This window comes from Methanolobus sediminis (assembly GCF_031312595.1).
Taxonomy (GTDB): domain Archaea; phylum Halobacteriota; class Methanosarcinia; order Methanosarcinales; family Methanosarcinaceae; genus Methanolobus; species Methanolobus sediminis.
In genome coordinates this window covers 1,211,104-1,268,774 of record NZ_CP133592.1, presented here as the reverse complement: position 1 = coordinate 1,268,774, position 57,671 = coordinate 1,211,104, and the positions used below count along the sequence as shown (strand labels likewise).

Annotated in this window: 54 protein-coding genes (2 of these 54 only partly in view); 26 read left to right on the top strand and 28 right to left on the bottom strand. The window is 41.4% G+C overall.

The window, feature by feature from the left end; translation table 11 throughout:
- From RE474_RS06135 to RE474_RS06120, 4 genes are all read right to left on the bottom strand, one after another.
- Positions 1-653, bottom strand: the 5' portion of a protein-coding gene (locus RE474_RS06135) for a U32 family peptidase (RefSeq protein WP_309312084.1). 1,822 nt of this gene lie to the left of the window's left edge; only the first 653 of its 2,475 coding nucleotides appear in the window; the start codon lies at positions 651-653; its stop codon lies beyond the left edge, outside the window.
- Positions 654-713: 60 nt separating this feature from the next.
- On the bottom strand, positions 714-1,421 hold the full coding sequence (locus tag RE474_RS06130; RefSeq protein WP_309312083.1) for a class I SAM-dependent methyltransferase: 708 nt from the start codon (positions 1,419-1,421) through the stop codon (positions 714-716).
- 128 nt (positions 1,422-1,549) lie between these two features.
- The gene (locus RE474_RS06125; protein WP_309312082.1) at positions 1,550-1,852 is read right to left on the bottom strand and encodes a DUF8060 family membrane protein; all 303 of its coding nucleotides are present in this window, start codon (positions 1,850-1,852) and stop codon (positions 1,550-1,552) included.
- Positions 1,845-2,828 (bottom strand): DUF7490 domain-containing protein, encoded by a 984-nt coding sequence (locus RE474_RS06120; RefSeq protein ID WP_309312081.1) that lies wholly within the window; start codon positions 2,826-2,828, stop codon positions 1,845-1,847. The genes RE474_RS06125 and RE474_RS06120 overlap by 8 nt, the downstream gene beginning before the upstream one ends.
- Positions 2,829-3,080: 252 nt before the next feature.
- On the opposite strand from RE474_RS06120, the gene RE474_RS06115 reads away from it, so the two are divergent.
- The gene (locus tag RE474_RS06115) at positions 3,081-3,977 is read left to right on the top strand and encodes a cation diffusion facilitator family transporter (RefSeq protein WP_309312080.1); all 897 of its coding nucleotides are present in this window, start codon (positions 3,081-3,083) and stop codon (positions 3,975-3,977) included.
- 16 nt (positions 3,978-3,993) lie between these two features.
- Here RE474_RS06115 and RE474_RS06110 read toward each other — a convergent pair whose 3' ends face one another.
- Together RE474_RS06110 and hisF are read right to left on the bottom strand one after the other, a co-directional pair.
- A complete protein-coding gene (locus RE474_RS06110) occupies positions 3,994-4,281 on the bottom strand; it encodes a MazG nucleotide pyrophosphohydrolase domain-containing protein (protein WP_309312079.1) in 288 nt (95 codons plus the stop codon).
- A 29-nt stretch (positions 4,282-4,310) separates the two neighbouring features.
- Positions 4,311-5,132 (bottom strand): imidazole glycerol phosphate synthase subunit HisF, encoded by an 822-nt coding sequence (hisF, locus tag RE474_RS06105; RefSeq protein ID WP_309312078.1) that lies wholly within the window; start codon positions 5,130-5,132, stop codon positions 4,311-4,313.
- Positions 5,133-5,473: 341 nt separating this feature from the next.
- Here hisF and RE474_RS06100 point away from each other — a divergent pair, with 341 nt between their 5' ends.
- Complete coding sequence (locus RE474_RS06100) at positions 5,474-5,689, top strand: hypothetical protein (RefSeq protein ID WP_309312077.1); 216 nt, start codon at positions 5,474-5,476, stop codon at positions 5,687-5,689.
- A gap of 14 nt (positions 5,690-5,703) precedes the next feature.
- On the opposite strand, the gene RE474_RS06095 is transcribed toward RE474_RS06100, so the two are convergent.
- The 6 genes from RE474_RS06095 to RE474_RS06070 form a co-directional block, all read right to left on the bottom strand.
- A complete protein-coding gene (locus RE474_RS06095; RefSeq protein WP_309312076.1) occupies positions 5,704-6,123 on the bottom strand; it encodes a hypothetical protein in 420 nt (139 codons plus the stop codon).
- Between the two features lie 305 nt (positions 6,124-6,428).
- Positions 6,429-7,136 (bottom strand): DUF1614 domain-containing protein, encoded by a 708-nt coding sequence (locus tag RE474_RS06090; RefSeq protein WP_309312075.1) that lies wholly within the window; start codon positions 7,134-7,136, stop codon positions 6,429-6,431.
- Positions 7,137-7,247: 111 nt separating this feature from the next.
- The gene (locus RE474_RS06085) at positions 7,248-7,736 is read right to left on the bottom strand and encodes a bifunctional nuclease family protein (protein ID WP_309312074.1); all 489 of its coding nucleotides are present in this window, start codon (positions 7,734-7,736) and stop codon (positions 7,248-7,250) included.
- A gap of 40 nt (positions 7,737-7,776) precedes the next feature.
- Positions 7,777-11,415, bottom strand: a complete 3,639-nt coding sequence (locus tag RE474_RS06080) for a hydantoinase B/oxoprolinase family protein (RefSeq protein ID WP_309312211.1) — start codon at positions 11,413-11,415, stop codon at positions 7,777-7,779.
- A gap of 99 nt (positions 11,416-11,514) precedes the next feature.
- A complete protein-coding gene (locus tag RE474_RS06075) occupies positions 11,515-12,174 on the bottom strand; it encodes a protein-L-isoaspartate O-methyltransferase (RefSeq protein ID WP_309312073.1) in 660 nt (219 codons plus the stop codon).
- Entirely contained in the window at positions 12,141-12,854 is a 714-nt protein-coding gene (locus RE474_RS06070; protein WP_309312072.1) for an HVO_0476 family zinc finger protein, read from the bottom strand. Before RE474_RS06070 ends, RE474_RS06075 begins: the two co-directional genes overlap by 34 nt.
- Before the next feature lie 160 nt (positions 12,855-13,014).
- Between RE474_RS06070 and RE474_RS06065 the strand changes: the two genes are divergently transcribed.
- The 4 genes from RE474_RS06065 (at position 13,015) to RE474_RS06050 (ending at position 16,775) form a co-directional block, all read left to right on the top strand.
- On the top strand, positions 13,015-14,943 hold the full coding sequence (locus RE474_RS06065) for a PAS domain S-box protein (protein WP_309312071.1): 1,929 nt from the start codon (positions 13,015-13,017) through the stop codon (positions 14,941-14,943).
- 157 nt (positions 14,944-15,100) lie between these two features.
- Positions 15,101-15,922, top strand: coding sequence for a hypothetical protein (locus RE474_RS06060; protein ID WP_309312070.1), 822 nt, complete (start codon positions 15,101-15,103; stop codon positions 15,920-15,922).
- A 51-nt stretch (positions 15,923-15,973) separates the two neighbouring features.
- Positions 15,974-16,243: a hypothetical protein gene (locus tag RE474_RS06055; RefSeq protein ID WP_309312069.1), complete on the top strand. Its 270-nt coding sequence runs from the start codon at positions 15,974-15,976 to the stop codon at positions 16,241-16,243.
- A 1-nt stretch (position 16,244) separates the two neighbouring features.
- The gene (locus tag RE474_RS06050) at positions 16,245-16,775 is read left to right on the top strand and encodes a winged helix-turn-helix transcriptional regulator (RefSeq protein WP_309312068.1); all 531 of its coding nucleotides are present in this window, start codon (positions 16,245-16,247) and stop codon (positions 16,773-16,775) included.
- A gap of 23 nt (positions 16,776-16,798) precedes the next feature.
- Here RE474_RS06050 and RE474_RS06045 read toward each other — a convergent pair whose 3' ends face one another.
- The 6 genes from RE474_RS06045 to RE474_RS06020 form a co-directional block, all read right to left on the bottom strand.
- Positions 16,799-17,323, bottom strand: a complete 525-nt coding sequence (locus tag RE474_RS06045; RefSeq protein ID WP_309312067.1) for a GNAT family N-acetyltransferase — start codon at positions 17,321-17,323, stop codon at positions 16,799-16,801.
- A 67-nt stretch (positions 17,324-17,390) separates the two neighbouring features.
- Positions 17,391-18,260 carry an agmatinase gene (speB, locus tag RE474_RS06040; RefSeq protein WP_309312066.1) on the bottom strand — a complete coding sequence of 290 codons (870 nt, stop codon included), beginning with the start codon at positions 18,258-18,260 and terminating at the stop codon, positions 17,391-17,393.
- A 40-nt stretch (positions 18,261-18,300) separates the two neighbouring features.
- On the bottom strand, positions 18,301-18,684 hold the full coding sequence (locus RE474_RS06035; RefSeq protein ID WP_309312065.1) for a translation initiation factor IF-5A: 384 nt from the start codon (positions 18,682-18,684) through the stop codon (positions 18,301-18,303).
- A 212-nt stretch (positions 18,685-18,896) separates the two neighbouring features.
- On the bottom strand, positions 18,897-20,576 hold the full coding sequence (locus tag RE474_RS06030; RefSeq protein ID WP_309312064.1) for an aldehyde ferredoxin oxidoreductase family protein: 1,680 nt from the start codon (positions 20,574-20,576) through the stop codon (positions 18,897-18,899).
- A 60-nt stretch (positions 20,577-20,636) separates the two neighbouring features.
- On the bottom strand, positions 20,637-21,002 hold the full coding sequence (locus RE474_RS06025) for a methylated-DNA--[protein]-cysteine S-methyltransferase (protein ID WP_309312063.1): 366 nt from the start codon (positions 21,000-21,002) through the stop codon (positions 20,637-20,639).
- On the bottom strand, positions 20,995-21,720 hold the full coding sequence (locus RE474_RS06020) for a matrixin family metalloprotease (protein ID WP_309312062.1): 726 nt from the start codon (positions 21,718-21,720) through the stop codon (positions 20,995-20,997). The genes RE474_RS06025 and RE474_RS06020 overlap by 8 nt, the downstream gene beginning before the upstream one ends.
- 109 nt (positions 21,721-21,829) lie before the next feature.
- Here RE474_RS06020 and RE474_RS06015 point away from each other — a divergent pair, with 109 nt between their 5' ends.
- The 9 genes from RE474_RS06015 (at position 21,830) to RE474_RS05975 (ending at position 30,284) form a co-directional block, all read left to right on the top strand.
- On the top strand, positions 21,830-22,648 hold the full coding sequence (locus tag RE474_RS06015; RefSeq protein ID WP_309312061.1) for an HAD family hydrolase: 819 nt from the start codon (positions 21,830-21,832) through the stop codon (positions 22,646-22,648).
- A gap of 250 nt (positions 22,649-22,898) precedes the next feature.
- Positions 22,899-24,509 (top strand): methyl coenzyme M reductase system, component A2, encoded by a 1,611-nt coding sequence (gene atwA / locus RE474_RS06010; RefSeq protein WP_309312060.1) that lies wholly within the window; start codon positions 22,899-22,901, stop codon positions 24,507-24,509.
- Between the two features lie 41 nt (positions 24,510-24,550).
- Positions 24,551-26,086, top strand: a complete 1,536-nt coding sequence (gene mmp3, locus RE474_RS06005; protein ID WP_309312210.1) for a methyl-coenzyme M reductase-associated protein Mmp3 — start codon at positions 24,551-24,553, stop codon at positions 26,084-26,086.
- Between the two features lie 2 nt (positions 26,087-26,088).
- Complete coding sequence (locus RE474_RS06000) at positions 26,089-26,523, top strand: methanogenesis marker 6 protein (RefSeq protein WP_309312059.1); 435 nt, start codon at positions 26,089-26,091, stop codon at positions 26,521-26,523.
- A gap of 9 nt (positions 26,524-26,532) precedes the next feature.
- A complete protein-coding gene (locus RE474_RS05995) occupies positions 26,533-27,003 on the top strand; it encodes a methanogenesis marker 5 protein (protein ID WP_309312058.1) in 471 nt (156 codons plus the stop codon).
- Positions 27,000-28,241, top strand: coding sequence for a methanogenesis marker 15 protein (locus tag RE474_RS05990; RefSeq protein ID WP_309312057.1), 1,242 nt, complete (start codon positions 27,000-27,002; stop codon positions 28,239-28,241). Before RE474_RS05995 ends, RE474_RS05990 begins: the two co-directional genes overlap by 4 nt.
- Positions 28,242-28,245: 4 nt before the next feature.
- Entirely contained in the window at positions 28,246-28,842 is a 597-nt protein-coding gene (locus tag RE474_RS05985; protein ID WP_309312056.1) for a methanogenesis marker 17 protein, read from the top strand.
- Complete coding sequence (locus tag RE474_RS05980) at positions 28,842-29,780, top strand: methanogenesis marker 7 protein (protein ID WP_309312055.1); 939 nt, start codon at positions 28,842-28,844, stop codon at positions 29,778-29,780. The genes RE474_RS05985 and RE474_RS05980 overlap by 1 nt, the downstream gene beginning before the upstream one ends.
- Positions 29,781-29,816: 36 nt before the next feature.
- Positions 29,817-30,284, top strand: coding sequence for a carboxymuconolactone decarboxylase family protein (locus RE474_RS05975; RefSeq protein ID WP_309312054.1), 468 nt, complete (start codon positions 29,817-29,819; stop codon positions 30,282-30,284).
- 101 nt (positions 30,285-30,385) lie between these two features.
- Here RE474_RS05975 and RE474_RS05970 read toward each other — a convergent pair whose 3' ends face one another.
- Complete coding sequence (locus tag RE474_RS05970; RefSeq protein WP_309312053.1) at positions 30,386-31,321, bottom strand: presenilin family intramembrane aspartyl protease PSH; 936 nt, start codon at positions 31,319-31,321, stop codon at positions 30,386-30,388.
- A gap of 149 nt (positions 31,322-31,470) precedes the next feature.
- Here RE474_RS05970 and RE474_RS05965 point away from each other — a divergent pair, with 149 nt between their 5' ends.
- The 3 genes from RE474_RS05965 (at position 31,471) to fen (ending at position 33,260) form a co-directional block, all read left to right on the top strand.
- Positions 31,471-31,794, top strand: coding sequence for a hypothetical protein (locus tag RE474_RS05965; protein ID WP_309312052.1), 324 nt, complete (start codon positions 31,471-31,473; stop codon positions 31,792-31,794).
- A gap of 102 nt (positions 31,795-31,896) precedes the next feature.
- The gene (locus RE474_RS05960) at positions 31,897-32,211 is read left to right on the top strand and encodes a hypothetical protein (RefSeq protein ID WP_309312051.1); all 315 of its coding nucleotides are present in this window, start codon (positions 31,897-31,899) and stop codon (positions 32,209-32,211) included.
- Positions 32,212-32,243: 32 nt separating this feature from the next.
- Positions 32,244-33,260, top strand: a complete 1,017-nt coding sequence (gene fen, locus RE474_RS05955; protein WP_309312050.1) for a flap endonuclease-1 — start codon at positions 32,244-32,246, stop codon at positions 33,258-33,260.
- A 40-nt stretch (positions 33,261-33,300) separates the two neighbouring features.
- On the opposite strand, the gene gpmI is transcribed toward fen, so the two are convergent.
- The 3 genes from gpmI to RE474_RS05940 form a co-directional block, all read right to left on the bottom strand.
- A complete protein-coding gene (gene gpmI, locus RE474_RS05950) occupies positions 33,301-34,848 on the bottom strand; it encodes a 2,3-bisphosphoglycerate-independent phosphoglycerate mutase (RefSeq protein ID WP_309312049.1) in 1,548 nt (515 codons plus the stop codon).
- Between the two features lie 47 nt (positions 34,849-34,895).
- Positions 34,896-36,332 carry an MATE family efflux transporter gene (locus RE474_RS05945; protein ID WP_309312048.1) on the bottom strand — a complete coding sequence of 479 codons (1,437 nt, stop codon included), beginning with the start codon at positions 36,330-36,332 and terminating at the stop codon, positions 34,896-34,898.
- Between the two features lie 126 nt (positions 36,333-36,458).
- Positions 36,459-36,788 (bottom strand): hypothetical protein, encoded by a 330-nt coding sequence (locus tag RE474_RS05940; RefSeq protein WP_309312047.1) that lies wholly within the window; start codon positions 36,786-36,788, stop codon positions 36,459-36,461.
- Between the two features lie 193 nt (positions 36,789-36,981).
- Between RE474_RS05940 and msrB the strand changes: the two genes are divergently transcribed.
- Positions 36,982-37,389, top strand: a complete 408-nt coding sequence (gene msrB, locus RE474_RS05935; protein ID WP_309312046.1) for a peptide-methionine (R)-S-oxide reductase MsrB — start codon at positions 36,982-36,984, stop codon at positions 37,387-37,389.
- Between the two features lie 28 nt (positions 37,390-37,417).
- On the opposite strand, the gene RE474_RS05930 is transcribed toward msrB, so the two are convergent.
- On the bottom strand, positions 37,418-37,831 hold the full coding sequence (locus RE474_RS05930) for a cupredoxin domain-containing protein (protein WP_309312045.1): 414 nt from the start codon (positions 37,829-37,831) through the stop codon (positions 37,418-37,420).
- Positions 37,832-37,944: 113 nt separating this feature from the next.
- On the opposite strand from RE474_RS05930, the gene RE474_RS05925 reads away from it, so the two are divergent.
- Positions 37,945-38,232, top strand: coding sequence for a DUF1294 domain-containing protein (locus RE474_RS05925; protein WP_309312044.1), 288 nt, complete (start codon positions 37,945-37,947; stop codon positions 38,230-38,232).
- Between the two features lie 9 nt (positions 38,233-38,241).
- Here the strand turns inward: RE474_RS05925 and RE474_RS05920 are convergent, their stop codons facing one another.
- Positions 38,242-38,601: a carboxymuconolactone decarboxylase family protein gene (locus tag RE474_RS05920; RefSeq protein ID WP_309312043.1), complete on the bottom strand. Its 360-nt coding sequence runs from the start codon at positions 38,599-38,601 to the stop codon at positions 38,242-38,244.
- Positions 38,602-38,704: 103 nt separating this feature from the next.
- Between RE474_RS05920 and RE474_RS05915 the strand changes: the two genes are divergently transcribed.
- From RE474_RS05915 to RE474_RS05900, 4 genes are all read left to right on the top strand, one after another.
- Entirely contained in the window at positions 38,705-39,175 is a 471-nt protein-coding gene (locus RE474_RS05915) for a GIY-YIG nuclease family protein (protein WP_309312042.1), read from the top strand.
- A 65-nt stretch (positions 39,176-39,240) separates the two neighbouring features.
- Positions 39,241-40,284 carry a DUF2278 family protein gene (locus RE474_RS05910; RefSeq protein WP_309312041.1) on the top strand — a complete coding sequence of 348 codons (1,044 nt, stop codon included), beginning with the start codon at positions 39,241-39,243 and terminating at the stop codon, positions 40,282-40,284.
- A gap of 252 nt (positions 40,285-40,536) precedes the next feature.
- On the top strand, positions 40,537-40,977 hold the full coding sequence (locus RE474_RS05905; RefSeq protein ID WP_309312040.1) for a hypothetical protein: 441 nt from the start codon (positions 40,537-40,539) through the stop codon (positions 40,975-40,977).
- Positions 40,978-41,260: 283 nt separating this feature from the next.
- Positions 41,261-48,298: an MA0829/MM1976 family S-layer protein gene (locus tag RE474_RS05900; protein WP_309312039.1), complete on the top strand. Its 7,038-nt coding sequence runs from the start codon at positions 41,261-41,263 to the stop codon at positions 48,296-48,298.
- Between the two features lie 41 nt (positions 48,299-48,339).
- Here RE474_RS05900 and RE474_RS05895 read toward each other — a convergent pair whose 3' ends face one another.
- From RE474_RS05895 to RE474_RS05885, 3 genes are all read right to left on the bottom strand, one after another.
- Positions 48,340-51,762 carry a nitric oxide reductase activation protein NorD gene (locus RE474_RS05895; RefSeq protein WP_309312038.1) on the bottom strand — a complete coding sequence of 1,141 codons (3,423 nt, stop codon included), beginning with the start codon at positions 51,760-51,762 and terminating at the stop codon, positions 48,340-48,342.
- Between the two features lie 84 nt (positions 51,763-51,846).
- On the bottom strand, positions 51,847-52,677 hold the full coding sequence (locus tag RE474_RS05890) for a CbbQ/NirQ/NorQ/GpvN family protein (RefSeq protein WP_309312037.1): 831 nt from the start codon (positions 52,675-52,677) through the stop codon (positions 51,847-51,849).
- Between the two features lie 292 nt (positions 52,678-52,969).
- The gene (locus tag RE474_RS05885) at positions 52,970-53,305 is read right to left on the bottom strand and encodes a PGF-CTERM sorting domain-containing protein (RefSeq protein ID WP_309312036.1); all 336 of its coding nucleotides are present in this window, start codon (positions 53,303-53,305) and stop codon (positions 52,970-52,972) included.
- A 775-nt stretch (positions 53,306-54,080) separates the two neighbouring features.
- Here RE474_RS05885 and RE474_RS05880 point away from each other — a divergent pair.
- A complete protein-coding gene (locus tag RE474_RS05880) occupies positions 54,081-54,392 on the top strand; it encodes a metal-sulfur cluster assembly factor (protein WP_309312035.1) in 312 nt (103 codons plus the stop codon).
- A gap of 86 nt (positions 54,393-54,478) precedes the next feature.
- Here the strand turns inward: RE474_RS05880 and RE474_RS05875 are convergent, their stop codons facing one another.
- Positions 54,479-55,075: a PGF-CTERM sorting domain-containing protein gene (locus RE474_RS05875; protein ID WP_309312034.1), complete on the bottom strand. Its 597-nt coding sequence runs from the start codon at positions 55,073-55,075 to the stop codon at positions 54,479-54,481.
- Positions 55,076-55,293: 218 nt separating this feature from the next.
- On the opposite strand from RE474_RS05875, the gene RE474_RS05870 reads away from it, so the two are divergent.
- On the top strand, positions 55,294-57,671 hold the 5' portion of the coding sequence (locus RE474_RS05870) for a cbb3-type cytochrome c oxidase subunit I (RefSeq protein WP_309312033.1). The gene runs 472 nt beyond the window's last position; 2,378 of the gene's 2,850 nt are visible here — the first part of the coding sequence; its start codon is at positions 55,294-55,296; its stop codon lies beyond the right edge, outside the window.

The window sequence follows — 57,671 nt, the reverse complement described above, 5'->3', positions numbered from 1 at the left end:
AGAAGGTAGCTCCCTTCTGTTTTTATCTCTTTTCCATCCCTTCGTAACCTGTATTGCTTACGGCATGGCTGGGCGCAATATCCCCGGTTACCGCTTCTGCCGCCTATCATGCTGCTCATAAGACACTGGCCTGAGTAACAGATGCAGAGTGCACCGTGTACAAACGCTTCAATCTCTGCTCGGGTTTCAGTTTTTATCCTTGCAATCTCCTGAAGTGAGAGTTCCCTTGCAAGTACAATTCTCTTAACTCCCATTTCTTTCAGGGCCAGCACAGCTTCTGTATTGTGAATCGTCATCTGTGTGCTTGCATGGATCGGAAGTGACGGGACTTTCTCTCTTGCAAGTTCCAGAAGTCCTATATCCTGCACAATGATGGCATCGGTTCCAAGTTCATCAAGGGTATACATGAGCCCAAGTGCTTTTTCCATCTCACTATCCTTGATGAGTGTGTTCATGGTAACATAGACCTTTACACCTCTAAGATGTGCAAAGTCAAGTGCTTCCCTGAATTCCTCTATGGTGAAATTTCCTGCATATGCCCTGGCACTGAAATCCTGAATACCAAGATACACTGCATCTGCTCCATTTTCAACGGCAGCTATCAGTGATTCCATGTTTCCAGCAGGAGCTAAAAGTTCGGGAGTTTTAAGCATGATAATCGCTCAGATGAGGTGAGAGTATATAAAAGCCCCTCTCCCATTCTTTCAAAAAAATCACTCTTTGATACAAAGGTAGGTTGCCATGAAACCATTCTGATGGTCAAATTCCTCAATTCTAAAACCTGCCTGTTCGATTAGTCCTTTCATGACCCAGTCGAATGTGGAGTATTCTTCCTTGATGTGAAGTTTCATTTCACTGACTATCTCATCTCCTGATTCAGGTGGTATATTCTGGAATATCTGCAAGAAATAAACATCAAAATCAGGAATCTCTGATGAAAAGACTACATCTTTCAGGAAGAACTTTCCTCCTCTTTTAAGCATTGAGTGGATGTTCTTCAGAGCTATAAGTTTCCAGAAGTCCGGCAGGTGGTGTAGTACAAGCTGAGTTACAACAGCATCATATTTCGTCTCTTCTGGGTCAAATGTCAGAAATCCTGCCTTGATGAATTTGACATTGTCTCTCTGTTTTGACTTTGCTTTTTTCTCTGCAAAATCAAGCATCATCTGTGAAATATCCAATGCAGTTACCAGTTTGCAATGCTTTGAAAGCTCAATAGAAAATTCACCTGTTCCGCATCCGATTTCCAGAATCTCATCATCTGGCTGGATATCGATGAGTTCACACATGTTTTTAGCTTCTTCTGCAATGTTGCGGATGGTTGCCATTTTCCTGTCGTAGTTCAGAACCTCTTCTTCACTTCCGTAATCCGTTCCTATCTGGATTAATTCATCGTAATACCATTCAGGTAATTCTTTCATAGGTATTCCTTCTGTGTCCTCTTATATCTTTTAAATAAATAATTAATTGTTGGTAGATCAAATTGATTAGGAAACTGGTAATATTAGCAGAAAAGTGAGGATTAAATAAGAAAAGAGAGGAAAAGAAATCAGTTCTTTTCCTTTTTCAGGAAAAATCTATTAAGTACAAGAAGTCCGGCAATGATGACTACCAGATAGTACAGTGATCTGAAGATTGGTCTGTACTGATATTCAAACCACATGCTGATTATTTCACTAACTGAAAAATACAACTGAAGCGTTGCGAGAGCAATGATAATGCCTACAAGTGCAAGCATCCCATTCCTGAAATGTTCCTGAGCCGTCTTTTCTTTCTTCTCCTTTTTTTCTCTTTTAGGAGTAAAACTTACTATCTCTTCCTTCACTTCTACACTTTCATTTTCCTCACTCATGTAATCTCCTCCTCACCAGGTATAGTGCTGTTATAATACCAATTACTGCAAACGAACCTGTAAATCCTGGACTCTCTTCCTCTGCTGTCTCTTCGGCAACAGCATAATCCCAATTGTAGTCCTCTTCCTCTTCCACAAGGAAGTCGGCTGTATTGATATTCTTGTTCTGCACAAGCTGGTCCCTGTCAATCACTTTTTCCGGGTTTAGCTGCACATAATCCTCGTCGGTCTTGACAATGGTGTTGCCATCCCATACACTTATCTCCACAGCATAGTTGTAACCGGCAGGAACCGTAAGATTAACGCTTCTGATGACTGTTTCTTCCGGTTCTATCTCCCCGGAGCTTATCCATTCCTTATCTGCAACAAGGCGTGCATCCATTTCCCGTGCCTTGATCAGTATGCGATAATCCCTGGAAGTTTCAATTCCTTCGTTCTTGAGATAAATGTCATTCTGGATGACAACTCCTTTGGAGCTTGTTTCTCGCACCAGGAAATCAATAGTTTCTATCTGGATGCCGGTATCCTGCATGTCGCTCTGCAGGGTATCGAGTCCTGAAAGTGTCATCCACCTCTCATAGTTCAGTTTCCCATCATCCATGATGGTTGTACTGATACGGTAGTCCCCACTTTTCAGAAGGCTTATACTCTGGCTAACAGCCTTTGTTTCCCATTGTTCTATTGGTCCTATCCTTGCTTCCTGTTTCTTCTCAAGAAGTCCGGTATTTTTGTTGAATATTTTCAGGACAACGCTTGCATTACTGTCACTGTCAGAACCCATGTTCTCTACGTAAGTGGTCACATTGAGCCAGACATAAGTGCTTTTGACACTGTCTGCTGATATCTCAACGTCTCTTACCCCCAAATTAGAGCCTTTTTGTTCACCGAAGTCACGCAGGCATCCGCTGGAGACTGTGAAAAAGGCGATAATAATTAGAATAAGAATGAAACGTATACTGTTCTCTTTCTGTTTCATTGATGTTTCTCCCATGATACTACAAAACGTTACTATTTAAATATTATTGGGTGTTCGCAGAAAAAAATAGAATGTGGCTTTTTTTGTTAACCTTCTCAATATAGGTTCGCAAAATATCATTTTGAATATATACATATTAGAGGGGCAAATAAGGATTAAAGGACATTTTAAAAGATTATGGGGATCAAAAGAGTTGCAAAAGCTTAAATAGACTTCAATTCTACTCTATTTACATAAAAGGGACGCATAATTATGCAGAATAGTGACGGAAGAAGCAAAACTGCAGTAAAAGTGACTACAAATGGGATGATCTTTAATATTTTCCTGACACTTTTCAAATTCATTGCCGGAATAACGGGACACAGTTCGGCAATGATTGCTGATGCTGTCCATTCATTTTCTGATTTTATTACTGATATCGTGGTAATTTTCGGGCTCAAAGCTGCCGGAAAACCTGCTGACCACAATCATCATTACGGTCATGGAAAGATCGAAACTCTTTGCGCGGCCTTTGTAGGCATAGTTCTTTTTATAATTGGTTTTGAAATATTGCAGAGTGGTATGAGCAAGATACTTTTTGTAGCTGGTGGTGGCAACCTTGAACAACCCGGAGCTATTGCCCTTATTGCTGCAGTAGTATCTATTCTTACAAAAGAAGGTTTATACCGCTACACACTGAGTGCCGGCAGGTCTATAAAAAGCGATGCGATGATTGCAAATGCATGGCATCATCGTTCAGACGCATTTTCTTCTGTGGGAACAATGATAGGCATCGGCGGAGCAATGATCCTCGGGGGCAGATGGGTAATTCTTGACCCTTTAGCAGCGGTCATACTGAGTTATTTTATATTCAAGGTCGCATTTGAAATCTCTTATGCAAACATCAATGAACTTACCGAAGCAGCTCCGGATATTGATATTGTTGATGAGATAAGTCATATTATTGTGTCGACTGAAGGCGTCAGGGACTTCCACAAGCTCAAAGCAAGAAAGATAGGTAGTAACATAGCAACTGATGTACATATTCAGGTAGATAAAGATCTAAGTCTTATCGAAGCTCATAACATATGCACTGAAGTTGAGAATAGGTTACGTGCAAAGTTCGGAATGGACAGTATACTGTACATCCATTGCGAACCTGACATGTAACTAATGTCAATGTTTTTCAGTCCGTACAGATGCACGGATTTTGTTTGCATGTAGGACAATGGTCCGGATATTTTTCCAGAAATGCAGCTTCAAGGTCGATATCATAGAGGTTTGCCAGGGCTCCTATCCATGCAAAACAGTCTGCAAGCTCTTCCCTGATATTATCCATGTCTTCCCTGCGGATAGCTTCCGCAAGTTCTCCTATCTCCTCCACAAGCCAGAGCGTTGTTGCAGCTGCACCTCTTCTCCTGTCGTTGTGGGCGTAAAGGTCGTACATACGTTTTTGGAATTCAGAGATTTCCATGTCTTGTCTCCTGAAAATTTAGCTGGATTTTAAAGCCTTACAGGAATGCCCTTTTCTTTGAGATGCTCTTTGACATCGTTGACGGTGTATTCTCCGAAGTGGAATATACTTGCTGCAAGTGCTGCATCGGCTTTTCCTTTTGTGAAGCCTTCGTACATGTGCTCGGGATTACCTACTCCGCCGGATGCGATGATCGGGATCTCGAGTTCCTCTGAAAGCTTCTTTGTGATAGGGATATCAAAACCGTCATAGGTTCCATCCTTATCCATGCTTGTAAGAAGTATCTCGCCGGAACCCAGTTCCTCTACTTTCTTTGCCCACTGGACAGCATCTATTCCGGTTGGTTGCCTGCCGCCGTAGATAACAACCTCATACCATGCAGGGGTACCGTCCTCAAGTTCAAGGATGGTCTTGTCAGGATTGTTTTCAACATCAAGGTTACGTTTGCAGTCGATTGCTGTGACGATGCACTGGGCACCGAATATCTCCGATGATTCCTTAATAAGATCAGGATTCTTCACGGCTGCTGTGTTTATGGATACCTTGTCGGCACCTGCCCTGAGGATCTGGCGTATGTCCTCGATGGAGTTTATTCCGCCGCCTACTGTAAGTGGAATGAAAACTTCGTTTGCAGTTCTCTCGATGACCTTGACCATGGTTCCTCTGCCTTCATGGGATGCGGTAATGTCAAGGAATACAAGCTCATCAGCACCCTGCTCATTATATCTCTTGGCGAGTTCCACAGGATCTCCTGCTTTTCTCAGGTCTACGAATTCTATTCCCTTGACAACGGTTCCGCCTTCCTCATCAAGCGTAACGTCAAGACATGGTATGATCCTTTTTGTAAGCATGTATGACTTTGTCCCTTTCACTGCATTTGATTATTTGTTTCTGCCGACAGATTGGCAGATGCTGTATTTAATAAGAAGACATCGAGTTTTTATTTAATACTTGTTGTGGGGTCAAATATTGGTTAATTAGAAATACAGAGCCGCAACTTCTTATACTTCTAAACATGTAGTACTAATTATTGTACTTATCACAATACCACAAGTAAAATTTATATGACATTATAGTATCTTTCTTACAAATGTGTCGTTATATTAATAGCCACAAAAGAATGCCTAATAAAAACTGGTATTATGTACTATTAGGTTTCTTTCTTCTTTTGTTTTTATTCTTTTATCCTTATATGGGAGGAGATAGCTTTGCCGTAGCAATTATCTCTGCACTCTTCGTTTCAATGTTCGTTACTCTCTGGCTTCTTGCTGTGCATCTTTTGTGGAACTCAGACAGTCTCATACTGAAAATATTGGCTATTATTATTGGCGGCCTACCCATGGTGTTACTTGCCATTTTCATCCAGTTTATCTATGAGAATTTGATTCTGGAAAGAAAAGTGAGTTAAAGTTTTTCAGTTGATCAATAGTGTGTTGCAACATACTCGATTTCAAACTCTTCACTTTCATTATACAGTTCAAAGATAACACAGGTTGAAATTGCAGGCTGAAGATGATCGTAGACCTCTTTTCCCTCAGATGCCACCATATATGTGTAGTCTGATGATGAGTAAAATATGTCTTCCTCTCTGAAAGGGTCTATCCATTTTATTATGAGACTGACAGGTTTTTTAATTTCTATTGTTTCTCCCGGTTGAAGTTGGTAATATCTCTGCCATGAATACTCTCCATTTTCACTGGTAATGCTTGTGGTGATTTCGTGTGCGTATTGATCATCGTTAGTAATTGTGTAAAATGGTTCGATTGATGGGAAAAAGGATAAAGTTATGATTAATAGGAAATAGGCTATTGTGATTGCCTTAGTTTTATTCTCTTGGTCCACTTTTTCACCTTAATGCAGGATATGTATTTATTGATGTCCTACATATTGAATATTTGTTGTAATTATTTATAATTAGTCACAATGTGTATTTTTATATCTTACAATATTCCTCATTAAAGAGTAATGCAAGAAGTAATGAGCAGAAATAGACTAAATCTCGAAGAACAAAAGCGTATCGTAGCCAAGGTAGATCAGCTTATGGGACTCTGCGACCGGCTTGAATCTGATATAAGGCAGGCGTAGGAGGATGGGGAAAGGTTGATGGAAGCGGCTGTGAGCAATCTTCTTAGTTCTTAATTTTCATATTACACCAACAGCACCGCAATAACCCCTGCCAAAAACACACCATCAAAAGTTCCAGCGCCGCCAATACTGACCACAGGCGCACCAAGCTTTGTGATTGCGCGCATGTTCAGCAGGTCGGCTCCGATGAGGGTTCCAAGGGTGCCGCTGATGTAGGCTACTGCGAAGATGAGGTCGTGCTGGATGCCGGTGGAGTAGACTATCAGAATGGAGCTCAGGGCAGCGGCAATTGGCGGGAGAAGTGCAGGGGAAACGATTCCCACACCTTTTACAGGTCTTGCGACTGCTTTTGTGATGAAGGCAACTATCAGGGTTGCGTAGAGGACCTCGATTGCAGAACCGGGGAAAAGTCTCAGCAGGTAAATGGAAACGATAGTTGGTATAAGGGCACCGCCTACGTTAATGGCTATTGTTGTCCTGGTTTTGTGAGTTTCCTTGAAAGGCACCCTGTATGAAACACCAAAGATCTTGACATACTTGCTATTCTCGATCGGTGTTTCAGTTTCAAGGGTTTTAAGAGGGATATTGATGCTGCTTCCAATAAGAGATGCAAGAAGCAGGATAAGAGCATCGTTCCATGAGAAGCCGATTTTACTGAAGGCGCTGCTAACCAGCCCGTAAAAGAGCACGGAAATGCTAAACGCCAGCACAAAGGCTAGTATGATAGTGAAAACAAACGTAAAAGGATTATAGAATATCCGATGCCTCATAGCATAATGTCCTAATTCTCAGTATATACTTTTTGTGGGTTTTTGATCTTAAAGCAAAGAATGAATATAACTGCAATATCTCTGAAAATCTAAAATCCAGAAAACTAAAGCTCAGGCAAATCCTGTGATCGCCTTTGAACCTGTAAAATTCTCCTTACTGATAGCATCTTCGTTAAACACATCTTCGCTTATCAGAATAGGAGCATTATTACGGAGGGCGATTGCGATACAATCACTTGGCCTTGCATCGAATTCCATGCTATTGCCATCCTTTTTCAGGGTCATCCTGGCATAATAGATATTGTCTTTCTTTTCATCTATCAGGATCCTCTCAACCTCGGCCTCAAGCCTTGAAAGTATGGAAACAATAAGATCATGTGTCATGGGCCTTGGCATCGTCTCATTCTTCATCACCGAACTGATAGACAAAGCCTCAGACTGTCCTATATGTATCGGCATTATCATTCCCTCCTTATCCTCAAGCATCACCGCAGGCACAGCCCTGCCAAAGATGTTTATCATGTAAACACCCTTTACGGTAACTTCCTTTATGTCGCTTCCAGTGTCCATATTATTAACAACAGCCTTCCCTTTTCGCAATATTTCCCTAAGCCCACAGATGTTTAATTATTATCCTTACTTAACTCTTTCTTTTCATTCGTGTGCCAAAACCACCTGCTCCGGGAGTTTCAATAACGAAAACATCACCTTCGTTCATCTCCGTGATGTCCCTGCCACCAAGTTCCTCTATCTGTGAATCTCCGGTTCTGATGATGTAATTTCTTCCGATCTGTCCATTCTCACCACCATTCAATCCCTGTGGTGCAAACTTCCTGTGACTGGAAATAATAGCAGCTCTCATAGGTTTCAGGAACCTTATCTTCCTGACAACACCCTCTCCTCCACGATATTCCCCATCCCCACCGCTACCTTCACGAATGGAAAACTCCTCAACCCTCACCGGGAATCTCCATTCCAGGACCTCCGGGTCAGTGATCCTTGAATTTGTCATATGGGTCTGCACAGCACTGGTCCCGTCAAATCCTTCTCCTGCACCGGAACCACCACAGATGGTCTCATAATACTGGAACTCCTCATCTCCAAAAGTGAAATTATTCATGGTCCCCTGAGAGCCTGCCATAACTCCTAAAGCTGCGAAAAGTGAATCAACGATATACTGCGAGGTCTCAACATTTCCGGCCACCACAGCCGCAGGATATTCAGGGTTCAGAATACTGCCTTCGGGAATAGTTATCCTGAGCGGCCTCATACAGCCTTCATTAAGTGGAATGTCCCTGTCAACAAGTGATCTGAAAACATAGAGCACAGCAGCCTTACAAACCGCAACAGGAGCGTTCAGGTTTCCAATATGCTGTCCTGAAGTGCCGGTAAAGTCAATATGAGCTTCCCTGTTCTCATGGTCAATACTAACTTTTACAGATACAATAGTCCCGTCATCAAAGGAAAGTGAGTATTCTCCGTCTTTTAAAACTTCAATAACCCTTCTGACAGATTCTTCAGCATTATCCATCACATGCTGCATATATGCCTGTACAGTTTCCATTGAAAAGTGCTCAACAAGCTTCAAAAGCTCTCTTACACCTTTCTCATTTGCAGCTACCTGTGCCTTCAGGTCAGCAATATTCTGGAACGGATTTCGCGCAGGATATTTTCCCGAATTCAGCCACTCTGCAACCTCATCTTCAAGGAATTTCCCGTCAGCAACAATAAGTTTTCCTCCGGTAATCACACCTTCCTCTTCAATGTGCCTGCTCTCAGGAGGGATCGATCCCGGCGTCACTCCTCCAATATCGGCATGGTGTCCCCTTGAAGCTACATAGAACTCAACATCTCCATCATGGAATACAGGAGTTATGACCGTAATATCCGGCAGATGCGTTCCACCCTCAAACGGAGAATTCAGCATGAAAACATCACCTTCTTCCATATCAGGAAACTTCCTGATCATCGCCTTGACACTCTCTCCCATGGAACCCAAATGCACAGGTATGTGAGGTGCATTGGCTATCAGATCTCCTTTCCTGTTAAAAACCGCACATGAAAAATCAAGTCTCTCCTTGATATTAACTGAATAGGCAGTATTCTGGAGAGTATACCCCATCTGCTGTGCAATGGACATGAACCTGTTATTGAATATCTCAAGCATCACAGGGTCAGCTTCGGTTCCTACCGATTCTCTCTTAGGCAGGGGAACAACCCTTTCAAGCACTAATTCCTGACCTTTTCTGAGTTCTACTTTCCATCCGGGTTCGATTATTACAGTTGTGTTAGTTTCAACGATCACAGCCGGCCCGGTGATTCCATTTCCACCATCTTTTAGTTCCTCTCGTCTGTGAACAGGTGTTTTATGGAATCCACCACAAGTGTACATTGTCGTTTCAAGCAACCCTGTATTTTCTTCCCCTCCTGAAAGCGAACTGTTAGAAAGAGAACCATCCTGCATTTTCTCCCCGGAACCTATTATTTCCGTAGAAACTGCTTCTATGAAGAGCTCCTTGTTCTCCATTACAAAACCAAAACGGCTTTTGTGTTCATTCTCAAAGGTACTTTTAATCTTACTTTCAGAGCCAAAATCAACAATAATAGAAGTTCCTGCATCCTTATACTTTACATGAACCTTGTGCAGTGCACTTATATCCTCATCTGCAACACCCTGCATTACCATCTCTTTCCTGCCGGTTCTTTCAAGCTCGGCAACAACACCATGGAGCTCTTCGATCAGGCCACTTTCAAGTTTTGTCTCTATGGCCTGCTCTTTCATTATTCTCTGGTCTGCAAGTCCCATTCCATAAGCCGAAAGCACACCTGCCAGGGGATGTATCAATATCTTACTTATTCCCAGTGCATCTGCAACACCACAGGCATGTTGCGCACCTGCTCCTCCAAAGCAGCAAAGGGCGTATTCTTTAGTATCATAGCCGCGCTGGATGGATATTTTCTTGATGGCATTTGCCATATTTTCAATAGCAATTTTCAGGAAACCTTCGGCAACCTGCTCAGCACTGTGATTCTCTCCGGTAAATTCGCTGACTTCTTGTGCCAGAGCAGAAAACTTCTTTTTAACAAGCTCGGAATCAAGCGGCATGTCTGCGTCATGTCCGAAAACATGCGGGAAATGCTTTGGGTCAATTTTGCCAAGCATCAGATTACAGTCTGTAATTGTGAGAGGCCCGCCTTTCCTGTAACATGCAGGCCCGGGTTCAGACCCTGCGGAATCCGGTCCGACCCTGAATCTTCCTGCATCGAAATGAAGGATAGAACCTCCACCTGCTGCAACGGTATGAATGTAAAGCATGGGTGAGCGGAGGTGAACACCGGCAATTTCCGTCTCAAAACTCCTCTCGTACTCTCCATTGTAGTGAGCTACATCTGTGGAAGTACCGCCCATGTCAAAAGTGACAATTTTATCAAAACCTGCTTTCCTGGAAGTTTCCACAGCTCCTACAATACCACCGGCAGGCCCGGATAGAATACAGTCCTTGCCTCTGAACTGGCTTGCTTCTACAAGTCCACCGCTTGACTGCATGAACATGAGTTTTGTATTGTTACCTCCGGCTTCAAGGGTGGCAGTTATCATATTGATATATCTTTTGAGCACCGGGGAAAGATATGCATCCACAACCGTGGTTTCACCACTGCTTATGAATTTCATGAGCGGACTGACCTCGTGTGAAAGTGATATCTGGGTAAATCCTATTTCCTCTGCAATATCATGAAGCTGGATCTCATGTTCCGGATATCTGTAAGCATGCATCAGTACGATGGCAATGGAACGTATTCCTGATCGGTATATTCTCTCAAGTTCCAATCGTGCATTTTCAGTATCTACAGCTTCTAATTCTTCACCGGATGCACTGTATCGCTCATTTATTTCGATTACCTCATCATAAAGCAGATCCGGAAGCTCGATCTTCAGGGCAAAGATGTCAGGCCTGTTCTGGTATCCTATTCTGAGTGCATCCCTGGAACCTCTGGTAATTACCAGCGCAGTAGGCTCACCTTTACGTTCAAGCAATGCGTTTGTTCCCACGGTGGTTCCCATTTTGATGGAAGCGATGTCCTCAGTTGGGAGTACATCTTCAGAACCCAAGCCGAGAATAGTCCTGATACCATGAATTGCAGCATCGGTATAATGTTCGGGGTCAACTGAAAGTAGTTTGTGGGCAATCAATTGTCCGTCAGGTTTGCGGGCAACAACATCAGTGAATGTGCCTCCCCTATCTATCCAGAATTGCCATTTTTTGTTGATTGGGGTCATCATATTTCCATCAATGAGCGATTTGTAATTTTATAAAATATGCTACGCTAAATGAACTCATCTCAATAAAAATATTTTTGCCCTGGATGCTGCATTATATTATCTGTCACCACAAAGCATGTTGAAACCATGGTCTCCTACAAGGGGTACGAATATCACTCCGCCACGATCCTCTTTTATGATATTTCCTTCCATATCCTTTTTGATAAGGTAGAGGCGTTGGTATGCTTTTCCTTCAGGAATTGCCATAATTCCACCTGGTTTAAGCTGCTCTATGAGAGGTAGTGGAGTGCATGGAGCAGATGCAGTCACGCATATACGGTCGTAGGGTGCATGTTCGGGAAGGCCCAGAGAACCGTCTGCGCATATGACCTCAACATTGGAGTAACCTGCTTTTTTCAGATTATCCTGCGCAAAAACAGCAAGCTTTTCAAGCCTTTCAATAGAATAGATTTTTCCCTTTGAACCGATTATCTCTGCCATTACTGCAGCGTTGTAACCGGAACCGGCACCTATCTCAAGTATTGTTAGTCCTTCCTGAAGATCAAGAAGGTCACACATCATAGCCACCATATGTGGTGCTGATATTGTTTGTGCGTAGCCTATGGGCAAAGGATGGTCAACATAGGCGTTCGCTATTTGAACTGAAGGTACGAAAAGGTGTCTTGGCACCTTTTTCATTGCATTAAGTGTTTTTTCAGATATGTTGTATTCTCTTAGAGAATTTACCAGCTTCTTCCTTTCCCTTTCATACTCCATTGGGTTTTTCCATCTCCCCAGCTCTTTCTCTGCACTTCTTCTGCAAATACTCTCTTTATGAATTTTGCCGCAACTGCGGTGCCTGTTTTAGATTCAAGGCTTCCATCCCGTATCTTTATTTTCTTAATACGAATCTTTGTTTTATCAACAGTTTCTTCCTGACCGATGATAAACTCATATCCACCAGGCACTCTTTTGTGCATTGCTTCAGTATTCCTGCCACGATGCACTGCGATCTTTACCACAACTTCGTCAATAGCTCTGCCCCATATTGTGGTAATCTCAGACGCATTGGCTTTTTGGAGTCTCTTTTCACCGGATTCAATAGCGGTTATCAGCACAGGGAATACTTCATCGGATTCTCCGTCATCTACAATTATTTCATCATCCACAGATACATCTTCTTCAGATGTCAGTAGGGTTATCTGTGTGAAAGACTCTTCACCTTTGTTGATTATTACTTTGACATTGAACGTTTTGACCTTCTCTATCTTAGTAGGATGGACATTTTCACATTCCTGACACTGGACGACAGGGTTCTGTCCTCCTTTTAATACATCATGCGGTACTGCTATTTTTGGTGAGCATACCGGACATACAACTTCAACTTCGTCGTTCATACTCTCAATGATGTCATTGTCTGGAGTATGTAAATAATTATCTGTGACTGCATCTGTCAAAACGATTCAATACTATGATTTATGAAAATAATCAGTTTGTATTACATCAATCTGTATTACTAACAATAATTGATTAAGTGGCTGGAATCTATTAATATGTATCAATTGAATTTTTATATACGAACTATCCATAAAATATACTAGTTGTGTATAATTACTTATGTGGAATGATGGTTTATTGAGACCTTTGATATTTATTGTCAGGAATGGGCCAGATAATAAAAGTCCATTCAAGAGTATTCTTGAGAAGTATTTTGATGTGGTCGATGTTAATCCATATAATTCCATTATGACAGAACTTGATACATTAATACCGGCCCTTATCATTATTGATGTGTCTTTCAATGATCAGGGAGCTTATCAGGTATCTCAGCAGGTAAAATTCTCCGATAAATACCACTTTATACCATTGGCCTTCGTTGGTACTGCTTTTTCCAGCAACGATATAGTGAAACTCATTGAGTCAGGGGCTGATGCTTATTTTGAAGAACCTTTTGATAATGATACTACTATTTCTTATCTGAAAGCTCTCATCAACAAGGGGCAGAAACTAAATAATGTGGTTAACAGGCAGCCAAAAATCCAAAAACAAAATTCCAATGTTAATAATCATGTGCCTGAATATCTGAATTGGGACGATGAAGACCTTTTTAATGCTGCTTCTCAGCAATCAGCAGTAGGAATTGCCTACACGACGACAGAAGGAACTTTCCTGAAAGTTAACGACAGGTTTTGCGAGATTGTGGGCTATACAAGGGATGAACTCCTCTCAAAGAAGTGTATGGATATCACATACCCCGATGAAAACGGAACAGAATCCAATATGCTAAATAGAATGCTTGATGGGGATATTGATTCGTTTGAGATTGAAAAAAGGTACGTCCATAAGTCCGGATATTTTGTGCATGTCCTGATTCATGCAAATCTCCTCTATACTAGTAAAGGTGTTCCTTTTTATATGCGCAGCGTGCTTGATATAACCGATATAAGGACATCTCAGCAACGTCTTAAGAGAAGTGAGGAAAAATACCGCACATACGTTGACAATTCACCTCATCCTATTTTTGTAACTGACATTTTTGGTATGCTTCTGGATGTCAATCCTTCTGCCTGCAACCTGACAGGATATTCTGTTGAAGAACTCATGGGCATGAACATCATTGATCTGTGCAGTCCTGAATCTGTATCTGAAACTACAGATCATTTTCTGAGGGTAGAAACAGAAGGCAAAGCTTCTGGAGAGTTCTTGTTCCTGAAAAAGGATGGCACTGATTTCTATATTCAGATAGAAGCCGTCATGCTGGATGAAAAAAAACTTCTGGCACTTTGTGTGGATACAACTGAGCGCAAGCTTGCCGAGAATCTGTTGACAGAGGCAAAAGTACTTGCAGAAAACGCTTCCAATTCAAAATGTGAGTTTCTGGCTAATATCAGCCATGAGCTCCGCACCCCTCTTTATATTGTAATTGGCTATTCTGATGTATTACTAAGTGAGCTATCTGGAAAATTGAACGAAGATCAAATAAAATATTTTACCCGTATCAAGGAGGCAGGTTCCAGCCTTCTTGAAATCGTAAATTCCCTTATCTATATTGCAGAGATTGAAGCTGGAAACTGTGAACTCGACATTATAAAATTTAATCTGCAGTCGACAGTCGTTGAACTTGAAAAAATATTCCGACCAATAGCTTCCAAGAAGAACATTATGATTGAATTTGAGATAGAGCATGGTCTTGAATCCATCTTTGCAGATGAATGCAAATTCAATGCTATTCTTCATAATTTGCTTGAGAATGCCATTAAATTCAATAAGGAAGGAGGTTTTGTAAAAGTTATTTTCCAAAAGGCCGGCAATGATGTAAACGTACAGGTAATTGATACCGGGATAGGTATCTCTGAAGATAAACAGGAAACATTTTTTGAACCTTTTGTCCAGCTTGACTGGTCACATGCACGCAGATATAGTGGAGTAGGCATCGGTCTTTCCCTTGTAAAAGAACTTGTTGAGATGCATGGTGGAAAGATTTCTCTTGTAAGTAAGGTGGACGAAGGATCAACTTTTACTTTTACAATCCCACAGAATCTGTAACAGTTTTACAGCTTTTTCTTTGAACTATATGCTTCCTCCTCCAATTGTTCGAAGCTTGTACTAGTATTCGATAGCTGTACCATAATTGTTAATATAATCCAGCCGAATTTTGATTTAAGAACCTTTTCCATCTGGAAAGGATAAAGGGAGGATTTAAATGAAGACCAAATTACTTCGAAATTTAGTGGTGCTTCTGGTAGGAGTGGCGCTTGTAACGATGTCGGGTTGCACTGATACGTCTTCACCGGACGAAGTATCTGAAGACACAATGTTGGAAGAATCACCTGACAGTATGGCAGATACAGAAGAAGATGCTGCAATGGAAGAAAATATGACTGAGACTATGGGGGAGTCTGGTTCTGTAATTGATCCTGCAGATTTCACGAATCCTGTTGCAAACCCATATTTCCCTCTTGAAGTTGGTACAACATTCATCCTTGAGGGAGAATCTGATGGCGAGGACATCAGGGTTGAAATATATGTCACTGACCAGACCAAGGAGATAATGGGTGTAACAACCATGGTTATCAGAGATAGGGAATGGGAAGATGGTGAACTTGTGGAAGATACATACGACTGGTTTGCTAATGACAATGAAGGCAACGTCTGGTATTTTGGAGAGGATTCAAAAGAGTATGATGAAGGTGAACTGGTGGGCACGTCAGGCTCCTGGGAAGGAGGTGTTGACGGAGCTGAACCTGGTATTCTTATGAAAGCTAATCCGCAGGTTGGTGATATCTACCAGCAGGAATACTATGAAGGTGAAGCAGAAGACATGGCCGAAGTGCTGAGCCTTGATGCATCTGTTACAGTGGAATACGGTTCATTCGATAACTGTCTGCAGACAAAGGAGTGGACACCCCTTGAGCCAGGAGTTGAAGAACACAAGTACTATGCAAGTGGTATTGGTATCCTTAAAGAGGAAGCTGTTGTCGGTGGCGACGAAGTGCTTGAACTTGTGGAGATTACCATTGAATGAAAGGAAGACCCTGTCTTTCTTTCTGGTTTTTGACAGAGGTGGCAACGCAATATGGAAATCGACAACATAATAGTTCTGGTATCAAGTATTCTGGCATTAGTCCTTTTCTCGATATCCCTTGCTGCGTATATGAGGGAGCGCAGAAGAAAATTACTTTTGGTCACAACTGCATTTTTTGCTTATTTCCTGATGGGGTTTATGGGTTCAACAGAGTCATTTTTCCCTTCAATAGGAGAGACTCTTGAGATATGGGGCAGTATACTCAATTTTGTCGTACTGTTGTTATTTTTCTTTGCCATGGTGACAAAAGAGAAGGTTTGAAATGGAACTCGAGCTTGAAACCCGCAAAAGGATATTTGAAACCATCCGCAGTTCACCGGGAATTCATCTTCGTGAACTGGAAAGAAGTCTTGGTATAGCAGTTGGTAGCCTGCAGTATCATCTTCACTACATGCAAAAAAAGAATATCATTTCAGCACAAAAAGATGAACAATTCCTCCGCTATTTTGTAAGGGATAAAGAGTTGAGTGAAAACGACCGACTGGTCATGTCTTTCCTTCGGAAAAAAGCCTGCAGGCATATTCTTATTACTCTCATGGAAAATCCAGATCTGAATAATAAGGATATTTCTTCAGCCATTGGTCTATCTCCATCTACGGTTTCCTGGCATCTTAACAAACTTGTGGCATCAGGAGTTGTGAATAAAATTATAAATGGCAGGGAAAGTAATTTTGAGGTTATAAACCCTGAGGAAATTACAGAACTGATAATCACCTATAAAAGCAGTTTCTTTGACCGTATGCTCGATAATTTCATTGAGATGTGGGAACTTGACACCGTAAATCACAAGTAAAAACTAAAACTAAAAACCAACTCTCACATTTGTTTTCTCATGATGATCGCATCTGATTTCTCATCATCATCAAAAAAGTATTTTATTACCTGAATTTCCTTGAATCCATTCTTCTCATAGATTTTCCTTGCAGCTATCCAGTTAACAGAAACCATGAGGATTATGCTTGATATTTCATAGTTCCTGTAGATCCTGCTAACGAGTTCTGAGAAAAGAGCATTACCATACCCTTTCCCGCGATACTTTTTCAGAACTGCGATGGATGATATGTAAAGTTCCTTCCCGTCATTTCTGTGAGTTTCAGTAATGTTGTGTCCAAGAACGAATTTTTCAGTTTCTATGTTCTCTGAATAATCCCAGAGTTCCGAGGAAATATATCCTGCAATCTCTCCATCGATGACCATGACAAGAAAACCGTCTGAGAAGCTTTCTATTCTTTCCAGAAAAGTGTCGCTGTTTTCAGCTATATTGGTGTGGAATGACCTATGCTCAACACACATTATCCCTTCAATATCTTCTTTTTCAGCATTCCTTATTGAAATTTTCACAGGATCACCGGTATATTAAGTACAAATGAGTGTGAAGACGGGAATTTATACCTGATTTTCTGTAGTTTTATCTCTCACTTGCAGCATGGGCAGCAATGAATTCCCTGAGAAGTTTTGTTCCCAGAAGTGCGCTTATTCCGTTATCATATTCCGGGGAGATTTCCACAACATCAAATCCAATGGAAATTGGTGCCAGGGCACGTATAACTTCACGCACATCAATGTCTGTAAGTCCGAAAGGTTCAGGTGTGCCAAGACCTGGTGCGTATGCAGGGTCAATTGCATCCATATCGAGTGACAGGTAGATCTTCTTGCAACCGAGATATTCTTTAACCTCGGAAATTACCTGTTTTATTCCGATTTCACGGACATCGTCTGCGGTGTAGTATTTGATGCCGTTCTCTTTAGCATATACCCATTCCTCTTTGGGTCCGCTACGAACACCAATGGTCACATAGGTATCTGTGATATCATCGCGAACGTGTCTGGATACACATGCATGGTTGTTCCTGATACCTCCATATTCTTCCCGGAGGTCGAAGTGTGCGTCCATAACAACAAAGCCAATATCTTCACCGGCTTCCTCTGCACATGCTTTTACACATGAATAAGTAAGAGAGTGTTCTCCTCCCATCATAATGGGAATTTTTCCGTCTTTTACAATGGGCCTGACTGCATAATACAGGTCTTCGAGCGTTTCGTCAACTGAAGAATAAGGCTCAAGATTTCCGATATCGTGAATGAGCAGGTCTTCAAAATCAACATCGAAATGCTGGTTATATTTTTCGAAATTCACTGAGGCTTTCCTCATTGCATCAGGAGCCCAGCGACTTCCTGGCCTGAATGATGATGTAGCATCAAAAGGGACACCGAATATTACATACCTTGCAGTCTCATAGTCTGCAAAAGCATCCATCATATCAGGTTTGTAAAACATAAATTTAGTAATAAAAAAAGATAAGAAAAGTTAGGTTCGATCATCTGAGATCGAACTTCATCTTGCCGAGTGCAGTGAGGAATGAAACCTCTTCTCCTTCCTTTATCCTTTCCTTGTACTCGTCAGGGATCTTCATTTCAAAGGTTGAGAAGTCGCCCATGTCCATGAGCTGTGCAACATCGCCTGCAATTGAAAGGACCTGTGCGTTCTTTCTCTCTACGACCGGGACGTAGATCTTGTCAGATACAGGACCTACAATTGATCTCTTCTGGTTGTCAAAAAGTCCGATAACATCGATTCTTGCCTTTGCTGAACCGTGTTTACCTGGCTTGGACTTGGATATGCTCTTGATGACGCAGGCCTCGTCGTCTACGATGACGTACTTGCCTTCTTTAAGTTCTTTAACTTCAACTTGTATTTTCACTTAAAATCCTCCATAATCGTAATAATTATTTATGAGCTTAAAAGGTCTAAAGGGTATAACTTCTAATGCTATATATGAACTTAACCTTTGATTCCGCATTAATAGGAGGTTATAATAGAAGAATCTGATATAAATGTGTTTATATCTTTCTCATATGTCTTGTTGCGCAGAAGAGTCAGATTTGTGTTTTTCTTCGTAAATCCCGAGTTCTTTCAGTGTATTCTCTTCCGGTATACCTCAACATTCCATCCTCTGAAATGGTAATAGTCCAGAATAGTCTTTTCAAACTCGCTTTTATCAATATCACCATTCTCAAAGAATCTCTCAGGAAGCGTGTCATCTTCGGATGTGATGCCTGCTTTTAGATTGAACATTCTTTCCATATTGAATATTCTTTCACCAACTCTTAGCAGTTCTTCGGCAGAATAGTTCTCTCCGGTCAGATTGTTCAGCATTGAGGCAAAATCAACTTCCCCTACTGCAAGCATTGTGAACGGACACATCACAAGGGAATCAATTACTGCTGTAAGGTCCTGGAAATATAACACAAGAGCAGCTTTTCCATCAAACTTGTCTCTCTCAAGAAGCATGGGTTTTCCCATTATCTCCGGACCTGCCATAAATGCGCTTAAATGTGAGCCGCCTGTGTTTGATGTAGCATAGGCAATGGCCATACCTTTGATTTCCCTGGGGTCGTATCCTGGGATTCCAAGACCTTTCACTGAGGTGTCACATTCCTCTTTTCCAGTGGAATGTAGGTAATCATGAGTGCCTTTACACACGTAATGCGTTCCTTCTCCTATCTCCATGGTAATTTCTTTTACCTTTTCCATTGTGATCCAGGGCTTTATTTCCATATAAGCTGCAATTGCAGCTCCCACAGAAATAGGATCCAGTCCGTAATCAAGGCAGAGACTATCAAGTTCCCTGACAAGATGGATATCATCATTTCCGATGTTCGATCCCAAAGCCCATATTGAATCATAATCAGGAACAGGTTTTCCATCCGGGTCGGTTCGCTTGCAACCAATGGGGCACGAGTAACAGGGTGCTTCCTTTAAATGAAAAGTATTGTTGAGTTCCTCACCTGAAAGTTTGTCTGCATTATGGAATTTTTTTTCACGGAAATTCATTGCTGGCAGGGTTCCCATATAATTCAGAAGGTCTGCAATTACGGAACTGCCATATTTTTTGAGTCCTTTGGAAGCAGGAGGGCTTGCGATCAGCAGTTTATTTGCCTTCTCAACAATCTCTTCAAACTCATCAGGTTTTGCAACTTCTATTTTATTAGTGCCTTTGACAACGATAGCTTTGAGGTTTTTTGAACCTGCAACAGCTCCATGTCCGCCACGACCACTGGTATATAAGCGATCATTCACGATATTTGCCATGCTGACTAAAGTTTCTCCGGCCCTACCTATGCATGCAACCTTTCCCTTATCTTCAAGAAGGGTTGTTGTTTCAGCAGTATTTTTTCCCCAGAGATGCTCAGCAGGTAATATTTCCACTTCATCATCGTAGATACTGATATACACAGGCTTTTCAGCTTTGCCTGTTATCACAAGGGCATCAATGCCTGCAAATTTGAGTTCCGCTCCAAAATAGCCACCAACATTTGTGCTGAAAATTGTTGATGTGAGCGGAGACTTACATGTGATAGAAAAATGCCCGGACATTGGGACTGATGTCCCTGTAAGCGGTCCGGTGGTAAGTATAAGGGGATTTTCAGGGCTTAGCGGATCTATTTCAGGGTTGGCAAAGTCCTGCATAAGTCTGCATCCAAGACCACGCCCACCTATAAATTGCTCAGCATACACTTTTTTAGTTCTTGTTTCTGTGACCGAGTTGTTGCCCAGGTCAATGATAACTGTTCTTCCAGTCCATCCGTACATGTTTAACCCCCTGCGTATTTCTTCCAACCCACCATCTGCATGTATTATCTTTTTCATCATTTATTTTCTTTTGCAGTTCGCTTCCATTTCAAGCATTTTTCTCTTGAGCTCAACCTTCTCTCCACAAGTTTCACCACAAAATCCTCCGATGCCGGAAGATGCAACAACACGGTGGCATGGTATGATTATCGGATACGGGTTTTTGGCAACAGCGGAACCCACTGCTCTGGCAGCGCCATTTCTTCCAACCCTAGAGGCAAGTTCCTGATATGTTATAGTTTCACCATAAGGGATCTTCCTCACTTCTTCCAGGACTTCACGCTGGAATTGTGTGAGTCCCGAAAGATCAACTTCGCAGTCTGAAAAATCAATGATTTCTCCGCCAAAATATCGCAGGATTGCCTGGAAGATAGTCATATCATTCATTTTTCTTTTCTCCTTCAGGATTGCTGAACACCTCATCTTCCAGTTTTTTTCTTTGTTTTTTATACCGGAGCCACCCGGTTCCATGATATGAAACTATAAGGGCTGCTACAATCAACAGAGCCAGAAGCACATAGCGAGTGGAATTGAAGAGCAGTGGATTGAGATTATCCCTGCGGTCATATTTCGGATACATGATGTCGTTTCTGTCATTGCTGTGCCCAAGTCCCAGTGCATGTCCAATTTCATGTGCTGCTATGTCTTCCATGGAACTGTCGCCATATTGTCGCCATGCATAACCTTCGTAATTTCCTGCTTCAAGAACAATATCCACTCTTTCAAATTGTCCGTTCACGATATATGGTCTGGTAAATCCTGCAATCCCATCTGCTGAGCCTGCATCCTTTTCAAGATTATCCACCCACATTATCAGTATGTCAGCATTATCCGTATCAAGTACCTGAAACTCAGGCTGGAACCCTAACTGTCCGTTCCCTCCGTTTTCCCAGTATTTGATGGCATTCAATACATCTTCTTTATAAGTGGGGCTGTAATGCTCCGGTACGTCAGTGTCATCAATATAAACTGTAATGGGTCTGTGGTCCCAGGGCTGTGATAATATTACCGGTTCGTTATTATCTGTATGTCGCATACCCTCAAAAGCAAGAGCAAGCAAAATAATAACTATCAGGACCTTTATGGCCAAGTTAGTTCTGCTCATTGGTGTTCTGAAATAGTTTCTGTTTGCTTATTAGTTATTTGGCAGTCTGTATTGCCATGAATCTGCAGTAAAGGAGTAAACGTATATTTGATGAATCCTATCACAATTCATGAAAAAACGTGTTGCTGTTGTCTTTGACAGTGCCGGGACACTGTTACATATGTATCGTGTTGCAAAGGACATGAGCAATGGCTCAGTGCTGGAAGATATACAGACAACTCTTTTAGTTGCGGAGAAAGCCAACAGGGCACTTGTGATTTTGCGTACCCGCTTTGACGAATTATGGCAATGTTCCCCTGACCTTGAGCTTCGTGAGTTCATAGATATGTACAATGTTCCTCTGGGAATAAGTTGTTCAAGCAGCCCTTTCAAACTGGAAGATGTTTACAGTATAATTCGTGGGAATAATGTAAAAGTTAGGGATATCTATGATGTGGTTTCACACGTGAAGGGCCGCTGTCCTGAAATCTCCTATATTGCAGCAGGTCTTGTAGTTGATTCCCTGGAATCTCAGGTTCCTTATGTTCTTAGCACAGGCGGAAGGATGTATTCCAGCACTTTAGAGACCATCAATACTGTCAGGGAACTTGGTGTTGATATTTTCATAGCTTCAGGAGACGACGCCCAAAATCTTCAGGTACTTGCTTCTTCTCTCTCAATCCCCATGAAACGTGTTTTCGCAGTTGCCACAACGCATGATAAAGAACGTATTGTGAAAAACCTGAAAAATGACCATGATATTGTTATCATGGTGGGCGACGGCATGAACGATATACTTGCATTAAGGGCGGCCGATGTTGGAATTCTAACTTCGCAGCAAGGGGATGAGCGTCCCCAGGTGTTGATGGATTCTGCGGACATTATCATCGGCAATATCATCGATGTAGTGGACATTATAAGGAATATTGATGAATCGGTCACTTCGTAAAATCAATATGTAGCTGCTGTTTTTAGAAGTTAACAGCGCGAAGCAGATGCGTTATGTTTATGTATTGAGTTCAATAATCCAACAGTAATTCTTTAAAAAAGATCGCTAAAAACTTGTTATCAGGTCTGCATGGGTTCCAGCAGAGCTAGTTTTGTGCGCAGTCTACAAAACCGTTAAGTAATTTGAGTAGATATGCATATCATTATTAGTGAAACAGGACTCCTATGCACCCCTGGGCGGAGGAAATCAAATGGCATTATTCATTGAAGTCAAAAACCTGACACTTGAATTTGATGGTGTCAAAGTTCTCAAAGATATAAACCTGACCATCAACGAGGGAGAAGTTCTCGGTATCCTTGGTAGGAGCGGTTCAGGCAAAACAGTATTGATGCACGTCCTGCGTGGTGTTGAAGAGTACGAAGGTATTAGCGGAGAGGTAATCTACCATCTCGCAAGATGTGAGAAGTGCGGACATATGGAGCCGCCAAGTAAAGCAGGACAACAGTGTCCTATATGTGGTGATACCCTCAAACCTTTCGAAGCTGATTTCATTAAACTTTCCTTACATGATGCTGACAGACGTGAGATTACCAAGAGGATCGCAATCATGCTCCAGCGTACATTTGCGCTGTATGGTGATGACAGGGTCATAACCAATGTAGTAAACTCACTGACAGAGATCGGTGTTAACAGTGAGACGGCTGTTTCCCGTGCAATGGAGTTACTGGAAAAGGTTCAGCTCTCTCACCGTATGATGCACGTTGCACGTGACCTTAGTGGTGGTGAAAAACAGAGAGTAGTACTTGCCCGTCAGCTTGTAAGAAACCCTATGCTTCTCATAGCCGACGAACCAACCGGTACACTTGACCCAAGGACCGCAGACATAGTCCACGATGTTATTGCAAAGGCAGTAAAGGACTACAACATGACAATGGTCATTACTTCCCACTGGTCTGAGGTAGTTGAAGATCTTGCAGACAAGGCTATTATTCTTGAAGATGGTGCAATTGTCAGGGAAGGTGCACCTTCTGAAGTTGCAAAAGAGTTCATGGAAATGGTCTGCACTGTGGAAAAGAAGTGTGACGTTGTTGTAGGTGATCCGCTTATAAAGGTAGACAACCTTGTGAAGAAGTACATTTCAGTAAGCAGGGGTGTTGTTTACGCCGTTAATGATATTTCCTTTGATGTAAAAGAAGGAGAGATCTTCGGTCTTGCAGGTACAAGTGGTGCCGGAAAGACCACAACATCAGAAGTTCTCATGGGTATTGTATCGCCAACCAGCGGTGACGTACAGGTACGTGTCGGTGAAGAATGGATCGATATGAAAAAGCCCGGACCCGAATGCAGAGGACGTGCAGTTAAGTACATGGGAATACTGCACCAGGAATATGGTCTTTACATACACAGGACTATCATTGACAATCTTACTGAATCCATAGGAATTGACCTTCCATACGAGCTTGCTGTCAGAAAAGCTATCAATACGCTGATTGCGACCGGATTTACCGAAGAGAAGGCAAAATCTATATTATCAAAGATGTCAGATGAGATTAGTGAAGGTGAAAGACACAGGGTTGCACTTGCCCAGATCCTGATGAAGGAACCTAATATCATTATAATGGACGAACCAACGGGAACAATGGACCCGTTCACAAAGAAAGAGGTCACAAAATCTATTCTGGAAGCACGTGAGAAGATGGGCGACACATTCGTCATTGTATCTCACGATATGGACTTCCTTGAAGAGATATGTGACCGTGTAGCTCTTATGAGGCATGGAAAGATTGTCAGTATCGGTGAACCAAAAGCTGTTCTGGCAGAGCTTACCGAAGAAGAGCGCATGGAAGCAGCAGAGACATGACATTTTAGACATATACGGAGGAGTTTGGCACGAGTGGCGAAATAACGGTAGAGATCAACGGACAGGAACTGAAATTACCCGAAAGTTCGACCCTTGAGGACGCTATAAAGGTGTCAAACGCCCCTTACAAAAAGGGTACAGCGATTGGTATTCTTATAGAGAAGGAAGACCAGAGATCACAGGCTTCAAAAGAATACCTTGTGAAAACATCAAAAGGTGAGTTCAAAATAGAGCTCCTTGATGAATCTTCTCCTTCTTCCAAACGCTGGATTTCTATTTTTAAAGATCTTACAGAACTTCCTGTGCGATGGACAAACAAGGATGTACTTGCCTTTGGTCCTTTCAGCACAGATATGGAACCTGCACGTGGAAATTCCGATATGGAAAGGTTCACAATGCTTTTTGGTGCAGGTGGTGGCGATGCTGCCAATACTCACCTTATCGTGAGTAAGACACGTCACTCCGCAGAATACGGTGCACCTGAGGAAGGTGTGTTTGCAAGACTGATAAGCGGAAAACATGTAATTTCAGACCTTGACAGGGGAGACAGGATATTATCTATCGAGCCGGTTGTCGAATGGGAAAAAGTAGGAGAACACATTTCTACGACTGATCTTTCAACAAAACTTGAAGATGGTTTCCGCATTTTCACTTACATCAAGATCGAGATAGACCAACTGGCTCCGGAAGGTGCAGAGTTCTTCTTTGCAGTAACAAAGGATGGCACGTTCCATATTGATTATCTTTCAACTTCATTTATATCCGATCACAGGTTCCAGGGTGAATTGGTAACATACGAAAACTTCGAAGCACGTTCAACAGGTTCTGTGTTTGTGAGAACTGTGGGATACGGTGCCGGTAAACTTTTCATTTCAACTGATGCACGCACCTCATCTATCATGCATTCTGTGATAGGTCATGTTGTGCAGGGAATAGAACTTGCAAGAATAGCAGAAAAAGGCCAGAAAGTTATGGTTGAGTCCGTTCCGGACCGGATTATGCTTCTTGGAATGACCAATGCAGAAGCAGAAGCGCAAATGGCTCAGAAGGACATTGAAGTTACCAGGGCTGGCTATACCGGTGATGATGGTTTCATTGTAAAACAGTCTCCTTCAACCTCTATTGAGATCCTGCAAGAAAAGAAAGTAACAGTACAGGGCGTTGACCCTGAGATGCTTGTAAAGATCGAGCTTTACGATGATCTTGCTCCAAAGACCCTTGATTTCTTCAGGCATGCAGTTGGTCTTCAATACGACCCGGTAGGTTTACTTCCTGTGATGATGACCTACGAGAACACCTATATCTTCAAGGCTGAAAAGCCTGCAGAATCCTATAAGGAGATCTTCCCGGAGAACACTCCGGCAAAGGCAATTGCAGGTGAGATTGGTGTTACCAACCAGGCTGCAAAGAGAGCTGGAATGATAGGTGTCAAGTTAGCTGATGATGACCTGTTCGGTCCGACCGGCGAGAGACTTGGAAACACCAACATTATCGGAAAGATACTGGACCCTGAGAAACTCAGACATTTCAAGGATGGCGATCAAATGTATGTCTTAGAGAGCAGCAAGGAGGAATGAGAATGGCCGAAGAGAACAATGATGTCATAACAAAACTTGTTGTTACAAGTTCTGACAGTGTGCTGCCAATCGATGCTGCCATGAAAATATATGAATCCAGTACTGATATCGTCATCAAGGAAACATGTTTCGGGACAATGGTCACAGGTCCGAGAGAGGCTGTAAACAAAGTAGTAAAAGAGATCGTTGATCTTGATAAGAATCATATTTTCGTAAAAGAGAGAGGTTTCCCTCCGGGTGACGACAGGCGTTGCCGTGCATCCCGCGGAGGAGGTACGAGACCTGGTTTCTATTTCCTCAAGGAAGAAGCAATGATGCTTCCGATGATAGGCAATGCGCTTGACAAATACGATAAACATGTTCCGCTTAAAGAGATAGAACACAAGAAGAAACTTGGAGTGAAAGACCTCCAGGATATAGTTGAATCCAGCTTATGAGGCAATACCATGGCTAAAGTTATCATATACCCTACAAACAGTCTGATCCTTTCTGACCTGGTGCAGAGGTTCGGTCATACACCACTGGCAATGATGGAAAAGATAAAGGAAAAGGTCACGACCGTTGGTGTTGATTCACCACCCATGAATATTACAGCAGAGGAGCCAAAGCATGGTCTCAAATACGCGGCTGTTGAAGTTCCTGCAGGTGTCAGGGGCAGGATGGCTATAGTAGGCCCGATGATCGAAGAGGCGGAAGCCGGTATCATTGTGGGCGAATCTCCAATGGCCTTTGGTTGCATGGGGTGTGCCCGTACAAACGAACTTACCAAGTATCTTATCAGAAGCCGTGAAATGCCACTTCTTGAACTGGAATTTCCAAAAGATGATGATGAAGGACAGGAATTCGTTTACAAGATCGCAGAGTTTTTGAAATCACTTGATGAAGTCAAAGGAGAATCAGAGGAGGCAACAGAATGAATGATGAAGCTGTTGTAAAAGTGGCACTTGTATCATGTGGTTCCGAGTACGCAGGTGTTCACGGGGAACTGGAATCTGTAGCTTCAAGTGTTAACGCTAAACTTGTCTATCCTGAAATAGAGATTGATGTTCTTGATGATATTGGCAAGGATTTCGGTATTGAGGCAGCAAGCCCTGATCTTCGCCTGATGATGGCAAGGGCAAAGGCTGTTGTAGAAGGGCTCTCTGATGTAGACGGTGTTTTTATCACATCATGTTTCAGGTGTGCAGAGGCAGCGATTGTCAGAAATGAGGTCCGCCGTTACATCAACAAGCATTCTGAGCTTCCGGTTATCAGTTATTCATTTACAGAGCGTACAACTGCAGCAACACTGCTGACACGTATGGAAGCTCTCACAACTATCGCAAGACGCAGACACCTGCTTGCAAGGGAAAAGCAGAGTGGGCTGACTGCAGGTATTGACTCCGGTTCCACAACTACCAAGGCTGTTGTCATGAGGGACAACGAGATCATTGGTTCAGGCTGGGTACCTACTATCAAGGTAATTGACAGCGCCACAGAGGCTTTCAATCAGGCACTTGAAGAAGCCGGTGTCAAGCAGGAGGATATTCAGGCGATCGGTACTACTGGTTATGGTCGTTTCCTTATTGGTGAATACTTTGGTGCCAAGCTTATCCAGGAAGAGATAACTGTCAACTCAAAGGGTGCCGTTTATCTTGCTGACACACAGAAAGGTCATGCAACTGTAATTGATATCGGTGGAATGGACAACAAAGCCATATCCGTTGATGATGGAATTCCCGGCATGTTTACCATGGGAGGTATCTGTGCAGGTGCATCAGGTCGTTTCCTTGATATGACTGCAAAGAGGCTCGGTGTCGATATTACAGAACTTGGTGCCCTTGCGGTAAAAGGAATGGAACAGAATGTCGATATGAACAGTTACTGTATCGTTTTCGGTATCCAGTCACTTGTAAACTCACTTGCAAAGGGTTCAACACCTGAGGATGTTGCAGCAGCGGCATGTCACAGTGTCGTTGAGCAGATATTTGAACAGCAGCTTCAGGAAGTCGATGTAAAGGAACCGCTTATCCTTGTAGGAGGTTCATCTCTGATCGAAGGAGTTCCAAAGGCTCTTGGTGAGCTGCTACATATCAATGTTCTCGTACCACCGAACTCCCACCTTATCGGTGCTGTAGGAAGTGCTTTACTGGCCTCAGGATACGTGGAGGAGTAATTCTATGGAACCTCTTGAGACTTTCGTTGTGGAGTCCACGGTACCGGAAGAGGGCGATGCCTACAAGAGCATAGTTGCGGACATTATCACTGAACTGGTACTTGGCGCTGCTATTGGAAGAATAAAAGTGAGAGTTAGACCCGAGGACTCTCTTTTCCTCATGGCTATAATTCTCAGAGGCAGCCAGCCAAAAGTCAAAGTATCCGATATGGGCAGTGTTGATGTTACAAATCATATTACAAAGGAAGTCACTATTTCAATTGAACAGGAAAAATACCTTCCACAATTACTTGAACAACTCTGGGCAAAATACGGACGTGCGGGTGTACGCCAGCCTGAAAGAAAGACCCTGATTATGACCGTGGAAGATCTGGATGAAGATGTGGAATTCCTGAAGAACCTTGTTGTTGCAGACCCTCAGAAGACTCTTCAGTCCAGACTTGTTGAAATGGCTATCCGTGCAACACCGGAAGGTTTCAGAGTGCGTTATCATTCAATGGACAAGCATGTTTTTGTTTTCGCTGCAACCGAGGATATTCTCAAGAAAGAATGGATACAGGAAGCGCAGGATATTGCAAAGGAACTTCAGGAGGATGAATAATGGCAGCAGTTCTTGAACCTTATATTTATGTGGGTGGAATTCACCAGCACACACTCATCACTGAACTCCTGGAAGACCTCGGAGGTTATCTCATTCAGAAAGTTCCTGCAGCCACTGAAGTTACCCTTGTGATGCTCATCCCAAGGGAGGATGTCCATCTGATCGAGGAACTTGGAAAGAAACTTCTCGGCAAACTGGAACGCGCTCCCCTTACCGGAACAGAGATAGCTGTTGTTTCTCCGACTCTTGCATCCCATCACCTTCCGCATTCGGCATGTGATGTAGCGGAATTCATGCGCAGAGGTGGTGCAAACACCAATATGATCGGTCTTGCAAGAGGTATGGGTAGGAGAGTATCACTTTCTGATAACTATGAGAGGAAGCTCATTAATGAGCATGATCTTGCTGTATTCTCATTCGGTACTTTTGCTGATTGTATCAAGAACAAGAAACCAAAGCTTCTTGAAGGTGTGACAGTCCCGAAGATCGTTGCAGGAGGCCCTCTTAACATAAAGACCGAAGAAGTCGCTGGTGCCGATCTCTATGTTGGCGGTATCGGCAGGGTTGCCCATCGTATGAGAAAACCCGGAGAGCTCAGTTCGCTTGATGTTTTGCTGGAGAAGGTTGTGGAAGTTGTGGAGAAGATGCGTGAGGACCTTGCAAAGGACCCACTTGCAGTACTTCCGCCAAGGGTAATGAAAGAGATACATGAACAGATCCCTGAGATATTTGATGTATTCTCACCTGCGCCTGTAACTCTTCAGCTTGACGGGCTGCGAGTGAAACTTCCGTATGATGTGTTTCATGAAAGGGTGGAGAATCTTGAATTTGATGAAGGTGTAAGGCTTTCTGATATGGCGACCATCACAAAATCCCGTATGAAAAATTATATATTGGTCAAGATCAAACGTGAATCTGAGGTTGGATTCACAGCGTAAAGCTCGATTAAACGTTTGAACTTATTCGGGGTTACTATGGAACTTGAAAAAATCAAAGAGCTTCTCGACAAAGAGCCGAAGGAGGCTGTAGACGAAATTCTGGCAGATGTCGAGAAAAGATATGGAGAAATTCCTTATATTACTAATTTTATGAAGGATATGCCGGAAATTTTCATATCGAGAATGATCTACGAGAACAGTGTTATGCGTGAATTCAAGCGTATGGACCCTAAGACCGTGGAACTTATCAGTATAGCAGTAGCATCGGCACTTCGCTGCGAGCATTGCCTGAATACCCATGTAAGGGTTGCAAAAAGGCTGGGTGTGTCTAAAGAGGAGATATTCGATTCTGTTCTCATAGCCAGCAGTGTGTCAACAGCAGCTGTCCTTGCAGAAGGTACTCGTTCTGTAGATAATGTTTTCGCTGATGAGAAACAGGATGTTGCTTCATCTGCGAATTGTTCCATATGTAATATTAATTCTGAGCTTCCTGAGGAAGACTGAATTTTTTCTTTTCGTTTCTCTTAACATCGTGTGGGAAAACTTAGTTTACCCACACAATATTGAGGAGATCCTTCTTTTCTTGAAGAACTTTAAAAAAGAGATTAGTAGAGTGGTGCTCCGCTGAGCAGCACTCCTGCTAAATATCCTAATATTACTCCGCTGTTGAGGAATGGAAGGCCTGCCTGTGGTTTTCCCTTCATGACCAGTATGCTCAGGGCCATAAATCCTATTACTGTTCCTACCATTGCACCAAGAGCAGGATAGGATATGAATCCAATTGATGCGATTGTAATGTTTTGTTCAAGAGCTTTCTGTACAAGGAACACATTTGCTGAAACAACAAGTATCGTTGGCATTATGGCATCTCCAAGTCCCATGAAGAATGCTTCCTTTTCCTTTCCTTCTTCCTTTTTGAGTGAATCCTCAATGAAAGAGTACTTCAGATGTTTTGGGATCACAAAGAGAATTGGAAGGTGAAGGTCCATCACGCCTTCTGCAAGGTCTATCATGTGTTTTGTCTTATAGACAGAGATTGCGTCATAGACTGCAAGCAGTGAAAGAAGCACAATAACCGGCAGGATAGACAGCGAAATTCCAAATATTGCACTGGCTCCCGCTCCAATGATAAGTCCTACTATATCGATGATATACCATTCAGGGAATTTGTAGAGCAGTATTGTGAGTATGGCAGCTACAAGACCTGAAGCTATGTTGTTTGTCATGACAGATATGTCAACAAGTGAAAGCAGTGCGTAGAACACATAATACATGGTGGCTCCGACAGCAAGCAGAATTACTAGTTGTATTATCCATTCCATATTCTTTTTGATAGCCAGCAGCAAAAAGCCGGTAAATACAAGAATAACGCCTATGTAGTAAATGGCGTTTGAAGTTGAGTCAGGGTTTTCAAAAGCCTGCATGTCATTTGCATTCATTGGCGCAGCCAGAAGCAGTGCCGTGATCTGTACTAACAATATAATGCCCACCATAACAAGCATTGGAACGTAATCTTTGATTACCGTCTTTTCAGAACTCAACTCAGCAACTCCCAATATATAAATAAGCGAATAATATATTATGCTGTATAGTAAATACTCTGTTCAGTATTTAAGTAATTCTCTTTTAAAAAAATAGAGTTAAATAATATAAATAGCAAAAAAGCCCATATTAATAATGAGGGAACAGAATGGAAACCAGAGATATATTATTCTCAGTTGTAATGGTTGTGTCTTCTTTTGTACTTACATATGAATGGCTTGGTAGATTCAAATACAGTTCTGCAAATGCTTTGATCATACTTTCTGCAATGGTAATGGTTGGTGCGCTGGCAGCTATGATCCTTTTGGTAGATATGCGTCTGCGTAAGATCGATAATATGCTTGAAGCAAAAGAGCGTTCTTTAAGGATCAATGTTCAAAGTGTTGAAAACAACCTGGATTCACGGATGAATGAGGTTCTCATCAAGATGGATGAAGTGATGGACTCAATGGATAGGAAAAGGTACAGGTAATTTGTTATCATAATGATGATGTCATTCAAAGCTCCGAAAACCATATTAACTAGATTGTAGTAGATTGATGAGAATTATTTTCTATCTATAAGAGGTGCGTATATGCGCATTAATTTAGAACCAATTGGTATTATCAAAAAAGCCGGGAAATGTTCTGAGATTCTTATCTACTCTGACTTTGAGCAACTTGTGAAGAACATGATGTCAAAGTTAGGCAAGAACGAGACCGATCAACATAGTCTAGTGGTGGTACACAAAAATAGAGACTCTAACGATCTCCACCAGGTACAGATTACTAAAACACACTTAATTGACAGGGTAGGGAATATCCTTAAAGTCGGAAAGATCGATGCAAACGATGATTCTGTAATCGATGTAAGACTTGAATGCAATGGATTCATAACAACTGAAGCCTGAAGGTTTCAATAATCAAAATATTACGATTCTTTATGGGTGTTGATATAGGAGAGCTCCTAAAAAGGAGCACGATCGAAGTATCTGACCTTTCTTTAAACGTTGTGGCGATAGACGCCTTTAATACACTTTATCAATTCTTAAGTATCATCCGGCAGAGAGATGGCACTCCCCTGAAAGATTCTCAGGGAAATGTCACATCACATCTGTCCGGCATTCTTTACAGGATGACCAACATAGTTGAAGCCGGAGTAAAACCTGTTTTTGTTTTCGATGGCAAGCCCCCTGAGTTCAAATCATCGACTATACAGAAACGTACTGAAAGACGTGAAAAAGCAAAAGCCAATTATGAACTGGCTAAAGAAGAAGGTCTTGCTGAAGAAGCATATAAATATGCCCAGGCATCTGCTAGGGTTGATGCAACAATTGTTGAGGATTCAAAGAAACTGCTGAGTGCAATGGGTATTCCTTATGTGGATGCCCCCTCAGAAGGTGAAGCACAGGCAGCTTACATGGTCAAAAAAGGAGATGCTGACAGGATAGCATCACAGGATTACGATTCACTGCTTTTCGGTTCTCCTAAAGTTGTCAGGAACCTGACGGTTTCAGGTAAGAGAAAATTACCAAAGAAGAACATCTACGTGGATGTCAAACCTGAACTCATTGACCTTAAAGAAAACCTGGATGAAATGGGAATTAACCAGTCACAACTTATCGATATTGCTCTTTGTGTAGGTACCGATTATAATGATGGTATCGAGGGTGTTGGTCCAAAGACAGCTCTCAAACTAGTAAAAGAACATGGCAGCATAGAGAACATCCTTCTGGAAAAAGGTCTGGAAATCGAGAATCTTGAAGGAATCAAAGAGTTTTTCAAATCCCCGCCGGTAACCGATGATTATTCTCTTAAATGGAAAAAGCCTGATTCCTCAGCGGTAGTATCATTTCTCTGCGGAGAACATGATTTCTCAGAGGACAGGGTTACAAAGGCTCTGGAACGCCTCGAAGCTTCTTCCGGAAGCGGCCAGAGCACCCTTGACAAATGGTTCTAGATCTAAATTCTAGAACACAATTTTAGCTTAGTTTTTAGATTCAATTGTTTTTCGAGATAAGTGTAACTCCTGTCATCTCAACAGGCTGTTCTATTTTCATTATCTCAAGCATGGTTGGTGCAAGATCGGAAAGCTTACCATCATGCAACTTTGCTCCTTCCGGACCATTCACAAGAACACACCTTACAGGATTAGATGTGTGTGCAGTGTGTGGCTTGCCGGTTTGGTAATCGATCATCTTCTCGGCATTGCCATGGTCTGCTGTTATAAGCGCAGCTCCGCCTTTTTCGATTATTGCATCGATAATTTTTCCAACACACTTATCCACAGCTTCGATCGCCTTGATCGCAGCATCCACAATTCCTGTGTGACCTACCATATCCATGTTGGCAAAATTGAGAATTATAGCGTCATATTTTCCAGACTGTATCCTGTCCACAAGTTGCTCAGTGACCTCATATGCGCTCATTTCAGGTTTAAGGTCATATGTAGCTACATCCGGTGAAGATACAAGACATCTGTCCTCTCCTTCATTTTCTTTTTCAACACCACCGTTGAAGAAGAATGTAACGTGGGCATACTTTTCAGTCTCAGCTATACGAAGCTGTTTTTTGTGATTCTTGCTCAGGACTTCTCCAAGTGTATTGGTAATGGTCTCCGGTGGGAATGCAATTGGAACATCCAGCTTCTCATCATATTCTGCCATGCACACATAGTGAACTTTTGGCCTTACCTTTCTCTCAAAACCATCAAAATCATCGTGCACAAATGCATAAGTCATCTGTCTTGCCCTGTCAGGACGGAAATTGAAAAAGATTACTGAATCTCCATCTTTTACGGTTGCCACAGGTTTACCATCAGCATCTGTTATGACAGTGGGCTTTACAAATTCATCATTCTCGCCTCTCTCATAAGCCTGACTCACTGCTGAAACAGCATCTTCTGCAAGGATACCTTCACCAAGTGTGAGTGCATCGTATGCCAGTTTTATACGCTCCCAGCGCTTGTCACGGTCCATTGCATAATACCTGCCGCTTACAGTTGCAGTTTTTGCAATGCCTGTGCTTTTGCAGAATTCCTCATGTGCTTTCATGTCATCAAGCGCAGTCTGGGGTGGCACATCCCTGCCATCGAGGAATGTGTGAATGTAAACTCTTTCAACACCTTCATTCTTTGCCATTTCCACAAGTGCTCTCATGTGGTCCATGTGACTGTGCACGCCTCCGTATGAGAATAGTCCCATAAGGTGCAGTGCTGAGTTTTTCTTCTTCACATTTTCCATGGCTTCAAGAAAGACCTGGTTTTTGAAAAAAGAACCTTCTTTTATGTCTTTATTAATGCGTGTGAGATCCTGGTAGATTATTCTGCCAGCACCGATGTTCAGGTGACCTACCTCTGAGTTCCCCATCTGTCCCTCAGGTAATCCTACGCCCTCACCTGAAACCTGTAATAAGCATGATGGGTATTTTTCCACAAGTGAATCAAGCACCGGGGTGTTTGCATCCATTACTGCATTTCCTTTTTCTTCGGTGGTGTAACCCCAGCCGTCAAGTATCATAAGTAAAAGTGGTCCATTCTCATATGACATGAATTCTGAATTGTTCCGATGCCTTTTAAATGCATTGTATCGGTCAATCAGGAACCATTTTCAAGCCTTGTGAGAATCCTGAATTCTCTCAGCACCAACACAAATGTAAGCATGAATGACAGGCTGTCTGATAGTGGAAACGCCAGCCACACACCTGTAAGCTGGAAGAAATGTGGAAGGATTATAACCAGTGGTATTAGGAACAATAATTGTCTGCTCATTGCAAGGATGAAAGATGGTAAAGCTTTTCCAATGGCCTGGTAAAGTGATGAGCCAACAACCTGGAATCCCACAAGCGGAAGTGCAAGTATCATTATTCTTGTGGCAGATGCTCCCGAGGATATCAGTTGCTCGTCTGATGTGAATATGCCAAAGAGCTGCCCCGGAAATGCAAGGAGCACAATAAAACCGACAACTGCCATAGTAGTAGTTACCATCATGGAGAGTTTCACAGATTCCATAACTCTTGAAAAGTTCCTGGCACCGTAGTTGAAACCAACAATGGGCTGTAGTCCCTGAACGATACCGTACATTGGCATGAAGGTGAACATAAAAAGGCGGTTAACAACACCAAAGATTGCAATAGAGACATCTCCTCCGCCATATATCAGAAGTATATTGTTCAGTACTATTACTACAAGACTACTGGATGCGTTTCTTGCCAGAGGTCCCAGTCCTATGGAAATGCTTTCAAAAGCAATATCCAGTCTTGGTCTGAGATTCTTCAAATGGAAACGAAGGCTGGAGTTTCCGGAAGCAAAGTACCATATAAGAAAGATCGCTCCGGTTGCCTGTGCAATAATTGTCGCAATGGCTGCACCTTTTACGCCAAGTCCTAAACCATGCAGATATAGTGGCTGGATGACGATTCCCAATTTGTCTGCCAGGAAATTTAATTCAATGTATCCGGATTTGAAAATGAATAACGGATCAAGAATAACATTTACAAGAGCTGAGATAAGCATTGTGTACATTGCAACCTTGGCATTCCCTTCAGAACGCACGACATTGTTCATGGCAAGTGCGAACATGAAGAACACTGACCCGTGCAATATGACGGTCATATATTCAGTGGCATATGGCAGAATCGTGTCCGTTGCTCCAAATAATTTCAGAAGAGGTGTAAGGTAAATGCTGCCTGCAATGATGATGAATGCGCTCATGATAAGGACAAGTGACAGTACGTTTCCCATCACATTCTCTGCTCTATCCTGATTTCCCTCACCAAGACTACGTGATATCATGGAAGCTCCACCAATGCCAATGGCCAGTGAAATTGCCATGATCAACATCATTATCGGGAAAGCAATGGATATTCCGGCAATTCCCTGGATGCTGTTCTCACCGAGTGCCTGACCTACAAAAACAGTATCCACAATGTTGTACAGGGCCTGTACCAGCATTCCCACTGTGGCAGGTGCGGATAATTTGAAAAGGAGCTTGCCTATGTTCTCGTCAGCTAAGAGTTTACTTCTTTCATGCAATGAGTATGCCTTCTTCCCTGAAAAGGGATGCAACTAATAGATGAAATAGGTGTATTTATCCCTTTTCTTCCGTTTTTTCTGTTAATGTTAGTTGTGATTTGTTGGGAAGATAGTTCTTATTTCTGGTTATGCTGTCCTTATGTGCTTAAGCATAAGGTTGAACATAAGCAGGAGGTTGCTTTCAAAGAAGATGATATCACAATTACTTCTGTCTCTTTTATTTGCCCTCAGCAATGTAAATTCAAGATCTTTTTCCGCTTCCATACGAATTCTGAAAAAAGGATCCAGACTTTCTTTTCTCTCTTTTGCGATTGTTCTTGCAACAGAAAAAGGATCCAGGTATTTGTTAACCCAGCAGTTGAGCTCACTACTGTAACCTGCAGAAAGAGCCATATTCTTTATTCTCTTCAATGCTGTCTGCTTGTTGTCTTCATAGTAGTTAATCCAATCCGACATGTTATTTCCCCTATGATTTTACCCAAATATTTATCCCAAATGCTGAACACAATATTGTGATTTTGTTCAACATTATTTATTCTCTCATAAATAATATTTATATTTATCTGTTTATTTTATATGATGATTATTATTTTTTACACCACGACAGCTTTTTATCTAACATCTGCGCCATTTTAATGGGAGTTTAAATATGTCAGATAAGTCAGATACTATTGAAAAGTCAGACGAGAAGTGGAAAGAAATACTGACAAAAGATCAGTTCATAGTATTGAGGCAAAAAGGCACAGAAGCCGCTTTTACTGGAAAATACTATGCAAATAAGGAAAAAGGGATTTATCACTGTGCAGCCTGCGGTCAGGAATTGTTCAGTTCAGATGCAAAATATGATTCCGGTACTGGATGGCCAAGTTTTTTCAAACCGATTAGCGATGATAAAATCTCACTGAAAGAGGATCGCAGTCATTTCATGGAAAGGACAGAGGTTGTCTGCAGCCGGTGTGGAAGTCACCTTGGTCATGTTTTTGACGATGGTCCAGAACCTACCGGCAAGAGATATTGTATGAATTCCATTTCACTGGACTTTAAAAAAGAAGAGTAAAGTAGTGATCGAAGGTTTGCACCTCTGTTCAGTTGACTGTGGCTGTAAGGGTCATGTCAGGATAGTCCACAACACTGAATGTGTAGGTACCACTTTCGGTGAAAGTATAATTGTATGTGTCGTGAACGTACATCTCCTGGTCTTCGAAGAGGCCATCATCACTAACAAGTACAAAGGTGTTCTGTGGTTTGTAATTTGTCCATACCAGTGTGTCTCCTCTGTTGATTTCTATTTCTGAAGGTTTCATCATACCATAGTATTCCATTCTGATACCATAGTCAATCCCGTCACCAACTACATCTGTGGCTTCTGCAACATCCTCTGTTGTCGCGTCCTCTATCTGCTCATCAGTTGCAGCGTTATCTGCATTGTCGGCACATCCACTGACAAGTACGCCTGCAAGCATAAGTATTGTAATTAATATCAAACACTTTTTTGTCATATTATACCACCCCATTTCTGAGTTTTAGTTCTACAAAAAAACCATTTTTCTCAGGTAATGAGTCCATATTCCATACCCGGTAAATTTATACAGCTTATAGTGAAATAAAGGCTATGGAAACATCCTTTATAATTGTTATGTATTTGCTGCTGGTAAATATCATCGGATTTTACCTGATGTGGTCAGATAAAAGAAAAGCAAAAAAAAGCGCATTCAGGATTCCTGAAAAAACCCTGTTCACAGTTGCTATAATAGGTGGCAGCATTGGTTCCATTGCAGGAATGTACCGTTTCCGTCATAAGACAAAGCATTCATCTTTCACAATAGGTATGCCTCTTATACTGTTGATCCAGATGTATGTATTGATCAGGTTCTTGCTGCCATTATATGCTTTAAGCTGAAACGGAAGTTCAGAACTCCAGTCTTTCCATCTCTTTCAGGACTTCAGGAGTGAAATTGGTGAAATTCTGTATGCCACCGGTCCAGGCTGCTATCATCATAACATCCTTTATTTCCTGTGCTGTTACGCCATATTTCTTAAGTCTCTGGAGGATTTTCACAGCACTTTTTGTTTTCTGGTTTGAGCATGCGATTGCAAATACCAGAAGATGTTTCTGTTTCTTGGAAAGGCCGCCTTCTCTTTCTTCCCATACGGAATTGTAAAAACCTGCAACAGCATCTGCGAAATTATCGTCCATTTTTTTTGCATAGCTCACAGCCCTTGGCTGGAAACCTTTCACATCTTTTGCTTCCTTTATTTCATCTGGCATTTGTTATTCCCTTCTTTTGATTCTCTGTTTTTTGTAACCTTCAGATCTATCAATGAAGATTTGGCAGGAAACGATTTAATGTTTTCTTTGCCCTTTATTTAGTATGCAGGACAAGAGGGATTTCCCGGATATTTCTGAAAAAGGTGTTTACTGTCTCATATTCAGGAATGGAAACAGTGTTCTTGATGCAGGTAGCCTTAAAAATATTGAATTTTCTAAGGGTTACCATGTATATGTCGGTTCTGCGCTTGGAAGTGGCGGTCTCAAAAGGCTGAAACGACACGTGCTGCTTTCATTAGAGAAAAACAAAAAACCACGCTGGCACGTTGATTATCTTTCGTTTTCACATGAATTCGAACTTATATCAGTGATATATGCAATTACTGATAAGCAGGTTGAATGTGAACTTGCAGGAAGATTGGAATCTAGTTTTAACGATCATATCCGTGGCTTTGGAGCAGGGGATTGTGGCTGTTCTTCTCACCTTTTTTACAGTAAAAAACGTCCTTTGATTTTAATAAAAGATGCATTTAATGCAGTAGAATTAAAATCAAAAGTTGTTCATTTTGTATAACCTACTCATCAACTTGGAAATAAAACACAGAAAAGTTTTAATTCAGGCGCAGAGTAAGTTTCACTATGTCTCTTGAAAATTATGGGATATTGAAAGGGAAGCCGAAAGACTGGAAAAAAGGCAAGGGCAGGAATGCTCATTTCCAGATACTTGTTGATGATGGAAAAAACGAACACCGTGTGGCTGTAAATGTAAATTCCAGGGTGGCTCCGTCTGAGTTGCTTTATTTTGTCGATGATAATTTCATTAATCCTATAATTGAAAATCTCCCTCAACTTGAAATGGGATACAGGAAAGTTGCCCGGTCTTCAAGAAACCTGCGACAGGATTATGTCCGTGGAGGACTTTTTGATACCTCAAAAATGGTGCCCTTGGAATGTGATATTCCCAGTCCTTCCAATGATCTTAATGAACTTATCCAGAAGTATGTTGAGAAAGCTGCTGACATGGATGGCGGCATGCTCTATGCTTTTGGAGAAAGATGGGGTCCGGAGACATTTTTACCCGACAGCTTCTTTGGATTCAGACCCGGAAGCGGTATCCATGATATTCACATGAACCAGGGTAATTCAGAGAAATGGCAGGATGATGATGCACCGTACCAGGACGGCGGTTTGCTTATCCACTTGCCAGAAGAGAACCGCTGGATTGCAATTTTCCTGGCATTCCAGTCACAGTGCTTCAACACCGATGATACGACAGGTCACTGTTTACCTGATGCCCCTGTACAAAAAGTCCCTGAAACTTCATCTCAAACATGTGATGTAGAAGAACCGGAGTCTATTGAGGTCGGTTCTGTTGTTATAGTGGGTGCTCTTGTAAATCCTGATGGAGTTGATTCAGGCAAGGAATCCGTGACACTTTTCAATGCTTCCCCGAGTCCAGTTGCTATTGACGGCTGGTCTATTCAGGATGGTTCAGGCCGCAGATCAATGCTTAGGGGCGAGATCCGTGAAGGAGCGGGAACAAGAATATTGTTCTCAGGTAAGGGTGTTAAGTTGTCCAACAGCGGTGGAACCATAAGCCTCTTTGATAATCAGGATAACCTTATGCATGAAGTGAAGTACGGCAGCAGGGAGGTTCGAGCCGGCTGGACTATTGTATTCTGATACTTACTGTTTTCCTTTTCCTTTTTTACCTGATTACTATGTCTTTTTAGGCAGGCTTATTTTGTATTCTAATTATGTTTTTTCATATTTTTCACATATAACTAAAAATATGCAAAACAGTTTTATATTTTGTTACATATATTCGCAATGTAATTTCAAATGTTCTTTCTTAATATTTTATCAAAAGAGATTGAATTTGTTTGAATGAAATTCCGCTGCAGCTGGTTAAGGGTAAAACAGGAGAGATACAAAATGACAGGACAACTAGAAAATACAGAACTTACCGGAACTATGACTGCCGTACACAATGACATTATGGCGCATATTGGCATTACTGATACCCAGTTAGAGAAATTGATAAAGCTGTCTCAGGAAGAAGTACTACTAGGAGCAACAAAGGACATCACTTTCAAACTCAATGTCAAGAATGGAAAAGGTCACCAGTCAGTTTCCCAGACTACAGCATGGGTCACTATCTCCGGCAACTTTGAGATCACATCTCCTGATGAAGGCACCTGGGATATTGTTGTTAAAGATGGCAGCAGCACAATCCTGGATAAAAAAGGTGTCAAAAAAGGTGATAAGATCAGTTTCAAACATAAGACTGGTTTTAAGGCCAATATTTCACTTGATGTTAAATGGAGTGAAGCCAAAGACACAACACTTATTGCTAAAATTCATGCATCTTACTAAAAAGGACTATTCAGGATATGTGGAAGATCCACATATCTTTTATCTCATCTACTTTTCCTCTCTTTTTATGTTATTAATTACTGTACAACAACTTTCGGTTTGAGTTGACATTAGACCTTATTTCGGCAGTCTATTTCGTTTGGAAAGTCTGTAATATCATGTGGATATATGTTCTACATATATCTATGAATTTTTATTAATCATTTATTAAAATATGATTATTTAGTAAAATTAATATAGTGCCATACTTCATTCTTTCCAAGACTATAAGATAGGTGGTACTGTGAAAAATATTAGAATATTGTTTATTGAGCTTATGCTAATTTTAGCATTATTTAGTATAGGCATTGTAAATGCTGATGATAGTAATATTGAAGGATATGATCAAGTTAGTCTATCTGACATTGATGTTTCCGATATGACATTTGAGGAGAGAATGGTAACTCTTTCTAACTTAAAGATGTCTCTTGCTGAAAAAGAAAGAGACTATCAAGAACGTTCTATTCTTGCAGAAGATGGTTCTTTTATGCCGGAAACAGCTAGTGTACAAAGTGATATAGAGTTAAGCTCTATTTCTGATGAGCAATCGAGCTACACTTTTACATTGAATGGAAATGCAGAGATATTATGGAGCTACGAAAATACAGAGATGTATGAAGAAGTGGTTGTTGACATATCCGATGACGTAAACGATGATGGTATTTTTGATGTGGTTATTTTTGATAATGATATGCTCACCATGAGAAGCGGAAAAGATGGTTCTATCATCTGGCAAAAATATTATGGATATATCAGTTCTGTGATGACTCTTTATGATGATTTAAATTCAGATGGTGTAGCTGAATTAATCATCTGTTATGAGGATCATAACAGTGAAAATCAAGTAACGGTTTTTGTGGAGATACTGAGTGGTGAATCAGGAGATGTCTGGAAAGATAATTCTTTTGATATTACAAGAGATTCCAGTTATTTGTATGTTTACCCTTATTTTAATTATGATTTTTCAGATTTGAATGGTGATGGAACAGATGATGTAATTTTGTATTTATATTGTGACTATGAAACTGAAATCAATGGCGAATATGAATATGAGTATGAAACGACTTTGATTGCATTAGATTCATCGACATGTTTCAAAATTTGGGAAAATACGTTTGAAGGTGATGTAGAAGTAACTACAACCGATTTTACAGGTGACGGTGTAAATGATTTAATTTTTTATTCATATGATTATGAATATGATGACGATACTTGGACATATACTGACTATTACACTTTGCACCTAGTAAATGGATATGATGGCACACCATTTTTCAGTTACTCTACTATTGATTCATGGTTTACATACGAAATCGTAGATGATTGTGATGGGGATGGTCTTCCAGATATAATACTCGCAATAAATGGTAATCCTACACAGTTACGTATGTTAAAAGGAACAAATGGTGCTGAAATATGGAGCAATACATATTCATCCAACTTATGTGATATTCTAGCAATTGGCCAGGATATTGTAATAGGAACTGAAAGCGAAGTAATACTTTTAAGTTCGGTTGATGGTTCTGTGATTTGGACATCAGCATGTGATTATGAATATTATTGGTTCTCAACAGGATACGTGAATGATGATACAGTTGAGGATATTTATATGTTCACTGATGAATATTCCTACGACTATTCCTTATATGAATTTTCAATCAATACTTTGGATGGTTCCAATGGTAACCCTATCTGGGAATACGATGGTTTTTATGATGATAGTGGTGATGTATTTCTTGGTGCTGATATAAATGGTGACAATAAAGATGATGTTTTTATAACAAGTTTGGATTCCGTGGATACCACGGATTATATTGTTAACTTAAAAGTTCTAAGTGGAGCAGATGGAAGTCAATGTTGGTATGAGTCATATCCACTATCAATTGATATTTCGATTGATGAAACTGATGATAATCTGTATGTAGGTGTTTATTCGTGGGTAGACTCTGTTTCCGATTTGAATGGAGATTCTGTGATAGATCCTACTATAGAAATAGAGTATTACTTTAACTGGTATGATGAATCAACTTATGAATGGATATATTATGAAGGTGGAATATTTTCAGCTGTAGATGGAAATAATGGAAATGAACTATGGAATGCCCAATATTCTTCAGATGATTGGGTATATGCCCAGCTTGTTGGCTGGCTGGATTGCAATTCTGATAACATCGATGATATTTTCCTTGCCACTACAAAAGGAGTTTATGCGATAGTTGCAACCTCTAGTACAGGTGGACAGGCTCCAGTTGCTTCATTCTACGCGGATGCTACCAGTGGTGTAACACCAATTGAGGTGCAGTTTACTGACAGTTCAAGTGGTAATCCAACATCATGGTCATGGGACTTTGGTGATGGTGCAACTTCAACAGAGCAAAATCCTGCACATACGTATGATGTAGCTGGAAATTACTCCGTAATTCTGGATGTATCTAACAATTATGGTTCGGATTCTATAACTAAGACTAATTACATTAAAGTCATAGAGCCAAATGAGGAACCTGTGGCATCTATTACCAGTGTTTCCCCAAATCCTGCCACAGAAGGTGTATCTGTTTCATTCTCTGGAAGTGGTACTGACAATGATGGTACAGTGACAGGATACTACTGGACTTCAAGCATTGACGGGTATTTAAGTAGTTCATCCAGTTTTAGTACCAGTGCTCTTTCAGCAGGCACTCATACGATCTACTTCAAGGTTCAGGATGATGATGGAGAATGGTCCGATATCGTATCAGCTAGTTTAACTATAAACAGCGAATCATCTTCTTCAGATTCCTCGTCTGGTGCAGGAAATGCATATTTAGATATTAGAAGCCCAGTTTATACTGGTCCGTGTACATTCACAGCTGCAAACTTTGCTGGCTTCTGGTACGATATCGATGACGATATCGCTTCAGAAGTAATGGAAATAAGCGAAATCAATGACCGCACAATTCCTGCAGAAGCTCTGAGATATTCAGCAACAATTCAGCAGACAGAATACTCTGCTGATTTTGCGGCTGAGGCTATAGGTTCCTATCAATATACCTATCCTGTCATTGGTCTCTTTGCCGAGAAGTATGTTCCAACTGATGATAGTGATGCAGGAGAACTTGTAAAGCTCCTTCTGGACACTGATAACAAATACACTCTCAGGACAGGTTCTGCCCTTGAGCTTGCAGATGGCTATGAATTAACCGCCAAGCAGATCGATGTAGAAGGTACCAAGGTCTGGATGGAACTCTCCAAAGATGGTGAATTCGTAGAAGATGAAGTAATTGACGTATCAGGTGGTGAAGTAACATGGACCTATGACGTTGATATAGGTAATACTGACGATGTAATAGTCTTCAGGGTACTTGTAACTGACATATTCCAGGGTCAGGTGGACAGCCTAGTAGTAGTTGAAGGACTTTATCTCATAGATTTCGAAAATGTGCTCTATATAGATGTAGGTGATGAGTTTGGAGAGCTTGAAGTTAACAGTATTAGTACTTCAGTCGAGATGCTGAATTCAGCTCCAATAATCCTAAGTGTGGATAGTATTGTTGATCTAGCAGAAAATCTCAAATTCCGGGTTGCAGATGATAATGCACTTAGGTTCTACCTAATGGAAGAGTGCACAGAATCTGGATTATACACTATAAGGGGAGAACTTGCAACTGCTGAAAATATATGGACTCCTGCAAACTTTGCCGGCTTCTGGTATGATATCAATGATGATATTGGTTCCGAGCAACTTGCAGTAACAGAAATTTCAGGACGTGTAATTCCTGAGGGTACATTAAGATATAATGCTACAATTGTGCAGAATGAATATGCTGCCAATTTCGCTGCTGAAGGTGCTGGATACCAATATACATATCCTCTTATTGGTTTCTTAGGTGAAGATTATGTTTCTGTATCTGATTCAGCTCCTGACGAACTTGTAAAGCTCCTTGTTGATAATGATAACAAGTACACTCTTAGGACAGGTTCTGCCCTTGAGCTTGCAGGTGGCTATGAACTTACCGCCAAGCAGATCGATGTAGAAGGTGACAAGGTCTGGATGGAACTCTCCAAAGATGGTGAATTCATAGAAGATGCAGTAATCGATGTATTAAGCGGTGAAGCAACATGGACCTATGACACCGATGTTGGTAATACTGATGATGTAATAGTCTTCAGGTTACTTGTAACCGATGTATTCCAGGGTCAGGTGGACAGCCTAGTAGTAGTTGAAGGACTCTATCTCATAGATTACGAAAATGTGATCTATATAGATGCAGGTGACGAGTTTGGAGAGCTTGAAGTTGATAGCATCTCCAGTTCAACCATAGAAATGTACAATATTGGTACTATTATTCTCAGTATTGGTGATACAGTTGACATTGCAGAAGGCTTAAGCTTTAAAGTTGCAGATGATGATCTTTCATTGAGGTACTATCCATTTGTTGAAAAGTATTATTATGAAAGCAGTTCTGCTTCAGAAAACAATGAGGAACCTGTGGCATCTATTACCAGTGTTTCCCCAAATCCTGCCACAGAAGGTGTATCTGTTTCATTCTCTGGAAGTGGTACTGACAATGATGGTACAGTGACAGGATACTACTGGACTTCAAGCATTGACGGGTATTTAAGTAGTTCATCCAGTTTTAGTACCAGTGCTCTTTCAGCAGGCACTCATACGATCTACTTCAAGGTTCAGGATGATGATGGAGAATGGTCCGATATCGTATCAGCTAGTTTGACCATTTATGAGATTTCTAATGAAGCTCCAACAGCTAACATTACTTCAATATTACCAAACCCAACAATAGAAGGCACTCTAGTCTCTTTTGTTGGTAATGGAGTTGATAATGATGGTACTATCATTGGTTACAATTGGCGATCCACCATTGATGGTCAGTTGAGTACTTCTGCTGAATTTAGCACCAGTGCTCTTTCAGTTGGTACACATACAATTTACTTCAAGGTTCAGGACGATGATGGTGCCTGGTCACCTGAAGTAAGTGGAACCATTATAGTTGATGATGGTGCTCCTTTTGTCAACATCAGTGTTGGATTTGACAGCAATATAAGCGTGAACAATCCAGTTGATATAATACTCAACAGCAGTGATATGTATCCAGGTGTAACTGAATTCATTATTATGAATGGTTCAGGAAATACGGTTTTCACCAAAAATATGACCGAATACATAAGTACAGATGATTATCTATTAACCTGGAATGCAACTAATCAAACAGGTGAATCAGTTCCAAGTGGAACATATTACTTGAATCTGACAAGTTTTGATTTATATGGTCACTTCTCGTCAAAGGAAGTTCCAGTAGTTGTAGATAATACCATTCCTTCCATAGAAATTAACAGCATAAGTGGATCAAATACTGTAGATAAGATGGTTTACGCTAACTTGGAACTGTCAGTCAATGTCTCTGTTTCAGGCACTCCGGGAAATCCCAGTTCAGTCGATGTAATTCTATCCTCTAACTTCAGCAATTTTGAGATAACTTCAAGTGCTTTCAATGAAGATGGAAATTGGATTGGTTACTTCAATCTATCATCGATTCCCGATGATGGGGAATATTATGTAACAGTAGTTGCAGAAGATGGTGCAAAGAACACTAACTCCACAATATCAGATATCGTAGTAAATATAGACAGAGTTTCTCCATGCTTATATAGTTCAATCTCGATGATCGATGATTCACATGCCTATGTAAATGTAAGCAGCTCAGAATCATTAGAGTCGATTCCTGCTGTGACTGTCAATAGAAACAGTGTGAATATGGAGGCAAATGGGGATTATTGGAGTGGAATCTTCGAGCTTGATACTTCTAATGTTTACAATATCAATGTTATTGGTCAAGACATGGCAGGCAATCAGGCAATTGCTGAAACAGATTCCCATATTACTTTAGTGGAAGTTTCAGAAGGCAAAGGTTCCTTTGAATCAGGAAGTGGCTTAAAAATCAATTTCACAGCAAATGGTACTTTCAATGATACAATCATTGTAAGTGAGAGTACAAGTCCTTTCCTTGAACTCTCAAGTGGTTACATTGGTCTTTGTATATTGGATGTCCATCTTGGATCAGATATGAGCGACAACTTATTCAATGCAACTATATCTATTCCTGTGAATATCTCTATTATTCCCGAAGGTATGACTGCAGATGATGTTTCTATTTGCTACTTCAATGAAAGCACAGGTATTTGGGAAATCTATGATACTATAGTTGATACTATAGATGATACTGATTACTGGGTTGCAACGGTTGATCACTTCTCTATCTATGCAGCATTAGGAATCGATTCCGTAGCACCAGTTCTTGGAAGTGTAACTCCTTCTGAAGGTACTCCTTTTGTTGAAGGCACGACCTCAGTAGACATCCATTTCACATACGGAGATGATTGCACAGGAATAAACTTCAATTCAATTATCTTTTCAGTTGATGGTGTGGATTTAACTGATAGTGCAACGGTGACAACATCTGGTGTTTCATATACAGCTTCCGGACTTAGTGCTGGTTCTCACTCAACGTCTGTATATGTAACAGACAATGCAGGAAATCCTTCTTTATTCAGTACTTCATTCACAATAGCTTCCGGTTCCACCACCTACACAACTAACCCTTCCTCAGGTGGTGGCGGTGGTGGCGGTGGAACCACTGGTGAGGCATATGAAAATATTCTTGTAAAAGACGTAATAAGTATTTTCATCAACAAGGACTCTCACGTAAATTATGTGTTTACTGAAGAAGGAAACAGTATCACATCCGTCCAGTTCGATTCCCTGAAGAACTCCGGCACAATCTCTACTATTGTTGAAGTACTGAAGGATAGATCCTCATTTGCAGATGTTGATGCACCGGGTACTATCTACCAGCAGATGAACATCTGGGTTGGTAAATCCGGCTTCGTAACTCCTGAGAATGTTGAGAACCTGCTGATCACTTTCAAGGTTGAAAAGTCATGGCTTGAAGAGAATAACATCGAAGCAAGCACAGTATATCTCTACAGATATTCAGATGGTTCATGGAATGCACTTCCAACTTCTATAACAGGGGAAGACGATGAATTTGTTTACTTAGAGAGTGAAACCCCCGGATTCTCTCCTTTTGCAATAGGTTCAGAAGCAGAAGCTACTGAGATTGTTGAAGAGGATAGTCTTATGTCAGTTGAGGATACAACTGTAGAAAATAATGCTAATAAAGAAGCTCCTGAATCATCTAGCAGTTCTACAGGTATTCTGGCAATACTGGGAGGTATTTCCGTCCTGTTAGTAGGTGCATTTATTGTGTACAAAAAACGGAGTTAAATCTCCGTTCAATTTTCTTTTTTTGGATAATTTGACTAATTTCATGTTGTCAGTCTCTTATACAAAAGCGGCAGCATTTCCGGTAACATCAATACATCATCAATGATTGTGTAACCAACATCAGAAAATATGTTGTTGAGGTATTCTCCCGGATTTTTATCCACAGTTATGCAGAAGAAGTGCATTCCACGATTTTTTCCTTCAGAGATTGCCATTCGGGTGTCTTCCTGTGCAATGTCGCCCTGGTATGAATCCTCACCTCTGGCTCTGTCATAGGGCTCACCGTCAGACAATAAAACCAGCATTTTAGTCCTTGAACCGGCTTTTTCCAGTTTCTTAATTGAATGGCGAATAGCTGGTCCGAGACGTGTGTTGGATTCGGATGCCAGTATGCTCATTCTCCTTGCAACATCATCTGAGAATCTCTCATCGAATTCTTTGATCTTGAAGTATTCAACGTTATCTTTGCTTTTTCCTGAGAATGCATAGATGGCATACTTGTCACCAATGCTCTCAAGTGCCTGGCTCATTATTATCAATGCATCCTTCTCCACATCCAGTATGCTTCTGCCATCCATTCCAAGTATCTTGCGTGTGGAGGCGCTCACATCCATTAGGAACAGGGTTGCAACATCTCTCTCCTGTTTGTCCCAACTGATGTACATTCCTTCATCAGGATTTGCTCCGCATTTTTTTGTTATCAGGGATTCTGTGTAAGCATCAATATCAATTTCAGTACCGTCATTCTGTCCTTTCCTCCGATGGAATGCTTCCGGTTTCATAAGGCTGAAAGTGTGCCTGAGAAGTGAGATCTCATTACCATAGCGTTCCATTGCTTTTTTGTAATGGGCAGTGCTCCCTCCACTGGGTTCCATTTCATTGACGGTGCTCCACTCCGAACGATAATCGTTGATGTTACTGTCCCATTCATCATATTTGTAACTGCCAAGCACGCGCCAGTTATTTTCCAGAGGTTGTGTGGGTTTATCGGTAGCCTGCTCCTTTGGTCTTTCTTCATCGGCAGTAAGGTCAGCTTCAGTTTCCGGGATGAAGTTCTTGATGACATTTTCGTATGGTTTTGTCATCATTGGGTCAGTTTGCCCTGTTGCACCGACATCCATCCCACGATATGCGATATTTTTGATCATTCTGTAGTTGATCTCATCAAGTGGTCCAAGTTTGTCATCCAGAGAACAGTATATTTCAGAAGCCAGCTTGAAGGTTGAAATAGTGCTGGATTCCGTAGTGAACAACATGTTTTTGAATTTATCTTGCAGACCATTCAGAATTCCAGTTAGAATTTCATTTAGTCTGAGTTCAGAACCTGGCTCATGTCCTGTGGATATCCACAGCAATCCTTCCATGAACTTCTCAAGTTCGTCTTCAGGGATCTCTCTTACTAAAAGCATCTTGTACCGTACTTCTTCAAGGTCAGCACGAACTCCCCTGTAGTGCTCCATTATCATATACTCGACACGCGCATCTTCCAGTATTCCAAAGATGGTTGCGGCAAGTATCTGGTTTGGAAAAAGTGAGAGCAAGTCCACAAGATCAATATTTTCATCATCTTGTTTATAATCGGAATTTGCAGGAGGATATCTTTCTATGATATTTTGTTCCAGTTCATTCAACTTTTCCGGTTCAACATCCAGCGAACTGTAGCGTGCATGTCCAACTTCATGCATCACACTGAGCTTGTAGATCTTGAAATTGTCCTCTATGTTCTCATAAACTCCCATCTTTGGTGCGAGGTAGATCGTATTGCCTGCAATTATGGGGTTCATGCCCTTAACTTCTATCTGCAAAGGCAAGGCTGCCATGGAACGTATGATGAAATTGCTGCCTGAAAGACCGAGGGCATAGTATCTCAGAATGTTAGCAACTTTTTTTAGAGCTACAGCACCGGTGAGTTCTTCCACAAGTTCCCTGGAGCTTTTTGATTCAAGTGAAAAATAGGCTTTTCCGGCAGGCTGTTTCCCTTCTGCCGCTTCCAGTCCTTTAAGTGTCCACTCTTCCAGCTCTTCCATGTCCAGTTTTTCAAGAAGGCCGGGTGAGTTAGCAAAGAAATCCAGTGCAAGTTTCCTGTCTTTTCCGTAAACTCTGTTTCCTATGTTCGCCCATTTATCAGCATTCTCAGGTTTGTTCTTCTCTGAAAAGTTCCCTAAATTGGCAAAGAATGTACTGGCAAGAGCTCCTTCTTTTTGAAGAAGCTTATCAGCTATGCCTAATATTTCTTCATGCAGTTGAAGTGGTATTTTTGATAAAGATGCAACCGATCTTTCGTAGTATTCTCTGGCACTATCCGGGTCTTGTAATGCGATGCCTTCTCCAATCTCTGTCCAGATGGAGAACATATCTTTGCCAAGAATGTTGTGGGCGGCTGAAGCATTCTCAAAATAGCTTTCAAGACATTCGGCTTGGATGTCTGCAAGTTTGATTCCTGCATCTACGATTGCTGCTCTTATCTTATGAGTGGTATTTTCGTATTTTCCAAGTGCAAAGGCCGCTGTTATAAACTGCCTTAGAGCATCTTTATTTTTTATTAATTCCCTGCTTCCTTTGTCTATCCATTCCAATGCTTCGGAAAGTTCCAGCGTATCAATGTGCTGGGAGTATGTTTTTAGGAAATAACTTGCACTTTTTTTATCTTCATTTGCAAGATTACAGGTGGAATCAATTAGTTTTGTCAGCTTTTCATCATCTGTTTTTTCCACAATTATTCCTGCATTTCTGAATAATGCCATTGTGACAAGTTCTCCGCATTCCAATGTTTCTTTCATAGAAACAAGGAGCTTTTTCCTTTTCTGAGGTGGAATTTCGGCTAATATCTTTTCAGTGATATCGATAAGTTCAATGCCTGTAAGCCAGTGTATGCTACTGATTTTTTCTACGATCTCACAGTAGGTTGCAAAGTCAGTTTCATCAATTACAGAACTTAGCTGTAGCAGATGTTCAAAATAGGCTTCTGCAACTTTTGTGTTGATTTTTCCAAGCTCACTTCCATGAGAGACCAGTTTCAGGAATCTTTCAGGTTCTGTTGTGACAACAACTTTTCCTGTGTATTTGAAATAGGCTATAGCTATCCATTTGTTCTGTTCTGATAGTTCAATTCCTCTCAGGGTCCATTTTTCGAGAAGTTCAAATCCACCTTTATTAATTATGTCAGGTGATGAGTCGAAGAATCCTTCACAACATGAAATGCTAAGCAGCGATACTTTTCTTGCAAGCTCAAGCCAGTTGTTGAACTCATCTTTTCCAAGAGCTTTGTATACTCCGGGTGCTGCCCCAAGATAAGCAATGAGGATTCTTTTTCCTCTTTTTTGTGCACCTTTTCCTGCGTGGAGTATAATTTCCAGTGCATTCTCATCAAGATTGTCAAATCCTGTTGCAAGCTTAGAAACCAGTGGACTTTCCAGTGATGGGAAATTGGATAATATAAGTCCTGTAATTTTTTCAGTACTCATAGATTCTCTTTTTTCAGAGTTGTGGGTTGGCGTGCAGATTCACTCCAGTACTCATTTATTCCCGCTATTCGTCAATCCCTATATTTATCCCATAATCGCTGCAATGATCTCATCAATACTTCTTTGCAGATCCTGATTATCAGTAATAGGCTGCGACATTGCTATTTTGCAGGCTTCTTTTGCTTCGATGCCTTCCTTGATGAGCTTGCCTGCGTAGATGAGCAGACGTGTGCTTACACCTTCTTCAAGACCGTGGTGTTTGAAGTTCCTGATGCTCTGACCGATTTCAACGAGCCTGGCTGCTGTTTGCTCGTCTACATGTGTCTCATGAGCTACAATCTGCTTTTCCAGTTCTGCAGGAGGATAATCGAATTCAATGGCAACGAATCTCTGTCTGGTGCTCTGTTTCATGTCCTTGACAATGCTCTGGTAGCCGGGGTTGTATGAAACCGAGAGCATGAACTCATCAGGTGCTTTTACAATAACTCCAAGTTTATCAATAGGGATTATGCGCCTGTCATCGGTTAGCGGGTGAATGACTACTATGGTATCTTTTCTGGCTTCGACAACTTCATCGAGGTAGCAGATAGCACCGCTTTTAACGGCTTTTGTGAGAGGTCCGTCACTCCATTCCACGTTCTCGCCTTTGATAAGAAATCTTCCCACAAGGTCGGTTGCTGTGAGGTCCTCGTGGCAGGCAATTGTAATCAGAGGGCGCTGTAATTTCCATGCCATGTATTCCATGAACCGTGTTTTTCCACAACCTGTCGGTCCTTTGAGGTTTACCGGAAGTTTGTTCCTGTAAGCAGCTATAAAAATCTCCACTTCGTTGCCTACTGGTACGTAATAAGGTTCTTCAGTAATCAGATATTCATCAACCGGCAGTTCCTCGGATAAAGCGCATTTCATTGCCATAGCAATTCTCCTCTTATGGTAGTATCTATCCTTTTCTGGTTTAAATGTACTGTGCAGGAAGAGTTTCTGTATTCCAGATCAGATATGAATGTGTGCACTATTTCAGACTACAGAACAATTCAGTAGGGATATGTTGTCATCTACGGATATTAAAAAAAAGCTCTGAAAAAGCTATGGTTCTATGTCTGTTATTTTTACTTCTGATTGATAAAAGATAAACGGGTCCATAAGGACCTGTTCAATTTTAAAATTAGAATAAATATCGTTTCAGAACGATGTTATATCTTTCGTCTCATCTTCTTCTTTTCAGGTATGTGAGTGCTGCTATGCCTGCTATTGCAAAGGTAATTTCAAATCCCGGAGACTTAGCATCGGATGTTTCCTCACTAGCAGTTTCTTCTTCCACCATTGTTTCGGGATAGTCATTGGGATCACCTGGAGATGTCAGGGCATTGATCTCTTCAATGTTTGAGAATCCATCTTCATCTGAATCGTTATTTTCTATTGATGCAAAATCCAAGCCACTTGCCAGTACATCTGCACCGTAAGGTGTCAAAGTTGAATCTCCATGACATATGCTACACGAATCAAGATCAGTACCACTTAAATTATATGTTTCGTTGAACATTCCGAGTGCTGCAGGTGTTGCTGATGTGATACTTATGCCTGCTAATGTTGCTACTACTACTAACAGTAATGAAATGCTTATTCGTTTATATTTTATGTTCAGACCCCCAAAAGTGTTTAACTAGTAAACTGTTGCTTTTTAATTATTTATTGTTTTTCATGTAGATGCTATTAGTTTAACTGGAATAATCATAAAACCATAAGCAACAGAATATCTAATTATTTCTTCAAACGATTTTTCTAATAAAGAATCGTAGTTGTAAATTTAAATGTGAGTTTAACCTCGAACCAAGGCTGAAAATAATCAAAAAAGACTCTATAAATTGAAAAAACAAGGTATTTTTGTTCTGATTAAAGGAGTATAGTTTCAACTCACCATGATACTCCAGTTGCTAATGTTTATAGTAACTATGTACAAATGCTGCGTTTATTTAAGATTAATATAACCTGCAGCTAACCCCATGGCAACTATCATTGCGATATATAGGAGAATTACAAGCATAATTCCCATGGTGCTTGACTTGCCATTGTCACTCATATGTACCATATAATACGGTGTCAAACATTGTATTAATATTTTGTCAAATTAGTTTTTTATTAAAATATACGAAGAATATTATGAGAAAATGATCTGTGATATTTGCTATCTGCCAACTTTCTGAATTGCAGGAACGGATATCAGTTTTCCATTTCCTCTCACAAACGTCTTTATAGCATGCTGGATAAAATTCTAATCAGGGATTGGCCAACAAATAACTGAACAGGGAGTGGTAGCTATGGTCACAGAGGAAGAAGTAATGGACGTTCTCCGGGAGTGCTATGACCCCGAGATACCGATAAACATTGTGGACCTGGGTTTTGTTAGAGATATAGAGATAGAAGGTGACAGTGTTCACATCAAACTAACCCTCACAAGTCCCGGCTGTCCGATGTACAGGACAATAGGTGATGATGTCAGACAGAAGGTTCTGGGCATTGAAGGTGTAAGGGATGTTGAGGTCGAGTTCGTCTTTGATACTCAGTGGACCCCGGACGAGATGTCGGATAAGGCAAAAAAGAAAATGGGTTTTGATGAAAAAGAAGGATGAGTTCCGAATGAGGAACTTCAAAATTAGGGCCGCATAAAAATAAATTGTTAGTTCTGATGGCATATAATGCCACAGAACCTTCCCGATTACTTTCGCTTATTCAGATATATCACGGATAGTATTCCAGCAATTGCAAAAATAGCCTCAAATCCAGGAGATTGTGCATCTGATGAAGTTTCATTGTTCATCTCTTCCATGTCCTCTGTTTCCTCTTCTACCTCTACATCTTCTGTTTCTTCTTCCATATCCTCTATCTCAGTTTCCTCTGATTCATCCTGTTCCTCTACACTTTCATTGGCAGTCGTATCTGTTTCATTTACAATTGGTTCAGATATCGTCACCGCTGTGACCTCAGGATAATCGCTGGAATCTCCCGGGAATGTCAGAGCCTCTATCTCTTCAATATTGGTGAACCCATCACCATCTGAATCAAGATCCTCTATTGATGCAAAGTTCCTTCCGCTCCCAGAATATGCCCTTCCATAGGAATCGAGCGAACCACCGTTCGGTCCGGAGTGGCAGACATCACATGAATCCAGTACCGTACCAGAGGTATCATATTGTTGATTGAAACTGCTCAGAAATCTGGATTCTGCTGATGCCACAGATGCACAGGCCAGAGTTATCGCTACAAGTAAAAATACAACTATAATTTTTCTGTCTTTTATATTATCACCCCACATTTCAATATTAATATGCTGATAGCCTTGTATTTAAGTCTGTTTATGTTCTGATGTGTAACCTCAAACCACATAGTCGCATCACATCGTTTTTCATTTGATTGCACAATATTCTTTTTAGATAGGAATAAATAGTATCACCTTAACAAATTTATGTGGGATATTTCAAGGGGTTTATGATTTGAAAAACTCTTTTGAATTTCTATCGGGGAGGTTATAGATTGGAGTCTGAAAGTAATCTGCAGGATGATGGCGTTCCGTCATCACAAAATGAACACAAGGCAAACGATATAAGGGACGAACTTGCCGGAGACAAATTTCTGGAAGGCGACGATGCGGTAAAATACTGGTTTATAGGATCATTATTATGGTTCCCGATATTTGCCACACTGGGATTTATACTTGCGATTAAATTCTTCCAGCCCTATTTCTTAAGTGATGCGGCTTTCCTTACATTTGGCAGGATAAGGCCTGCTCATGTCAACGGTGTGCTTTTTGGATTCGTTTCATCGGCTCTGATAGGTGGTATGTTCTGGGCTATTCCACGACTTGTAAACACTAAAATATATAGTGCCAGACTCGCCAAGATATCCGCTGTACTCTGGAACTTCGCTCTTCTGGCAGGAATACTGATGATCCTCTTCCTTGGTGATACACAGGGAAGGGAATATGCAGAACTTCCATGGTCCATCGATGTTCTTATAATGATTACATTGCTGTTGATACTCTACAACATCCTGTCCACTTTCGGACGCAGGACCGAGAAAAAACTCTATGTTTCTACCTGGTACTACACAGGTACATTCATCTGGTTCCCGATTGTCTATTTTGTTGGTAATGTCATGTGGAACCCACCGTCCGGTGCACTTCAGGGTATTACTGATTCCATATTCAACTGGTACTATGGACACAATGTTCTTGGACTCTGGTTCACCACTCTTGGAATAGGTACATGGTACTATGCAGTCCCACGTATCATTAACAGACCTCTTTACAGTCACCTTCTTTCGGTTATAAGTTTCTTTACCATCGCTTTCTTCTACACAGGTGTAGGTGGTCATCATCTGCTGCAAACAGCAATACCTGAATGGGTGAAGACTATCGCAGTTGTCATGAGCATTCTGATGCTTGTGCCTGTGGTTACTTTTGCAGTCAATCTGGGTATGACCCTCAGGGGTTCATGGGATACTTTCACAAAGGACATTCCTTTCAGATTCATAGTCACAGGTTTCTTCTTCTATGTTCTCACTTCCATCCAGGGAGCTTATCAGGGTCTGAGAAGCACCAATTCATTCCTGCATTTCTCACAGTGGACAGTGGGACATGCCCATCTGGCAATACTTGGAGGTTTTGGTTTCCTGGCAGTGGGAATGATGTACTGGTTGATACCTAAGATAACAAGGACGAAGATATACAGTGACAGGCTCATGAGCATAAGCTGGTGGCTTGCACTCATAGGATTTACCGGTTTTTTCCTGTCCATGACAATAGCAGGACTGGTAGCCAATTCAGCATGGTTCCAGAATATCACCGTAGCTCCTGTTCTAAAGCTACTGCAGTTCTGGTATGTTACCAGAGCCATGGGCGGCGGGCTGGTCGTGGTAGCAGGATATGTGTTTGCATATAACACCCTGCTGACATTTACACATTCAAAGGAGCCTCATGTTGAGGAGAATATCTTCAGTATATCCTCTGAACAAAGCTCCAGGCCACATTCATCATTACAAAAAAGGTCCCAACATGCTATGAGCATGCCTGTTATAGTATTCGGCGGGCTGGCTCTCTTCCTTCTGATGACCTGGATGGTGGTTGCTATGCCGGCACTTAATCTTGATACCGTAAATGCCACGGACATGGCACATCCATATACCGTAGATGAAGAAAAGGGAAGAGTAATCTATACAGAAATGGGTTGTTTCTATTGTCATTCACAATTTGTAAGACCACAGGACTGGGCTATCGGAAGAATATCCGAACAGGGTGATTACTACTATGACTCTCCTCATCTGCTGGGTACGGAGCGTACAGGTCCGGACCTGTCCCAGATAGGGGGAATGAGGCCTACAGGCTGGCATTACCTGCATGACAGGGATGCAAGAACCACAAGCCCGAGTTCTATTATGCCTCCATTCGACTTCCTCACAGATACTGAACTTGATCAGCTGGTTGCGTATATCCAGAATCTTGGAACATACAATCTTGATGAGATGAGTTTCCATCCTGAAGTGCCGTATGAATATCAGGGCAAAGATCAGCCTTATGCAAGCTATATGTCTGCTGCCATGATGAATTATAATTCAAGTGACCAGACATATACAGGAGATCAGGCTACAGGTGAGGAATTTGCCGCTGTATTTGAAGAAGGTAAGAAAACCTACACACAACGTTGTCTGACATGTCATGGATGTTCAGGAAATGCACAGGGCCCATATGCAAGACATGTTGTGACCCAACCTGCCAATCTTCATGAGAGGATACTGAGCTATATGCCGGAGCCAGGGGATTCCTATCATTTCTGGCGTGTAAGCGAAGGTGTTCCTGGTACAGCAATGCCAAGCTGGAAACTGAGCATGAACGAGACTGAAATCTGGATGACGAA

Excerpts from the sequence above, each read along its gene's own strand:
- RE474_RS06075 (WP_309312073.1), bottom strand. The coding sequence starts at position 12,174 with ATGGAGTATGAAAGGGAAAGGAAGAAGCTGGTAAATTCTCTAAGAGAA.
- speB (WP_309312066.1), bottom strand. The coding sequence starts at position 18,260 with ATGTTTTACAAACCTGATATGATGGATGCTTTTGCAGACTATGAGACT.
- RE474_RS06050 (WP_309312068.1), top strand. The coding sequence starts at position 16,245 with ATGGAACTCGAGCTTGAAACCCGCAAAAGGATATTTGAAACCATCCGC.
- msrB (WP_309312046.1), top strand. The coding sequence starts at position 36,982 with ATGTCAGATAAGTCAGATACTATTGAAAAGTCAGACGAGAAGTGGAAA.
- RE474_RS05995 (WP_309312058.1), top strand. The coding sequence starts at position 26,533 with ATGGCTAAAGTTATCATATACCCTACAAACAGTCTGATCCTTTCTGAC.
- RE474_RS06130 (WP_309312083.1), bottom strand. The coding sequence starts at position 1,421 with ATGAAAGAATTACCTGAATGGTATTACGATGAATTAATCCAGATAGGA.
- RE474_RS06125 (WP_309312082.1), bottom strand. The coding sequence starts at position 1,852 with ATGAGTGAGGAAAATGAAAGTGTAGAAGTGAAGGAAGAGATAGTAAGT.
- RE474_RS06000 (WP_309312059.1), top strand. The coding sequence starts at position 26,089 with ATGGCCGAAGAGAACAATGATGTCATAACAAAACTTGTTGTTACAAGT.
- RE474_RS06055 (WP_309312069.1), top strand. The coding sequence starts at position 15,974 with ATGGAAATCGACAACATAATAGTTCTGGTATCAAGTATTCTGGCATTA.
- RE474_RS05890 (WP_309312037.1), bottom strand. The coding sequence starts at position 52,677 with ATGGCAATGAAATGCGCTTTATCCGAGGAACTGCCGGTTGATGAATAT.
- RE474_RS05980 (WP_309312055.1), top strand. The coding sequence starts at position 28,842 with ATGGCAGCAGTTCTTGAACCTTATATTTATGTGGGTGGAATTCACCAG.
- RE474_RS05985 (WP_309312056.1), top strand. The coding sequence starts at position 28,246 with ATGGAACCTCTTGAGACTTTCGTTGTGGAGTCCACGGTACCGGAAGAG.
- RE474_RS06080 (WP_309312211.1), bottom strand. The coding sequence starts at position 11,415 with ATGACCCCAATCAACAAAAAATGGCAATTCTGGATAGATAGGGGAGGC.
- RE474_RS06020 (WP_309312062.1), bottom strand. The coding sequence starts at position 21,720 with ATGAGCAGAACTAACTTGGCCATAAAGGTCCTGATAGTTATTATTTTG.
- RE474_RS06115 (WP_309312080.1), top strand. The coding sequence starts at position 3,081 with ATGCAGAATAGTGACGGAAGAAGCAAAACTGCAGTAAAAGTGACTACA.
- RE474_RS05885 (WP_309312036.1), bottom strand. The coding sequence starts at position 53,305 with ATGTTCAACGAAACATATAATTTAAGTGGTACTGATCTTGATTCGTGT.
- RE474_RS05960 (WP_309312051.1), top strand. The coding sequence starts at position 31,897 with ATGCGCATTAATTTAGAACCAATTGGTATTATCAAAAAAGCCGGGAAA.
- RE474_RS05925 (WP_309312044.1), top strand. The coding sequence starts at position 37,945 with ATGGAAACATCCTTTATAATTGTTATGTATTTGCTGCTGGTAAATATC.
- RE474_RS05930 (WP_309312045.1), bottom strand. The coding sequence starts at position 37,831 with ATGACAAAAAAGTGTTTGATATTAATTACAATACTTATGCTTGCAGGC.
- atwA (WP_309312060.1), top strand. The coding sequence starts at position 22,899 with ATGGCATTATTCATTGAAGTCAAAAACCTGACACTTGAATTTGATGGT.
- RE474_RS05920 (WP_309312043.1), bottom strand. The coding sequence starts at position 38,601 with ATGCCAGATGAAATAAAGGAAGCAAAAGATGTGAAAGGTTTCCAGCCA.
- RE474_RS05905 (WP_309312040.1), top strand. The coding sequence starts at position 40,537 with ATGACAGGACAACTAGAAAATACAGAACTTACCGGAACTATGACTGCC.
- RE474_RS05875 (WP_309312034.1), bottom strand. The coding sequence starts at position 55,075 with ATGTGGGGTGATAATATAAAAGACAGAAAAATTATAGTTGTATTTTTA.
- hisF (WP_309312078.1), bottom strand. The coding sequence starts at position 5,132 with ATGCTTACAAAAAGGATCATACCATGTCTTGACGTTACGCTTGATGAG.
- RE474_RS06120 (WP_309312081.1), bottom strand. The coding sequence starts at position 2,828 with ATGAAACAGAAAGAGAACAGTATACGTTTCATTCTTATTCTAATTATT.
- RE474_RS06025 (WP_309312063.1), bottom strand. The coding sequence starts at position 21,002 with ATGAATGATATGACTATCTTCCAGGCAATCCTGCGATATTTTGGCGGA.
- RE474_RS06065 (WP_309312071.1), top strand. The coding sequence starts at position 13,015 with ATGTGGAATGATGGTTTATTGAGACCTTTGATATTTATTGTCAGGAAT.
- RE474_RS06110 (WP_309312079.1), bottom strand. The coding sequence starts at position 4,281 with ATGGAAATCTCTGAATTCCAAAAACGTATGTACGACCTTTACGCCCAC.
- RE474_RS06090 (WP_309312075.1), bottom strand. The coding sequence starts at position 7,136 with ATGAGGCATCGGATATTCTATAATCCTTTTACGTTTGTTTTCACTATC.
- gpmI (WP_309312049.1), bottom strand. The coding sequence starts at position 34,848 with ATGTCATATGAGAATGGACCACTTTTACTTATGATACTTGACGGCTGG.
- RE474_RS05895 (WP_309312038.1), bottom strand. The coding sequence starts at position 51,762 with ATGAGTACTGAAAAAATTACAGGACTTATATTATCCAATTTCCCATCA.
- RE474_RS05910 (WP_309312041.1), top strand. The coding sequence starts at position 39,241 with ATGTCTCTTGAAAATTATGGGATATTGAAAGGGAAGCCGAAAGACTGG.
- RE474_RS05975 (WP_309312054.1), top strand. The coding sequence starts at position 29,817 with ATGGAACTTGAAAAAATCAAAGAGCTTCTCGACAAAGAGCCGAAGGAG.
- RE474_RS05915 (WP_309312042.1), top strand. The coding sequence starts at position 38,705 with ATGCAGGACAAGAGGGATTTCCCGGATATTTCTGAAAAAGGTGTTTAC.
- RE474_RS06100 (WP_309312077.1), top strand. The coding sequence starts at position 5,474 with ATGGGAGGAGATAGCTTTGCCGTAGCAATTATCTCTGCACTCTTCGTT.
- RE474_RS06015 (WP_309312061.1), top strand. The coding sequence starts at position 21,830 with ATGAAAAAACGTGTTGCTGTTGTCTTTGACAGTGCCGGGACACTGTTA.
- RE474_RS06030 (WP_309312064.1), bottom strand. The coding sequence starts at position 20,576 with ATGTACGGATGGACTGGAAGAACAGTTATCATTGACCTGGGCAACAAC.
- RE474_RS05990 (WP_309312057.1), top strand. The coding sequence starts at position 27,000 with ATGAATGATGAAGCTGTTGTAAAAGTGGCACTTGTATCATGTGGTTCC.
- RE474_RS05965 (WP_309312052.1), top strand. The coding sequence starts at position 31,471 with ATGGAAACCAGAGATATATTATTCTCAGTTGTAATGGTTGTGTCTTCT.
- RE474_RS06060 (WP_309312070.1), top strand. The coding sequence starts at position 15,101 with ATGAAGACCAAATTACTTCGAAATTTAGTGGTGCTTCTGGTAGGAGTG.
- RE474_RS05940 (WP_309312047.1), bottom strand. The coding sequence starts at position 36,788 with ATGTCGGATTGGATTAACTACTATGAAGACAACAAGCAGACAGCATTG.
- RE474_RS05880 (WP_309312035.1), top strand. The coding sequence starts at position 54,081 with ATGGTCACAGAGGAAGAAGTAATGGACGTTCTCCGGGAGTGCTATGAC.
- fen (WP_309312050.1), top strand. The coding sequence starts at position 32,244 with ATGGGTGTTGATATAGGAGAGCTCCTAAAAAGGAGCACGATCGAAGTA.